Here is a 57,671-nt window from a genome sequence, read left to right on the forward strand (position 1 = left end):
CCACGTCCCGCTGCAGATCCGCGATCACGCGCACGAGATCGTCGTACGACGGCTGACGCTTCGCGAGTCCCACGGACAGACCAACGAGGCGAGCACGCGCAGGTCACTCAAGGACCTGAGCAGTCACGATCCGAGATCTCGAACAGCAGTGAAATCCTGAACGTGACCCGGGGGCGGCAGCGAATAACAGTGTTCAGAGTGGACAGTGGCGCGTGGCCGCGCGTCGTCGTGGACGTGTCGCCGCCGGGTGAACGGATAGAGTTCGATCCCAAGAATCCCTACGCGAACGAAGAGAACATCGACCGGTACGGTCTTTCGCCGGTACGTGGTTCCACGGCGGAGACGCCCTATCAGGAGCTCCTGGAGAAGGCCCGCTCAGGCGGGTAGGGGGCTCGCTCGCCTTGCGTTTGCCGGTCGCTACGGGCCGCCGGAGACTGGTGATATCGGCGTGACCCCGCCTCTGGCCCACGGCAACGCCGCATCCGGCCACATCGAACGTCGCGAACCTTCCGCGCGTTGATGAATGGTCAACCGTCGCCCCTCTCCCCCTCTCCTTCATGAGGTGCCCCATGAGCAGGACCTCGCGACTCAACTGCATCATCCCCCCGTACCTCCTCAGAAGGCTCCTGGAGAGCGAACACAGTGAGGTGCGCCAGGCCGCCTTGGACACCATGCTGACCACTGCTCGCCTGCGAGGTCAGCGAGAGGTCCGGGCGTCCTTCGCCGGCGCCGCCGCCCCTGGTAACGGCCGGCGCACCGTCTTCGACTGCGAGGAGGGAAGCTTCCTCCCAGCCGCCGTCCTTGCCCGGTCGGAAGACGGACCGGAGTCCGTGGACGAGTCCGCCAACCGGGCGTTCGACGGACTCGGCCTGACGCGCGACTTCTTCAAGGAGGTGTTCCAGCGTGATTCGATGGACGGCCGGGGGATGCGCCTGGACGGGTACGTCCACTTCGGCGTGAAATACAACAACGCCTTCTGGGACGGACAGCACATGGTCTTCGGCGACGGGGACGGAAAGGTCCTCGGCAACCTCACCGGATCCCTCGACGTGATCGCCCACGAGCTGACGCACGGACTGACGGAGCACACCTCCGGCTTCGAGTACCACAATCAGTCCGGCGCCCTGAACGAGTCGATTTCGGACGTCTTCGGGTCGCTGGTCAAGCAGTGGTCGCTGAAGCAGGCGGCCGAGGAGGCGGACTGGCTGATCGGCGCCGACGTGTGGACCCCCGGAATCGATGCCGACGCCCTGCGATCGATGAAGGCCCCGGGGCACGCCTACAACAATCCGCTGTTCGGAAGGGACCCCCAGCCCGACCGCATGAGCAAATTCGTCCACCTTCCCGACACCGAGGAAGGGGACAACGGCGGGGTGCACCTCAACTCCGGCATTCCGAACAAGGCGTTCTTCCTGGCAGCCGTGGGCATCGGCGGATTCGCATGGGAGGCCGCCGGGCCCATCTGGTACGAATCGCTCAAAATCTCCGGCGCCGAGGCGCAGTTCCAGGATTTCGCCCACACCACCGTCCAGAAGGCCGGGGAGTTGTTCGGCGTCGGCAGCGCCGAACAGTCGGCCGTGCTGGCGGCGTGGCAGGAGGTGGAAGTCTCCGTCAGGGGCATCCCGATCGGGGCCGCCCGAGCACGGAGCCGTGCGGCCGGCGAGAACGGCGGCTTGGGACGGCAGGACGGCCTGGCAGCCCTGACCCGGCAGATCGGGGCGCTGAGCGCCAAGGTGACGGCACTGGCCAAGGACGTGGACGCGCTGAAGGCCAAATGACGGCTCGCCGGAGTGCCGTGCCTCCGTTAGGTGGATACTCTGGGAATTGTGATCGAGTCTGGACCGCCGCGGCACCGTAGGCGCCCAGGACCGGGAAGACTTGTACGGCTGTCGCCGGTCATCCTGACCGTCGTCATCGCCAGCCTGGCCTACACCACTCCGCCGGAAATGGCCTTCAGCCGCCTCCTTCCCGCGGCGCCGGCCCTGGCCGCCGCGATGTGGCCGGTTCTCCCCACCGTCCTGCTCGGGACGGCCTGCCTTCTTCTGATGATCGGCCTCAGCCTCGTCTTCCCCGATCTGGGCACGTGGTGGACGGCCTCGGGAATCATCGCGGTCACCGTGGCGGCCGCGTACGGAAGCCACGTCCGGCTCCAGCGCGAGCGCACCCTGTTCCAGGTACGGCTCGTCGCCGACGCCGCGCAGCAGGTGGTGCTGAGCCCCATGCCGCGCCGCTTGGGCAACATCGAGATCGAGTCGCTGTACCTCGCGGCCGCGGCGGAGGCCCGCATCGGCGGGGATTTCTACGAGGTGGTCGACACGCCCTACGGGATCAGACTGCTCATCGGTGACGTGCGGGGCAAGGGCCTGCCGGCCGTGGGAGCGGCCGCGGCGATCGTCAACGCATTCCGGGAGGCGGCCTACGGCGAGGCCGCCATGGTCAACGTCGCACGCAGGCTGGACGCCAGCAGCACCCGGTACAACTCCGCGTTTCCCCCCGACGGGGCGATGGAGCGGTTCGCCACGGCCCTTCTCGTCCAGATCCCGCACGAGGGCGGACGTATCGACATCCTCAACTGCGGACACCCCCCGCCGATGCTCCTGAACCGCGGAAGACTTCGTGTCCTGGAGTCCGCCACTCCCTCGCCGCTGATCAGCCTCGCGGAGCTGGTCGGCGATCACTACAACGTCGACACCTACGATTTCGCCCCCGGCGACCTGCTGCTTCTCTATACGGACGGGATCGCCGAGGCCCGCGCTCGCGACGGCGAGTTCTTTCCCCTGGCAGCCTGGATGCGTCGGCAGCCGCCGACACCGCCCCGCGAACTGCTCACGGCTCTTCACCGCGATCTTCTGCGCTACAGCAGAGGACGCCTTGACGACGACGTCGCCGCCCTCGCCGTACGCCTGTGCGAGCCCTGAGGGCGACGCGCGAGCCCGCCCGCTCAGTTTTCCGGCAGGGGCTGCTCGGACCAGATGATCTTCCCGGTGCGCGTGTAACGGGTGCCCCATCGGCCGCCGATTTGAGCCACCAGGAAGAGCCCGCGACCCCCTTCGTCCGTGGTCGCGGCGTACCGCAGGTGGGGTGAGGTACTGCTGCCGTCGGAGACTTCGCAGGTCAGCAGCCTGCCGTCGTTCAGCAGCCGTACGCGGACCGGTGCGCTGCCGTGCCGGATGGCGTTCGTGACGAGCTCGCTCAGTACGAGTTCCGTGCCGAAGGCGAGCTCCGAAAGGCCCCATTCTTCGAGCTTCTGCACGGCGCGGGCCCGCACGCCCGCCACGGCAGTCGGCTCGAACGGCACCTCCCAGTCGGCGATGCGGTCCGCGCCCAGCGCGTGCGTCTGCGCGACGAGGACGGCCACGTCGTCCCTCGGGCGCACCGGCATCACCCCCTTCAGGACCGCTCGGCAGGTCTCCTGGGGCCCCGGGCCGGCGTGGGAGAGTGCCGCACGGAGCAGCTCGAGCCCCTCGTCGATGTCACGGCCCGGGCTCTCGATCAGGCCGTCGGTGTACAGCACCAGCTGCGAGCCCGCGCTCAGGTCCAGCTCCGCCGACTCGAACGGGAACCCGCCGAGCCCCAACGGTGCGCCCGGGGGCAGGTCGGGCATCTCCGCCGATCCATCGGGACGCACCACGAACGGTGGCACGTGCCCCGCGCGGGCAATCGTGCACCGCTGGGTCACCGCGTCGTACACGGCGTACAGGCAGGTCGCTCCGATCAATTCGCCGTCGGTGACCCCGCCCTCCCCGCTCTGGTCGATGTACTGGACGAGGTCGTCCAGGCGCGCCAGCAGCTCGTCGGGAGGAAGGTCCAGGGACGAGAAGTTGAGCACGGCCGTACGCAGCTGGCCCATGGTCGCCGCGGCGCGCAGTCCGTGGCCGACGACGTCACCCACGACCAGGGCGACCCGGCTGCCGGGAAGGGGGATCACGTCGAACCAGTCGCCGCCGACCCCGGAGTGGGCGGGCAGGTAGTAGTGCGCCACCTCCACGGCGCTCTGCTCGGGCAGCTCGCGCGGCAGCAGGCTGTGCTGGAGCGTCACGGCCAGGGCGTGCTCGCGGGTATATCTGCGGGCGTTGTCGATGGTGAGGCCAGCCCGTGCCACGAGCTCCTCGGCGAGCGAGAGGTCCTCGTCGTTGAAGGGTTCCGGCTTGCGCGAGCGCCAGAAGTTGGCCACGCCGAGCGTGACCCCGCGGGCCGTGAGGGGAGCGGTGATCAGGGAGTGGATCCCGAAATCTACGATCTCCTGGGCCCGCCGCGGGTCCTGGGCGTACCAGCCGGGCGCGTCGGCGAGGTCGGGCACCACCTCGGCCCGGCCACTGGTGAAGCCGCGGGCCTGGGGTGTGGAAGGCAGGAAGTCGATCAGCCTGCCGCGCGGATAGAGGGGCGAGTCGTCGCGGATGCCGCTGACCCCGGTACGGCGCAGCTCCGCGTCCGGGGTGGGCTCGTCCCCGTGCAGCACGGTCTCGGCCAGGTCCACGGTCACGAAGTCCGCGAAGCGCGGCACGGCGACGTCGGCGAGCTCCTGGGCCGTCCGCGCCACGTCGAGGGTGGTGCCGATGCCGGTGCCGGCGTCGTACAGCAGCTTCAGCCGTCTGTGGGCCGCGTCGGCCCGTGCGCTGAGCACGCGCATCTCGGTGGAGTCACGGATGGTGACGGCCGCCCCCTCGGGCCCGCCGCCGGGCCGGGTCGGCCTTTGGCTGATCACGAGCAGCCGGTCCCCGGCCTCGTGCACCTCGTCGGTGGCCTCCCGACCGGACTGCAGGAGGTCGGACACCTGACGATCGAGGCCGGGCAGGTCCCGGATGAGGGCCCCTTCGGCATCGGGGGAAAGCCGGAGGAGCCGCTTCGCCTCGTCGTTCGCGAGCAGGAGCCGCCCCCCGCCATCGGTGATCAGCACCCCCTCGCGGACGGCGTGCAGCACCGCGTCGTGGTGCTCGTACATCCGTGTCATCTCCAGGGGGCCGAGGCCGTGGGTCTGGCGCCGGAGGCGTCTGCTGATCAGCGCCGCGCCCGCGGTGGCCAGGGCGAAGCCGGCCGCGCTGACGCCGAGGATCACGGGGAGTTGCCGGTCGACCACTCCGGCGACGTTCTTCACGGTGAGGCCGGCCGACACCAGTGCCACGACCCGGCCGTCGCTGGAAAGCACGGGCACCACGGCCTGGATCTCGTTGCCCAGCGGACCGTCGACGCTCTCCGTGTGCACGCGGCCGGCGAGCGAGGGCTCGATCGTCCCCACGAACCGCTTGCCGATGCGATCGGGCAGGGGGTGGGTGTAGCGGATGCCCTCGGTGTCCATCACCACGATGAAGTCCACCCCGGTGGCCTTGCGCGTCGACTCGGCGAGGGGCTGGAGGATCGCGGAGGGATCCGGGGAACGGAGGGCCTCCTGCAGCCCGAGCGAGCGCGCGAAGGTCTCGGCGACCGCCACGGACCGGGTGCGGGCCTCGCGGTCGATGTCGTGGCGCGACTGGAGCACCAGCGCCAGCACCGCACCGGCGGCGAGCAGCACCACGACCGCCACCTGCAGGACGAACACCTGCCGGGCGACGCTTCGCCGGCGACTGCCGTTCAGTGACCGCACCGATTTCCCCGGTACGGGTTACATGGAGAGGTCACAAATCAGTTGTAGCATTGTCGGCCGCCCGTCGTGGGGTATGAAGGCCCTGAAGGGCGAGGCGGCTGCCCGCCCGGGTGATCACGGCACCTGCCGGTCCGCGATCCGGGCGGACTCATTCCCCGCCTCGCCGACCGTTCGAGCGGGCGCCCGGACGGCTCTGGCCACCGGAGAGGAAGTCCCGGAACACCTGCGAGGAGCGCGGATTCTGCCCGCACTGCCACACGCCGTGCGGGCAGAAGTCCGTGATGCTGTGGTAGAGCGGCCTGTGCTCCTCGATCCATTCCAACATGCGCCGTACGTACTCGGGGTTGTCACCGTGCCGGAACAGCCCCCACTCGGGATACGAGGTCGCCTTGCCGTGGGCCCTGGCGAAATCGACCTGATGCCGCAGCCCGTAGGGCTGGGCGACCTGCTCGTCGAAGGTCCGGCCGGGCTCCTGGTCGTACGAGTCCATCCCGACGACATCGACCACGTCATCACCCGGGTAGCACCGGGTCCACGCGATCGCGTCACCGCCGCGGTTGGGTGCGAAGTCGAAACGGAAATCCTGCCCCGCCACGGAGCGCATGGCGGCCACGATGCGCCGCCAGTACTTCTTCCAGTTCTCGGGGTCGGGCCGGCACCGGTGGGTGTAGTCGAAGCCGTTCATCTCCCAGCCGAGCACGATCACCGTGTCCGGCACGTCGAGGTCGACCAGGCGCTCGGCCAGCCGCCGGAAGTGGTGGTCGTGAGTGCCCCGCGCACCGGTGCGGATCAGCTCGGCGACTCGGGCGTCGGGGAAGCCGGCCTCGTTGCGCTCCTGCATGGGCACGTTCAGGACGAACAGCCGGTCGGCTCTCGCGTTGCGCCACCGCGCCCAGGTGCGCAGGGAATCGGGTGCGCCCTCGATGTTCGCCCAGGTGTCGCCCGGCAGATAGGTGTGCCCGGCGCGCAGCTCGGTACCCCCGAGCCAGCGCGAGAGCTCCTGCATCCGCTCGACGCCGGGCGATCCGTAGTGCAGGTAGGCACCCACCGCGATCTCGCTCCCGGCGTTCGTGCCGGAGTCCTGCCGCGGCGGCGTCAGGGTGCCCCGGGCGCCCCCGGTCAGGAGCAGGCCGACGGCGACCGTAGTCGCGCAAACGCCCGCCAGGAAGCTGCGTCGACGGGACATGACACCTCCACAAGCTGCGCGCACCGATGTGCCTGGCAGCGACGTTAGGCATCTCATCCGATGCGTGTCCTGTCCGGTGTCCCGATGCTGAGCCATTCGCGGCAGCCACCCGCCCTCGCTTGACCCGACCAGGTGAAGCCTCACCGGCGCACCGGGCGGGCCCGGACACGGGCACGCGATGGTCCCGCCCGGAGCGGAGCCCACCGGGCCGCTCGGGTAGCGTGACTGGGTGATCTCCGGTGACACCCTCCTGGAGCGGCTGCGGGAGCTGGCCGCCCGAGTCCCGTTCGACCTCGCGGTACAACCCGGCGTCACGGCTGCCGACTTCGGCCGCCGGCCCGTCCCGGTGCCGGCCGAGGCCCGCGAACTGCTGGGCCGACTCGGCGGCTTCGCCGTGCCGCCGGTGGAGTTCACGCTGACCGGCCACCCCCGCCAGTCCGGCGACCACGGCCTGCCGCACCCCCACTGGCTGGTCACCGACGACGGAGGCGGCGGCGTCACGTGGGTCGACATCGAGGCCGACGGCCGGTGGGGCCAGGTCCTGATGCAGTACCGCGAGGGCGGCCTCCACGTCGAGGCCGACTCGCTGCCCCAGTGGCTCGACCGGCTCATCGGCACGGCGGAGGAGCTGGTCGAGCAGACCGGCTTCGAGGAGGGCGTCCAGCCGTACGCCGACGACTTCTGGGACCTCCTGCACCCGGACGGCCCCGAACTGCCGCTGCACCTCGCAGCCGGACTCCGCGGCAGCCCGGACCCGGTGGTCGCCGGCCTCGCCGCCCGCGTGCCGGACGACGCGCTGATCGCCGACCTCCGCGGAGTCCTGCCGGGCAGCCGCGCCCGCTTCGACCGGGCGCTCAGGCGATACCGCCTGGCCCGAGCCGTCGGCGACCCCGTGTTCGCCGCCGTTCCCAGCGAGGACTGACCCGGGGCCGGTACGGAACCGGTCGCCACGCGAGGCAAACGGCGTCCGGACGGGCCGGGACCCGACAGGCCCCCCGGCGGCGTCACGCCACCGGCACTGCGCCAACCCGGCGACGTGTCACGGCCGCATACCGGTGGACACCACGTGTCGGGCGAGTCCGGCATACGGTCGAGTGACCGGCCGACCCCTGCCGCCAGCACCGGAACAGGAGCAGCCCATGCGTCTCTACGCCCAGACCCCGGCACGGCGGAACCGACAGATCCTTGCGGACCTGGTCGCCGTACTGCTGATCGCCGCCACGGTGAAGTTCGCCCTGACCGTCCACGGCGCGATCATGCGGCTGGCCGAACCCGGACGCAAGGTCGAGAGCTCCGGCGAAAGCCTCGCCAACGCCCTCGCCGAAGCCGGCGACACCGCCTCCGACGTGCCACTCGTCGGCGGCCTCCTGAGGAAACCGTTCCGGTCCGCGGCTGACGCCGGCATCGGACTCGCCGACGCGGGACAGTCGCTGCAGGACGTCGTCAGCCAGGTGGCCACCCTGGCCGCACTCGCCCTGATCATCCTCCCCGTGGCCTTCATCCTGCTGCTGTGGCTTCCCCTGCGCGTGCGCTGGATCCGCCGCAGCGCCACCATCCGGGACCTCCTCGACACACCCGGAGGCGCCGACCTGCTCGCCCTGCGCGCCCTCACCGGACCGCCGCGCGCCCTCGCCACGATCCCCACCCCCGCAGGTGGCCTCGCCGACGCCTGGCGCCGCGGGGACCGGCAGGTCATCGCCGACCTGTCCGAGATCGCCCTCAGGCGGGCGGGCCTGAGGCCCTGACGGGCGCAGCGGGTAAGAGGACCGAGCCAGGAGGAGGGTGCGGACCCATCGCAAAAATGCCTCGACATCCGTCGCGCCGATCAGGGACGCTTCGCGGGATGACAAGAATCGACGACATACCTCCAGCGTGGGACGAGCGCACCCAGCTCACCACGTTCCTCGACTACACACGTGACACCGCCCGCGCCAAGGGCGCAGGCGTCTCCGCCGAGAACGCGCGCAAGGCGCTCCTGCCGGGCTCACCGCTGATGACCGTGAGCGGAGTGATCAACCACCTGCGCTGGGTCGAGTACTACTGGTTCCAAGTGGTCTTCCTCGGCGAGGAAGACCACGGCCCCTGGACCGAGGAAGACCCCGACCGCGAGATGCGCATCGCCGTCGACTTCCCGCTCGCGCAGCTCCTCGACGAATACGCCGAACAAAGCGACCGCTACCGCGAACTGGTCACCGCGACAGCCCTGGACCAGCGGGCCGAACGCGCCGGCCGCAACGGCCTCCACGTCGACCTGCGCTGGATCCTCCTCCACCTCACCGAGGAGACCGCCCGCCACAACGGCCACCTGGACATCCTGCGCGAGATGCTCGACGGCACGACCGGCGCCTAGTGCTGTGACCGGATCGGCCGGCATCAGCGTCGATCCGGTCCCACAGCGCATCAGTGACCACTCATCGGACAGACCCATCCGATCGACCGACCACCCGTTCGGAGAGAAGCGCGCCAACGAGCTGCGTGCGTGTGGCTCGCCTACGGCAGTCCGCTACACCGCCCCTTCCTCGAAGTCCTCCTCGAAGTAGCTGTCGTGCCGCACACGGAACTCCTTGAGTTCCTCGCTGCCGCGCTGCGCCATCTCCGCGACTCCCTCGAAGAACTCCTCGCGCGGGGCGCCCGGGGAAAAGAGCATGAGCATCGATGTGGGCTCGTCCGTCACGTTCTTGAAGGCGTGCAGGCCGCCGACCGGCACGTACAGGAAGTCGCCGGTGCGGCCCGTCACCCACTTCTCGCCGTTGAAGAGCTCCAGTTCTCCGGAGAGGACGTAAAAGGACTCCGACATCGCCTTGTGGAAGTGGGTCTTGGCGCCGGCGGCCCCTGCTGCCAGATCCACCTTGTACAGGCCGTAATCGCCGCCGGTCGACGCGTGCGTGGCGAGGTAGCGGTAAGCGTCACCGCCGGGCGAGATGAGGTCCGGCGGGGTGTCGGCGGTACGGAAGGAAGCGTTCACCTCGCCCCTGTCCCCGTGGTAGCGGGCTTCGGGGTACTGCGGGTGCTGCGGGTACGACATCGTGCGCTCCTGTCGTTCAGTTTCGGCATGCCGGCTCTGCTTGGACGGCGGAGAATCCGGTCCCTACGCAGGCGTGCGGGGTTCATGCTCGCCTTCCCGTACCTGTCGCCCGATGCTGCAGGGCAGTTGTTCAGGCTTCGAGGAGATCGGAGGGGCCGGTCTCGAAGAGGGTGGCGTTCGCCTTGGAGCCCGACTGCCGCAGAACCTTGAGCTCCTGATAGTCGGGGGCGTCGTACCAGCCGCGGGCGGCGGCCAGGTCGGGGAACTCGATGAGGACGGGGTAGGTCAGCATCGGCTCTCCCTCCACCGGGTCGAGTCGGCCTCCGACGGCGAGGTAGCGGCCGCCGTGGCGCTCCACCACCGCGCGCACGCGCCGGGCGTACTCGGACAGCTTGGCCGGGTCGGTGACCTCGATGTTGTCGAACAGTGCGTACGCGGTCATGGGAATCTCCTCGCCACTGTGGCAACATCGTCCCGGTCGGGACAGTCCCGAATTTACTACCGATCGGGACAGTTCCGCAAGGGAGATTTATGGACGGCAGGGCGGTGAAGGCAACGGGCGAAACGACGGAAGGCGCGACCGTTGACGCGATGAACGAGCTCTTCGGCGACCCCCGCTGGGAGGCCTACGGGATGCTGCGCGAGGCGTACCTGGCCGTCACCAGGCGCATTGATGGGGAGGTCAGCCCGGGCGGCGACCTCGAAGCGTCGGTCTCGGACCTGCTGTTCCGCCTCGCACGCACCCCCGGGCACGCCCTACGCACCGTTGACATCACGCGAGCCCTCGCGACCAGCACGACGCGAACCACGCGCCTACTGGACGCGGCCGAGAAACGCGGACTGGTGACGCGGGGGGCCCATCCGACCGACCGGCGCGTCACTCTCGTCACGCCGACCCCGGAAGGCCTCAAGGAGGCGCGCCAGCGGGGGAACCTGGCCCTGGCGTCGACCCAACGGAACATTCACGACGTCCTGACAGCCGAAGAGATCTCCGTGATGATTCCGATCCTGAGGAAGATCCGCGACGCCAACCAATGAAAGGCGGCCGATCGGCCGCGAGTTGACCGACACACACGAGCGAGGGGAGGCGTGCGCGGCCGGTATTCCAATGCCTCTCTGGCGCAAAAGTACAGAACAGGCTCCTGGGCGGCGCGCTCTCCACCATGCGCGTGACTCTGGCCAAGGGTGCGAACGGAGCTCGTCCGCATCATCACGGCAAGTCCGCAGAGATGTTCTACGTCCTCGATGGCACCGCGCGGCTGCTCGCCGGCGACCAGGTCGTGACGGCCGAGCGCGGCGACGTCGTCGTCGTGGTACCGCCCGGCCAGCAGCACGCCTTCGCCGCCGCGCCGGGCGAGATCGCCGACATGCTCGTCATCATCACACCGGGCGTCGAGCGCTTCGAGTACTTCCGGCACCTGGAGCGGATCCGGTACGGGAAGGTCCCACCCGAGAGCCTCCTAGAGGTGCAGGAGCTGTACGACTCCTACTTCGGCACCAGCGCGGTCTGGGAGTCCTCACGCAACGGGTGACAGCGACGCAGAATGCATGCTCCGTGCGTCGTGGATCTGGACAACGAACGAGGGCTGCTCGGCGGGCTGCCCGGCCGGCTGTGCACCGGGCCGCCGAGAACGGCGCCCCTCGGGTTCGGCGGTCTTGGAGAAGTCGCGCCGCTGCCGATAGCGCGCCAGTGCCTCTTTGGCCGTCACAACGGCCTCCTCACGCTCCTTCTCGGCGGTCAGTCGGATGGCGTGCTGGTCCCATGACCTGCTGCCCCGGTCCGCACTACGCCCCTGTCAGGTGCGCGCTGCCGAAGAGTGCGGAGCGTCGGCGGACTCGCTCACGAAGGCACGGCAGAACGCGTCCAGGTCCGCGGCCTTGCGGCTGGTGACCAGCGTCGCGGGTGCCGCATGGCAGACTGCACCACCCTCGTCCAGGCCCGCCTTCGCCGCCCGCGCCTGCCGTGTCGTGCCGCATGCGCCTACAAGTGGCTCTCGCTGCCGTGGGGGCCTGCCCAGTAGGGGTGCAGAGCGGTCTTTGCCTCCGCCGGAAGGACGCGGCCGCTCGGATTCGTTCCATACGCCGGCCGTCCCCGGCTTGCGCCGAAGTCGCCCATGGGGTTGCTTCGAAGTAGGTGTGTACAGGGTTCCGTCTGCCCTCATTGGGGTGAACCACCATGATGTTCACTGATCGCGCGGCCGCCGGACAGCATCTTGCCGGAGCTCTCCGTCATCTGGAGGGGGCGAATCCCGTCGTCCTGGGCCTGCCCCGTGGCGGAGTCCCGGTGGCGTTCCAGGTGGCGCGGGCGCTGGGCGCCCCACTCGATGTGATCGTGGTCCGCAAGCTCGGGGTCCCGTACCACCGGGAGCTGGGATTCGGTGCCATCGGCGAGGGTGGCGTTCGGGTCATCAGCGACGACATCGTCCGCCGGAGCCGGGTCAAGAAGGAGGACCTCGCGGCCGTCGAGCACGCCGAGGAGGCGGAGCTCGTACGCCAGGCACGAACGTTCCGCGACGATCGTCCGCGAGTGCCACTCGACGGCCGGACGGTGATCGTGGTGGACGACGGGATCGCGACCGGCTCCACGGCCGCAGCCGCGTGCGCGGTCGTGCGGGCGATGGGTGCGGCCCGGGTGGTCCTGGCCGTTCCGGTGGCGCCGCCGGATGCCGTCGCCCGGCTGCGCACCGAAGCGGACGAAGTGGTGTGCCTCTCCACACCACGCGCCTTTCGCGCCGTCGGCGAGTGGTACCAGGACTTCTCCCAGACCTCCGACGACGAGGTCGTCGTCCTGCTGGCACAAGCCGCGCAGGGCCTCGTAGCGCGCCGGCCTGCCCGGGCCGCCGAGGTGGTGGTGGACGCGGGCGGCATCAGACTGACCGGGGACCTGACACTTCCGAAGGATGCAGAAGCGGTTGTCATGTTCGCGCACGGCTCCGGCAGCAGCCGCCACAGCCCGCGCAACCGGTCGGTTGCGACGGCCCTGAACCGGGCGGGCCTGGGCACCCTGCTCTTCGACCTGCTCACACCGGGTGAGGAAGCCGACCGCGCGAACGTCTTCGACATCGAAACCCTCAGCCAGAGGCTGACGGACGCCACCCGCTGGCTGCAGGACCTCCAGGCCGTCCCGATCGGCTATTTCGGAGCGAGCACCGGAGCCGCCGCAGCGTTGCGGGCCGCCGCGTCCGCCGACGCGGACATCGGCGCCGTGGTCTCCCGCGGCGGCCGTCCCGACCTCGCCGGGCCACGGATCGCCGACGTACGGGCACCCACGCTGCTCATCGTGGGCGGCCGCGACACGAGGGTGCTCGACCTCAACCAGCGGGCCCAGCGGGAGCTGCGCTGCGAGAACCGGCTCGACATCATCCCCGGCGCAACACACCTCTTCGAGGAACCGGGAGCACTGGACGAAGTCGCCGGCCTTGCCCTGTACTGGTTCGCGAAGCACCTGGTGACAGCGGCCGGGTAGCACTGTCGACCGAAGCCGAGGCGTAGGCCGTCCCATGCCGCCGGATTCGGCCTTGCCGCGGGCATCTGGACGCACACCGTGGACCGCCCGCCGCGCGTAGGCCGGAAGCCGGATCGTGGTTTCGCGGCCAACGCCACGGCGACACCGGCCCCGCCGGCGCCCGGGGCTACCGGCGCTCCCCCGGCTCTTCCCAGCCGCTCCTCGGGCGCCTCCTGGTCACGGGCCCGGGACGGCGCCACACTGAAGGGTCCACGACCCCGCACCGGCAGGAGCGACGTGCCCGTCCCGATCATCATCGACTGCGATCCCGGACACGACGACGCCCTCGCGATCATGCTGGCGGCCGGGGACCCCGCGGTCGCTCTGCTGGCCATCACCACGGTCGCGGGCAATCAGACGCTCGACAAGACCACCCTGAACGCGCGGCGCGTGTGCACGGTGGCCGGGATCACCGATGTGCCCATCGCGGCGGGCTGCGGCAGGCCGCTCGTCCAGGCGCTCAGCGTCGCGGAGGACGTGCACGGCGCCTCCGGCCTCGACGGGCCGATGTTCCCGGAACCCACCGTGGACATCGTTCCGGAGCACGCGGTGGACCTCATCCACCGGATACTGACCGGGCATCCGGAGCCGGTCACCCTCGTACCGACGGCGCCGTTGACCAATATCGCTCTCCTGTTGACCCGCTTTCCGCAGGACGCTTCCCGTATCCGCGAGATCGTCCTGATGGGCGGATCGACGGAGCGAGGCAACCGGACCCCGGCAGCCGAGTTCAACATCCTCACGGATCCGGAGGCCGCGGACATCGTCTTCCGCAGCGGCGTGCCCGTCACCATGTGCGGTCTCAACGTCACTCACCGGGCGCTGGCCACGCCCGAGGTGGTGGCCCGCTTCGAGGGGCTCGGTACGCCCCTCGGTCACATGTGCGCCGAGTTGTTGACCTTCTTCGCGTCCACGTACCGCACGCTGTGGGGGTTCCCGCACCCGCCGTTGCACGACCCCGTCGCGGTGGCCCGGGTCATCGATCCCGGGCTCGTGCACTGCGTGGACGCGAACGTCGTCGTGGAGTTGCACGGCCGGTACACGCGCGGCGCCACCGTGGTGGACCTGCAGCGTGACGTCGACCGCCCGGTCAACGCCCGAGTCGCGGTGGGTTTGAAGACCGACCAGTTCTGGGACCGGATGATCGCCGCCGTCACGGCCCTCGGAGCCCGTACGCCGCGTGAGCGAGGATAGGGGCCACGGTGCATGTACTGGGCAGCAGGATTCCGCCGCGTCCCATGGACCCCGAGCGCTCACGCGCCTTCTACGGCGACACCCTGGGGCTCGCCGTCCACCGCGAGTTCGGCACCGCACCCGAGCGGGGGACGGTCCACTTCCTCGGCGGCGGGTTCCTCGAGGTATCGGGACGCGCCGAGGCTCCGCCCGCGCCCGGGCTCGCCGGCTGCGCGTCGGGCCGGTCGCAGCGTCACGCAGGGCGACGAGTTCGTGACCGGCAAGGCAGTCCACCACCGCGTGCATCCCGCCACCCTGAGATGGCCGAAGGAGCCCGCACAGGGGGATTCTGGAAACTGCTGGAGTCAGAGGGCCCGGAGTCCGAGGAGGACGTCATGACGCACACCGAAGAGTGGAAGGTCGGCGTCTACCTGACCGAGGAGGACGGCACGACCAAAGCCCGGGCCGTGCTCGACAACGGGAAGACGAAGATGGTCGGCCGCGGCAAGGCGCGCTGCAATCCGCAGGACGTGGAGATCCCCGCGATCGGTGACGAGCTTGCGGCGAGCCGGGCGATGCGCGACCTGGCCGGCCAGCTGATGCGCGCCGCCGACCTGGACCTGGCCGCAGCGGGCGCCGTACCCGAACCGCCGCGCACCGGTTATGGCTGGCCGGATGACGTGGGCCCGGCCCGGTAGGCGGCCGCACCGCCGGGGGCTGAGCGTGGGGCAAGGCCGGCGCACGCTCCGCCGCAGGCAGCAGACCCCCTGATCCGAAAGAGGTGTCCTAGTGCTGTGGCCGGAAAGGTTTGCCGGGTCGCGGTGTCCGGTGCGGTGCATCGCAAGGCGGAGGACCCCGACTCGTACTGGACGTACCGTCGTGGTCCGACAACGCGGCGAGGTGCCGTGCCGGGCGCCGTGACACGGTGAACCTTTCCGGTCACAGCACTAGCCGCCCGGGATGAACCTCACCGGCAGTGTCAGGGGGCCCCGGAGGCCTCCGGGGCGCCAGGGGAACTCCGCCGGGGAGACGGCGAGGGTGAGGCCGGGCAGGCGCCGCAGGGCGGTGCCGATGGCGATCTGGCCCTCCAGGCGGGCCAGCGGAGCGCCCAGGCAGTAGTGGATGCCGTGCCCGAACGCCAGGTGGGCGTTGTCCGGCCGGGTGATGTCCAGGTGGTCGGGATCCGGGAACCGCCCAGGGTCCCGGTCGGCGAGGGCCGAGCCGATCAGCACGGTCGCGCCGCACGGGATGCGCACGCCCGCGATCTCCACGTCCTCGCGCGCGAAGCGGGCGATGCCGGGGCTGACCGGGCCGTCGTAACGGAGGAACTCCTCGATCGCGCCCGGCAGCAGGCCGGGATCGGAGCGCAGCAGGTCGAGCTGGTCGGGGTGTGCGAGCAGCATGGCGATGCCGCCGCCGATCAGGTTGACCGTGGTGACGTAGCCGGCGGCCAGCAGCAGGAACACCATCGCGACCAGCTCGTCCTCGGTCAGCCGCTGTTCCTCGTCCCGGGCGGTGACGAGGGCGCTGAGCAGGTCGTCGCCCGGGTGCGCCCGCTTGGCGCGGATGAGTCCGGTGACGTACGCGCGCATGTGCTGCCACGCCTCGTTCACCACGGCGGGGTCCGGCGGCTCCGTGCCCCGCATGATCATGCGGTCGGTCCAGTGCTGGAACTCGTGCCGCTCGTCCAGCGGGACCCCGAGCAGTTCGCTGATCACCGTGACCGGGAGCGGCAGCGCGAAGTCCGCGATGAGGTCGGCGCTGCCGGCCGTCACGGCCGCGTCCAGCAGCCGGTCGGTGACGGCCTGGATCCGTGGCCGCATCTCGGCCACACGGTGGGCGGTGAACGCTTTGGAGACCAGGCGGCGCAGGCGTGTGTGGTCGGGCGGATCGCTGCGCAGCATGTTGCCCAACATCGCCTCGCGCTCCGTATCGGGCAGCTGCTTCAGGAGCCGGGTGTCCGAGGCGTCGCGCACGTCGCTGCTGAGCCGGGGGTCCGACAGGGCCGCGAGCCCGTCCTCGTAGCGGGTGACGAGCCAGGCCTCCAGACCGCCCGCGATGACGACCCGGCGGACCGGTCCGTCCTCGCGCAGTTGCCGGTACAGCGGAAACGGGTCCGCGACGAAGGCCGGGTCGGCGTAGGGGAGAAGGACGGGTCGCTCGCTCATGACGCCTCCCGCACCAGGGAGCCGCCGCGGATGGATTCCGCCGGCGGCCGCTCGCGCAGGGCCCCGTACCCGATGAAGTAGGCCGGCACCCGGTTCAGCCACCGCGAGTCGGTGACGAGCTCGGTCAGCCGCTTCGCCGCCCGCGGGTGGCCGAACGCGGTGCGCCCGGCCAGCAGGGGTTCGATGACCTGGGCGTGAGCCAGGCGTTGCAGGCCTTGGGTCGCCACCGTCGTGGGCATGCGGCGGCGCTGTACGCGGCGTACGTCGTGCAGCCCTACCGTCCCCGCGCGCAGCGGTCCCACGAGGTGGCGGGCCGCTGCCACCGCGTCCTGTACGGCGAGGTTGATGCCGATGCCGAAGACCGGCGACATGGCGTGGGCGGCGTCGCCGATGCACAGCAGACCCGGCCGGTGCCAGCGGCGCAGCCGGTCCAGCCGTACGTCGAGCAGCTTGACCTCGTCCCAGGAGGCGACCGAGTGCGCCCGGTCGGCCAGCCACGGGACGGCCTGCGTGAACTGGGCCATGAACCGGTCGAGGCCTTCCGCGCGGCGCTCGGCATCGGTTCCCTTGGGGAGGAGCCCCGCGCACTGCCAGTAGTCGCCGCGGTCGATGAGCGCGCTGAAGAACCGCTCGCCCAGGCCTCCCACGAGGCCGCTGGGATCGCTCTCGTGGCGCGGCATCCGGAACCACCAGGCGTCCATCGGGCACGGGAAGTTCTCCAGGCCGAGCTCGGGCAGCACCCTGGCGAAGGACCCGCGGCCGTCGCAGGCGACGGTCAGCGTGGCCCGGATTTCACCGGCGGCGCCGTCCGCGGTGCGGTACCGCACCCCCTTGACCCGACCGTGTTCCATCAGGAAGGACGTCGCCTCGGTGTCCATGCGCAGCCGGAACGAGGGTTCCTTGCGCGCCTCATCGGCGAGCAGGTCGAGCAGGTCCCACTGCGGCACCATCGCGATGTAGTTGTACTTCCCGGGCAGCGCCCCGATGTTCCCGACCGTGACGAGGGAGCGGTCCGGCCCGATGGGCAGCTGCACCGATGTCACGCGCCGCTGCGGCAGCTGGGCGAACCGCTCGGCGAGGCCGATGTCGTCCAGCAGCGACAGGGTGGACGGGTGCACGGTGTCGCCGCGGAAATCGCGCAGGAAGTCGCCGTGTTTTTCCAGCACCGTGACCTCCACCCCGGCCCGGGCCAGCAGCAGGGCCAGCACCATCCCGGCGGGCCCGCCTCCCACCACACAGCAGGTCGTACGCTCCACGGCAACCCATCCCTTCGCAGACGTCGGCCAAGCCCAACGACGTATACCCCACGAGAGGCTCGGTTGCGGGGCGCCGTGCGAGTCGGCCGACTACTAGCTTCACCAGCTCCCTGCCTGCCCGGGGGGGGGATCTGCGGCTCGGCTACCACCACAGCAGCCGCATCGGCCCGCCCGGCTCCGTGAACCGTGCGACGCTGAGGTCATGAGGCCGTCATGAGCACGGGAGCCGCCGCCCGTCTGGTGCTGCTGCGCCACGCCAAATCCGCCTGGCCCGATGTCGCGGACCACGAGCGGCCACTGGGCCCACGCGGCCTGCGGGACGCGCCGGCGGCGGGCCGCTGGCTGCGCGACGCGGGCTACGTGCCCGCACTGGTGATCTGCTCCACCGCCCGGCGGGCCCGCGAGACCTGGGCACTGGCGGCCGGACAGCTCGGCGCCGAGGTCCCGGTGCGCTTCGACGAGCGGGTGTACGCCGCCGAGCCGGAGGGTCTGCTGGAGGTGGTGTCCGAGGTACCGGCGGAGGTACGGACGCTGCTGCTCGTCGGCCACAACCCGGGCATGGAGGAGCTGGCCGTCAGCCTCGCACAAAAGGCCGTAGGCGCGGCGGAGGCCGACGGAATCGAGCGGCTGTCGGAGAAGTTCCCGACGTCCGGCATCGCGGTGCTGGCCTGCCCCGGTCCCTGGCAAGAGCTCGCGCCGGGCTCGGCCCGGCTGACCGACTTCGCCGTCCCCCGGGGCGCCGCCCGCTGACGCCCTCCACGAGCCCGGCCGACCGCACCGAGATCCCTCTGCCCTGGCCCGCTCCGGCCGCGGGTCTACCGGGCTGACGCTCGCGCCGCCGGTCTTCGCACGGACCGCGCGGGCGCACGGTGGGGTGCGGCGACACCACTCGCCACACCCCCACCGCCCTTGGGCACCTCCGGCGCACCCTCATGGCCGGAGGTCTGCCGGGCCCCTCAGACCCGGCCGTATGTGTGGAACCCGCGGCCGCTCTTGCGGCCCAGCAGCCCCGCCTGCACCATCCGCCGGAGCAGCGGGGGCGGGGCGTACAGCGGTTCCTTGAACTCCTCGTACAGCGATTCCGCGATGGCCGTGACCGTGTCCAGGCCGATCAGGTCCGCCAGCTTCAGCGGACCCATCGGGTGGGCGCAGCCCGTTTCCATGGCCGCGTCCACGTCCCTCGCGCCGGCGAAGCCCGATTCGGCCATGCGGACGGCCGAGAGGAGGTAGGGGATGAGCAGGGCGTTGACGACGAAGCCGGCCCGGTCCTGGGAGCGGACCGTGGTCTTGCCCAGCGTGTCGCGGGCGAACGCCTCGACGGAAGCGAGCGTGTCCGGCGACGTGTGGAGGGAGGACACGACCTCGACGAGCGGCAGGACGGGCACGGGGTTGAAGAAGTGCAGACCCACCACCCGGTCGGCACGGCCGGTCGCCATGCCCAGCCGCATGATCGGGATGGCGGAGGTGTTCGTGGCGAGGATGGCCTCCGGGTCCTCGACGGTCTTGTCGAGGGCGGCGAAGATCTCGGTCTTCGCGTCGGGGTTCTCGGTGACGGCCTCGATGACGAGCTGCCGGTCGGCGAGGTCCTCCAGGTCCCCGGTGAACAGCAGACGGGCGAGCGCGTCCTCGGCGGAGCTCCGGTCCAGCTTCCCGCGCTGGACCGCGCGCTTCAGGGAGACGGCGACGCGCTCGCAGGCGGCGCGGGCAGCGGCGGCGTCCGCCTCGGCGACTACGGTGTCCAGTCCGGCGCGGGCGCACACCTCGGCGATTCCGGCTCCCATCTGGCCGCCGCCGACCACCCCGACGCGCAGGATCCGGTCCGGCTGTACGGGGGTGTTCACGCGGTCACCTGCGCGGCGAGGGAGGTGCGGCGGACGAGGTGGCGGGTGTAGGCCTCGGGGGTGAAGAAGGCGGGGAGCTGCATCGATAGGGCGGTGTCCACGAAGATCTCCCTGGCTTCGAGGGCGAGTGCCTGTGGGTCCTCGGCCTCCAGGGCCGCGCATTCGGCGTCCAGGAGGTCGAGGACCGTCCCCCGGTCCACCCGGTCGTGGCGGAGCCACTGCCAGATCTGGACACGGGCGATCTCGGCGGTCGCGGCGTCCTCCATCAGGCCGTTCAGGGCCACGGCCCCGCTGCCGCGCAGCCAGGCGTCGAAGTAGCGCAGCGCCACTGCCACGTTGGAGCGGACGCCCTCCGAGGTCGGCGGGGCGGCGATCCGGCGGACGGACAGGAGGTCGGCGGCCGCGACTTCGACGTCCTCACGCGTCCGGTCCAGCTGGTTCGGCCGGTCTCCCAGGACATCGTCGAAGACCTCGCGGCAGACGGGGACGAGCCCGGGGTGGGCGACCCAGGAGCCGTCGAAGCCGTCTTCGGCCTCCCGCTCCTTGTCGAGGCGGACCTTCGCGAGCGCGGCGGAGTTCGCTTCGGTGTCCTTGCTCGGGACGTGGGCGGCCATGCCGCCGATGGCGTGGGCTCCCCGCCGGTGGCAGGTCCGGACGAGCAGTTCCGTGTAGGCGCGCATGAAGGGGGCCGTCATGGTGACGGCGGCCCGGTCGGGGAGCTGGAAGTCGGTGCGGTGGCCGAAGGTCTTGATGAGGCTGAAGAGGTAGTCCCAGCGGCCCGCGTTCAGTCCCGCGCTGTGCTCGCGCAGTTCGTAGAGGATCTCCTCCATCTCGAAGGCGGCCGTGATCGTCTCGATCAGGACGGTGGCCCGGACAGTGCCGCGCGGAATGCCGAGCAGGTCCTGTGCGAGGACGAAGACGTCGTTCCACAACCGCGCCTCGTGGGCGTTCTCCAGCTTGGGGAGGTAGAAGTACGGGCCGTACCCGGCGTCGATCTGCCGCTGTGCGCAGTGGAAGAAGTACAGGCCGAAGTCGACGAGCGACGCCGACACGGGCCGGCCGTCGATCTCCAGGTGCTCCTCGGTGAGGTGCCAGCCGCGCGGGCGGACCATGATCGTGGAGAGGTTCTCGCCAAGGCGGTACCCCTTGCCTTCGGCGGTGGTGAAGTCGATGCGGCGCTCGATGGCGTCGAGCAGGTTCAGCTGACCGCCTATGACATTGTCCCAGGTGGGCGCGGTGGCGTCTTCGAAGTCCGCCATCCACACCCGGGCGTCGGAGTTGAGGGCATTGACCGTCATACGGCGTTCGGGCGGCCCGGTGATCTCCACCCGGCGGTCGGCGAGTCCGGGGCCCTGAGGTGCGACCCGCCAGTGGGGGTCGTCGCGGACGGCTCGCGTGGCGAGCGGGAAGGCGAGCTGCTTGCCGTCGGCGAGGTGGGCGGAGCGGCGGCGCCGCTCCTTGAGGATGCCCAGGCGGCGGTCGGCGAACGCGGCGTCGAGCCGGCCGATGAACTCCAGTGCCTCGGCCGTCAGGATCTCCTCGTGGCGCTCACCCGGCACACCGAGGACCTGGACACTGCTGATCAGGGGCTTGAGTGACATGCGGATCTTCTCCTCGTCGTGGGGCGGTCGGCGCCCGGGGCGGTGAGGAGCCTCGGGCGCCGTCGGACGGCAAGTGGCAGGACGCGGGCCGGCTGCCGCGGGGCCCGGCTGGGAGCGGGGATTCCTAGTGGAACTGCTCTTCCTCGGTGGAGCCGGCCAGCGCCGTGGTGGAGGAGGCGGGGTTGACGGCGGTGGAGACGAGGTCGAAGTAGCCGGTGCCGACCTCGCGCTGGTGCTTGACCGCGGTGAAGCCCTGCGCCTGCGCGGCGAACTCCCGCTCCTGTAGGTCCACGTAGGCGGTCATGCCGTGCTCGGCGTAGCCGCGGGCCAGGTCGAACATGCCGTGGTTGAGGGAGTGGAAGCCGGCCAGGGTGATGAACTGGAAGCGGTAGCCCATCGCGCCCAGCTCGCGCTGGAACTTGGCGATCTGGTCGTCGTCCAGCGCCGCCTTCCAGTTGAAGGACGGTGAGCAGTTGTAGGCCAGCATCTGGTCCGGGTACTGCGCGTGGATCGCCTCGGCGAACTCGCGGGCCTGGGCGAGGTCCGGGGTGCCCGTCTCGACCCAGATGAGGTCGGCGTACGGGGCGTAGGCGAGACCGCGGGCGATCACCGGGGCCATGCCGTTCCGCACCCGGTAGAAGCCTTCCGCGGTGCGCTCGCCCGTCACGAACCGGGCATCGCGCTCGTCGACGTCGCTGGTGATCAGGTTCGCCGCCAGGGCGTCGGTGCGGGCGATGATCAGGGTCGGGGTGTCGGCGATGTCGGCGGCGAGGCGGGCCGCGTTGAGGGTGCGGATGTGCTGCGAGGTCGGGACGAGGACCTTGCCGCCGAGGTGGCCGCACTTCTTCTCCGAGGCCAGCTGGTCCTCGTAGTGGATGCCGGCCGCACCCGCCGCGATCATCGCCTTCGTCAGCTCGAAGGCGTTCAGCGGTCCGCCGAAGCCGGCCTCGGCGTCGGCGACGATCGGCGCCAGCCAGTCCGTACGGTCGTGGCCGCCCTCGGCGGTGGCGATCTGGTCGGCGCGCAGCAGCGCGTTGTTGATCCGGCGGACCACCTGCGGCACCGAGTTGACCGGGTACAGGCTCTGGTCCGGATAGGTGTGCCCGGCCTGGTTGGCGTCGGCGGCGACCTGCCAGCCGGACAGGTAGATCGCCTGGAGGCCCGCCCGGACCTGCTGGACGGCCTGGCCGCCGGTCAGGGCGCCCAGCGCGTGGATGTAGTCCTGCTCGTGGAGCTGGCGCCACAGCCGTTCGGCGCCGCGCCGGGCCAGGGTGTGCTCCTCGCGGACGCTGCCGGACAGCCGGACCACGTCCTCGGCGGTGTACGTCCGCTCGATGCCCGCCCACCGCGGGTCATCCGCCCACCGCTGCTTCAGCTGCTCGGCCGCCGCCGTCGTGTTCGTCTCTGCCATGACCGTCACCGTTTCCATCCGTCGCTTGTCCTGCCAATGCTCAGGACCGAAGACCGAGCGCTGACACTCTGTGCCTGAGTAAGAGGTGCAACCGCCGGACCCGCCTGTGGGGGCGGAGCTGAGCAATACTGCCGATCCGCCGGAAGTGGGCTGACCAGATCGCCGACATCAGGGCATGAATCGGGGATCCAGGGTCCGTTCCGGCTACCGGTTCCGGCTGGCCGCAGGACCGACTCTGACATTGGCACTGGGTGCCATCAAGGTGGTACGGCTGCCAAGGTTTGCGAATCTTCGACGCCTGTTTTGCCAAGGTTGCAAAGCCTTGGAGTGGGCGAAGTCCCCCTATGCTGACGGAGCCCGTCCGACGGTGGAGGAGTCCGGTGAGCAAGACGTACGCGGGGGCGCGCCTGCGCAGGCTGCGCGAGGAGCGCCGCATGACCCAGGCGGACCTGGCCAGGGTCCTCGGCATCTCACCCAGCTACCTCAACCAGATGGAGCACGACTCGCGCCCGCTCACCGTCCCGGTGTTGCTGCGGCTGACCGAGGCGTTCGGGGTGGATCCCGGATTCTTCTCGGAGCGTGACACCAGCCGCATGGTGGCCGACCTGCGCGAGGCCCTCGCCCAGCAGGTGGCCGAGGCCCGGGTGTCCCCCTCGGATCTGGCGGAGCTGGCCACCCGGATGCCGGCCGTGGCCTCGGTGCTGCTGGACCTGGGCCGACGGAGCCAACTGCTGGCCGAGCGGCTCGCCGACGCCGCCGACGGCCGCGATTCGGTGGCGGAGGCTCCGCGTTCGCCCCACGAGGAGATCCGCGAGTTCTTCTACCGGCGGCAGAACTACCTCCACGACACCGACCTCGCCGCCGAGGGCCTGGCCGGCGAGATCGGCATCCGCCCCGGGGACGTCATCCGCGCGCTCACGCGCCGCCTCACCGACCGCCACGGGATCCGCGTCTGCGAGGACTCCGACCGGCTGCACCGCTTCGACGCCGCCGCCCGGGTACTCCATCTGTCGAACCGGCTCCGCCCGGGACAGCAGGCCTTCCGGATGGCCACCCAGCTCGCCCTGATCGAGTACGGGGACGAACTCGACCGGCTGGCCACCGAGGACTTCACGCCTGGTTCCCCCACGCATGCCCTGGCGCGGATCGGCATCGCGAACTACTTCGCCGCCGCCCTGATCCTCCCGTACAGGGCGTTCCACACCGCGGCGGAGGAGTTCCGCTACGACATCGAGCGGCTCACGGACCACTTCGGGATCGGTTACGAGACTGTCTGCCACCGCCTGAGCACCCTGCAACGCCCCAGGCTGCGCGGTGTCCCCTTCTCCTTCGTCCGGGTCGACCGGGCCGGAAACATGTCCAAGCGGCAGTCCGCCACCGGATTCCACTTCTCGCGTGCGGGCGGAACCTGCCCGCTGTGGAACGTGTACGAGGCCTTCGCCGCGCCCGGCCGGATCCACGTCCAGATCGCCGCCATGCCCGACGGGCAGCGCTACCTGTGGACCGCCCGCGCCGTCACCCGGCACCGCGGCGGCTGGGGAGAGCCCGGCAAGACCTTCGCGATCGGGCTCGGCTGCGAGATCCGGCACGCCTCCCGGCTCGTGTACGCGGACGGCCTGGACCTGGACAACAGGTCGGCCGCGACCCCCATCGGCATGGGCTGCCGCCTCTGCGAACGCCTCGACTGCCCCCAGCGGGCCGTCCCGCCCCTCGGCCGGGCCCTGGCCATCGACGAGAACAGCACCACGTTCATCCCGTACCCCGTCACGGTCGCTCCCGCCTCCGCCCGCGACTGAGCCGGAAGCCGGCCGCTCACTCCATGCGGCGGGCCGCGGCCGCGGTGACGGGCTCACCCGCCCGCACGCCGTGCAGGACATGGGCGAGCACCTCGGCCCCGCACCTGCTCAACCGCGGCCCCGGACACGAACATCGTGGAGACGAGTGCCATGGACTCCTGCAGGTGAGCGGGCCCCGTGGGCGCACACGACTCCGCTGGTCACATGGGAGCAATACTGCAATCGTCGGCAGCGGCCGACACCTGCCAGTGCCGCCGAAGCTCCGCGCGCCCTCACCGCGAACACCGGGACCCTTCCCGCCCTGTCCCTAGGCCCCCGTGCTCCCTGGAATCGGCGGCACCACGACTGTGCGGCGTTCGACCGGCTCCGGCGCTCGCGCGCCGGGGCGTCAGCGCCCGGTCGCGGGGTGCGGGCATCCCTGCAGGGCCGGGCGGTCCTTCGTGCGGACGGCGGGGAGCCACGCTGCGGGGGGTGTGGAGCCGGGCGGGAGGCGGACGTGGAACCAGCGGGTGGACTGCAGGTCCGCCTCGTCGATGACGGCGCGACCGTCGGGCAACTGGCAGTCGACGGCGAGGACGTCGCCGTGCCACACCCGGGACGGTACGACGTTGTCCGCGGTGTACTGGAGCATCGGGTCGATCGCCAGGCCCAGACTGCACTGCGGGTCCCGGTCGGCCCGCTCCTGGCAGGCCTTCTCCGCGTTGAACACCCGGATCGTGCCGGCCGCCGCGCGCTCCAGGCCCTCCAGTGCGGAGGAGCTCGCCCGTGCCGCGTCCGACCACAGGGTCGTACCGGCGATCCCGCAGAGCGCGGTGGTGAGGATCGCGGTGCGGGCCCGGCCGAACAGCCGTCCCACGCCCCTCCCCCGCGCCGCCTGTTCGTCGGCGATGCGGGCGAGCAGGCTCTCCGCGGTGTGCTGGACACGTGCCGCGTGGGTCGGCGCGAGGCAGTCGGCGGCCAGTGCGCGCCAGAACGGCGGCACGGCCTGGTCCATGCGCAGCGGCGCGCGCCCTTCTCCGTACTCCTGGACGGCGGCGCCCCGTGCCATCGGCGTGGCGCCGGAGAACGGGGAGGCGCCGGAGCCGAACACCTCGTGGATGATGATGCCCAGGGCCCAGATGTCGGCACTCGGCCGGACCTTCACGCCCAGCTCGCCGAGGGGTGCCCGCCAGCGCTCGGGCGGAAGGTAGTCCAGGGTGCCCATGGGGGGTGCGTACCCGTGGGTTCCCGTCATCCGGGTGGCGAGCCCGAAGTCCGAGAGCTTCACGGAACGGTCGCCGTCCAGCAGGACGTTCTCCGGCTTGAGGTCGGCGTGGACCCAACCCGACCGGTGGAGGTGGGCGAGCCCCTCGCAGATCCCCGCGATCAGCCGGGCGCGGTCGGCCTCGGCCACCCCGGCGTCGAGGAGTTCGCGCAGGCTGCCCGCGGCCCGCTCCATGACCAGCACGATCGCGCCGTCCAGGGCGGGGCGGTCCGGTGCCTCGAGGACGAAGGAGTCCAGGAGGCGGATCAGCCGTGCGTGCCCGGCCCTGCGCCCCAGTTCGACCTCCCGGCGGGCGGATTCCACGATCCTGCGCGTCTGGCGCGGAGCGTACCCGGCGGTCGGCATGATCTTGAGCGCGATGTCCGCCGGTGCCGCGGACGGGTGCGCGGGAGCCCGGCCGGTCCGGGCCGGGGCCGGGTGCCTGTCGGCGGGCTGTGCGGCGTAGACCGTGGACCAGCCGCCGGCCCCGATCAGGTTGGTGATCGTCCAGCCCTGCACCCGGTGGCCGGGTGGGAGCAGGTCCGTGCCGTCGCATTCCGTGATGTCGCGCAGGGCGTGGGGCGTCGTCATCGCGCGGTCTGCCGCTCCCGTCCGCCGGCCCCCGTCAGAGGTGGCAGCAGCGTCAGGTGTTCCTCGCGCACGAGCCCGAACCGCAGCGCGAGCCCGACGATCTCCTCGCGCTTGCCGTTGCGGCGGTCGCCCTTGCCCGGTTCGCGCGGGTCCGAGGCGCCGATGCGCAGCTTCTCCTCGGCGAGGTAGTCGATGTGCGAGCTGACCGCGCGCGCGGTCAGGGTGGTGCAGGCGGCGTGGCCCTTGAGCCGTTCGACGATCTGGGGGGTCGTGGGGACCGCGACGCGGGACTGGTCGCGCAGGCGCGGTTCGCAGAGGGCGACGAGGACGAGGAAGTACGTGGCCGTTTCGTCCAGGGAGTACGCGGTGACCGTGAGGCGGCCCCATGGGGCGCCCATGGCTTCCGGATCCAGGTAGATGTGGTCGGGTGCGAACACCTGGAAGGAGACGGGGACATCGCTGCGGGTGGGCAGCACGACGCGTGAGAACTCGAACGGGACGGGCGCCCCCACCCGGCGGGGCGGAACCCTCAAGTACTCGCCGGCGCCCTCAGGGTTCTCCACGAGGTAGCTGTGGGTGGTGCTGTGGTTCGTCAACTGCCAGTGGTCATCGGTCACGCGGATCTCACCGGCGAGCCGGGAGATCGCCGCGTCGGCGAGACGGAGCTCTACGGGGATCGTGGCGGAGCCGCGTCCGAAGCGGGCGACTTCGCCCGGTCCGAGGCGTAACGTCACGGCGTCGCCGTTCGGTTCGCCGCCGTCGGCGCCACTACACCCCTGCGGCAGATGGACGACTACACCGCTCACCGCTCCCCCCGTTCCCCACGTCGTGCCTGACCGTGAGTGGAACAATACTCATCTCTCAAGGGAGTTCATCGGCGCACTTCAGCCACTTCGGCCGGGGTGGTCCGGCGGGCCGGGCCGCCGGGCCGGACTGCCCGCACCGGCTGCCCCGGGAGGCTCCCGAGGGCCCTGTCCGGGAGGCTCGCCGGCCCCCTCCGCTCGGTCGGCGCCGCTGTGTCCCGGGTCACCCCGACTCTGTGTCGGCGGTGGCGGTTTGGGGTCGTTTTCGACTCTCTGGCGAGCGGATCGGCGGAAGTCGTCGTGCCGCGGCGGGCGAGGACCGCGTACCGTCGCCGTGGGCGCCCGCGCGGGATCCGCCCTCCCGCCCCCGGTCGCGGACGTCCCGTCCGGGACCTGCCGGGGTGGGGAAGGTCACCTGCGCCGTGGGGTCACGGCGCCGCGGAACCGACCTTTCGACTCTTTCACTTGGCGCGATCCGCACTCCCGGCTCAGAGTGCGGGACCGCCCGATACGACGGGTGCGACCGCCCGGTCACCGAAGGCCGTCCACGGCCGCCAGCCGCCGCTCGGCTGGGCCTGGACGCGGGTGCGCATCCGGCCCTCGGTGGTGACGGCGAAGACGTGCGTGCGTCCGGCGGGGTCGAGAGCGGCCGCGGGCGGGGCGGCGAGCCTGATGCCGGGCTCACCGAACTCCTTGCCGGAATCCCAGCTTCCGCCGGGGGTGGTCTGCCAGCGGTGGTCGAGCCGGGCGCCACCGGGCGTCAGCGAGAACGCCTCGAGGCGGCCGTCGGCGTTGGCGGCGAACGCCGGGGCGGCGGCGCTCCAGCCGAACATCGGCAGCCATTCGTCCCAGCCTCCGTTCGGCACGGACTGCCGCCGGCTGAAGGTTCCCACGCCCGACGGTCCGATCGCGGCGACGGCGAGCCGGCCGCTGCCGTCCCGGGCCACCCGCGGCGCGGCGCCGGACGCGGTGCCGAAGCGCTGCCACGCGGCGGTCCAGGCGCCGCCCGGCGTCTCCTGCCACCGGTGGAAGATCCCGGCGCCGCCGGGCGAGAGGGCGAACACCTCCAGCCGGCCGTCAGCGTTCGCCGCGACCACCGGTGGCGCGCCCGCGGCCCCGCCGAAGCCCGTCTCCCACGGGTCCCAGGCCGGGGATCCCGGCGCCCCCTGCCGTCGCCGGGCGACGGAGGCGCCGCCGGGGCTCAGGGCGAACACCTCCAGCCGGCCGTCGGCGCCGCGGGCGACGGCCGGGGCCGCGGCGGCCGGGCCGCCGAACTCCTCCCAGTCGTACCAGCCGCCGTCCGGACGCTGGGCCCGGTGGTGCAGGTTGGCGCCCTCCGGGGCGAGCGAGAACACCTCGAGCGCGCCGTCGGCGTTGCGGCCGAGCGTGGGGACCGCACCGGCCGGCCCGCCGAACTCCTCCCACTGCGACCAGGTGTCGGTGTCCGGGTCGAGCTGGACACGCCGGAGCATCGAGCGGTCGGAGGCGTCGAGCGCGAACACCGTGAGGCGGCCGGCGGCGTCGAGGCCGGCCACGGGGTTGTCCGTGCTCTGCCACGGCGGTGGCGTGTCCCGCCACTGGAGGAGTGCTACGTGCAGGCCGCCCCGGAACCAGCCCGCGGCGCTCGCGTACCAGGTGTCCCCGTCGGCGACCACTTCCACGGCGTGACCGGGTACGTGGCCCGCGTAGCCGGCGAGGTCGAAGTGGAAGGGGTCCCGGGACGCCAGCACGTCCGTGCCCTCGTAGCCGCCCCGCGGCCCGATGAACAGGTAGTACCAGCCGTCCCGTTCCACGACGTACGGAGACTCGGTGACCGAGACGGTCGTGTCCGTGGTCGCGTCGGTGAACACGGTGCCCGGTTCGCTCCAGTGCAGCAGATCCGCGGACCGCCGGCAGGCCACGACATGGCGGCCGCCCGGGCCCGAGAGTTCCGTGTAGTACATGACCCACTCGCCGCCGACCCGCAGGACCATCGGGTCACGCGCCGCGAGCCCGCGGAACAACGGGCCGGAGGGCTCGCGCGTCCACGTGAACAGGTCGGACGAGGTGGCGAGGTTGATCGCGGCGCCGCTCGCACCGCCGGCCGCGTAGAACATCCAGAACCTGCCGCCCGCCTCCACGACGTGGGGCGCCCACAGGTGCTCCTCGCCGAAGTAGGACGGGGCGACGGTGAGCGCGTCGGCGTGGGTGGTCCACGGACCCTTCGGGCTCGGCGCGGAGGCGTGGGCGAAGGACGTCTCCCTCGTACTGTCGGGGGATTCACCGCGCGGCGCGCTGCGTCCGACGATGCTGAACAGGTGCCAGCGGCCCTGCGCCTTGATCAGCGTGTGGTCGTTGAGATAGCGCGGGCCATCGGAGGTGGAGGGGTCGTAGACGTACGTGAAGGGTCCCGCGCCGACCCATCGAGCGGGCGGTGCGGCGTCGGCGGCCCGGGCCGCGGCCCGGCCGTTGCCCAGGAACGGGAGCGCGCCCGCCCCTGCGGCGCCCAGCAACAGGTTCCGTCTGCTGATCGGAAGCATGAGTCTCTCCAGGGAGACCGCCTGGTCGGCCGGGCCCCTGCGGGCACGGCCGACCACGGGTCGGGTTCGGGCGGTCGGAAGGCGTCAGTCGAGGGCGGGGCCGGCGGTGTTGTTGAGCCACATCCAGTCGGACCAGCTGGAGAAGCCGGTCTGCCACCTGTGGTAGGTGCCGGCGCGGCTGGACCCGAAGACCTCGATCCGCCCGTCGGCGTTGGCGACCGCCGTGACTTCGGTGCCGCCGCCGCCGAAGGCGGACCAGCCGCCGTACGACGCGTTGACGGCTGTCTGCCAGGCGTGCATGGCCGTGCTGCCGTTCATCGCGAAGACCTCGACCCGTCCGTCCGCTGTGCGCACACTGGTGAGTTGCGCGTCGGCGGGACCACCGGTCGGCTCCCAGTTCGACCAACTGGTCGGGCTCGTCTGGTACTTGTGGAACACACCCTCCGGGCCGGAGGCGAAGACCTCCAGGCGGCCGTCGGCGTTGTGATCGACGGTGAGGTCGTGGCCGCCGCCGCCGAAGGCGTCCCAGTTCGACCACCCGCCGTTGGGGGCCGTCTGATACTTGTGCTGGAAGGTGCCGCTGCCCAGGGCGAACACCTCCAGCCGGCCGTCGGGCGACTTCTCCATCTCCACGCGGCCGTTGGCGGGGCCTCCGCCGGTGGGCTCCCAGTCCGACCAGCCGCCGTTGGGGGCGACCTGGTACCTGTGGAAGAGGCCGGACGGGTTGGAGGCGTAGACCTCGATCCGGCCGTCGGCGTTCACCCCGGCCGCCGTGTCGCGCCCGCCGCCGCCGAAGGTCTCCCAGTTCGACCAGCCGCCGGAGGGAGAGAGCTGCCAGCGGTGCTGGAAGGTATCGCCGGCCAGGGCGAACATCTCCAGGCGGCCGTCGGCGTTGGGTGCGATCGCCAGTTCGGCGTTGCCCGGCCCGCCGAGCGGCTCCCAGGCCGACCAGTTGCCGTTCACTTCCTGCTGCCAGGCATGCTGCACACCATCGGCGCCGGCTGCGAACACCTCGAGGCGTCCGTCCGCCGACCGCGCCGATACCACCCGGCCCGACTCCGCCGGATACACCAACGGCTTGGGCCGCGGACCGCTGCCCGGGGTGCACGGCAGCACGACGCCGCGCTCCGCGAGGTAGGCCTCGGGGTCGATGCCGTAGGAGGTGGACCGGTCCCCCCAGATCCGCAGGTGGAGGTGGGGGCCGTCTACGTTGGTGCCCTCCGCGCCCACCAGGGCGATCTGCTGGCCCGCCACGACGCGGTCGCCCTCGAAGACGTCCCGCCTGGACATGTGCCCGTACTCGGAGATCCTCCCGTCGGGGTGCAGGACGCGGATCCACTGGCCGTAGTCGCCGGTGTATCCGGAGATGGTCACCTCGCCGTCGCCCACCGCGTAGATCGGTGTCCCGACATCGGCCGCGATGTCGACGCCGTTGTGGCCGCTGTGGAAGTGCTGGGACACGGGCCCGGTGGTAGGACAGGCCGCGGTGAGATCGGCGGTCCGGGCCGCGGCCGGCCCCGTGGCGGCCAGCGCCGACAGCGCCGAAAGGAGGACGGCGGTCGCCGCGAGAACGCGGCTCAGGGGGCCGTTCACGCCTTGCGCAGCCGGCCGATGACGCCGTTGATGTCGTCCTGCAGCAGATTCCGGCGGACCCAGTGGCCGCCGTCCACCTCATGTTGCTCGTAGGGGATGCCCGCACGGTCGAGGTGCCACTTGAACTCCCGCTGGGTGGCGAGCACCACGGTCTCGTTGGCGTAACCCTGGATGTCCTGGGGGCTCGTGCCGGCGACCAGGAAGACCCGCTTGTGCCGGTAGCTCTCGACGCGCTCGCACGGGTTGTCCGCGCTGACCCGGGCCTGGTCCCAGAAGGGCACGCCGTAGACGCTGCCGCCGCCCAGTTCCACCGCGGCGGAGGAGGCGTTGGCCCAGTGGGTCACCACATCACCATTGCCCCCGCGCAGGTTGGCCGGGCCGGAGTGGGCGCTGACCGAGGCGAAGTGGCCGTAGTACTTGGCCGCGTACTTCAGGGCGCCGAAGCCGCCCATGGAGAACCCGGAGACGGCGCGGCCGTCGTACTCGGCGTAGGTGCGGAAGTTCGCGTCGATCCACGGGATCAGCTGCGCGATGTGGAAGTGCTCCCAGTTCCGGGCGCCGACATTGGAGCTCAGCGCGTTGGAGTACCAGCCGGCGCGCCCGCCGTCGGGCATCACGACGATGAGGTCCTTCCAGGCCGTCAGACCCCGGATGTCGTGGTGCGCGTCGAAGGTGATGAAGTCCTCCAGGCCACCGTGGAGCAGGTAGAGAACGGGGTAGCGGCGCCCGCTGGTGTGGTAGCCGTCGGGCAGCAGCACGTTGACGGCCGGGGTCCAGCCGCCGATGGCGGAGGTCTGGAACCGGTAGTACCACATACGGTGATCCTGCTCGCCACGTTCCGTGATGCGCAGGCCGAAGCCGTCACCGACGGCGGAAGCGGTTGACGCGGCGGCGAGGACTCCCGCGCCGGCCATGGCCATCGCGGCCGAGAGGCCGCCGGCGGTCTTCAGGATGCTCCTGCGGCTGGGGTGCTGCGCGCTCACTGTGTCCTCCTGATCGGGAGCCTGACGATGCGTCTGGAAGGTAGCAACGGCGCGCGGGCCGGGAGACCCCGGAGAATTCCGGACTGACAGGCGTGGGCGCGTCGGCTAAGGGCGGTAGGGGGAGCTGCCGGACCGCCGCCGGCGGCGTACGGAATCCCGCACTTCATCGCCTCGGACCGGCAGGGACCGGGCACGGGCTACGGGTGCGCCGCGGCCAAGGGCGACATCTGCGCGCCGGCCGACATCTAGTGCTGTGACCGGGAACGTTCACCGGGTTGCTCGTTGTGCTGGTTGGAAATGAGTTCTCCAAGCAGCGTGGGGAGGCGGGATGGCGAAACCGGTCCGGGTTCGGGGGCTGACGGAGCAGGAAGGCCAGAAGCTCCAGCACATCGTCCGGCGGGGCAGTACGAGTTCGGTGCGGTTTCGGCGGGCGATGATGCTCCTAGCTTCGGCCGGCGGCAGCACGGTCCCCGTCATAGCCCGCCTGGTCCAGGCTGACGAGGACACCGTCCGCGACGTGATCCACAAGCTCAACGAGATCGGGCTCGCATGCCTGAAACCTCGCTGGGCGGGAGGCCGTCCCCGCCTTCTCGATCGTGACGACGAGGACTTCGTCGTCCAGACGGCCACCACTCGCCCGACCGTGCTGGGCAAGCCCTTCACCCGCTGGTCGATCCGCAAGCTCGCCGATCACCTGCGGCGCAACTGTGCCCGCCCCGTCCTCATCGGCCGGGAGGCCCTGCGGGGCTTACTCGCCCGCCGCGGGATCTCCTTCCAGCGCACGAAGACCTGGAAGGAGTCCCCGGATGCGGCCTTCGACGCGAAACTCGCCCGGATCGAGTACGCGATCAATGAACGGCCGGACCGCACCTTCGCGTTCGACGAGTTCGGGCCCTTGGGAATCCGCCCCACCGCCGGCTCCTGCTGGGCCGAGCAGACCCGGCCCGACCGCCTGCCGGCCACCTACCGGCGCACCCACGGAATCACCTACTTCCACGGCTGCTACTCCGTCGGCGACGACCAGATGTGGGGGATCAACCGGCGCCGCAAGGGCATCGACCACACCTGGGCCGCCTTGAAAACGATCCGGGCCGCCCGCCCGGACGGCGCCCCGATCTACGTGATCCTCGACAACCTCTCCGCCCACCTGAACTGGAGAATCCGCAGGTGGGCGGCCCAGAACAAGGTCGAGCCGTGCTTCACCCCGACCTACGCCTCCTGGGCCAACCCGATCGAAGCGCACTTCGGACCGCTACGGCAGTTCAGAGCACCAGAGCACCATCAGCGGCTACGTCCAGGGCTACAACAGGTACCTGGCCGAAGGCCTGGGTGCGGCCGATCACGAAGCTGGACGTCTACCGGCACGCGCACGCCGGGGTCATCATGGGCAGCACCGACGTGCTGCTCGACGGTCAGGTGAACGCCGAGGTGAACGCCGCACCCCCGGGAGCCTCGGCCGCCGCCGCTCCGGGCGGCCGTCCCCGTTGTGCAGGGTCTTGCGCAGCCGGTAGACGTACGCCAGCGCCACGTTGGCGACCGGCGGCTCCATCTCCGAGACGCCGTCGCGCAGTTCCTGCTGATGGGCCGTCCGGCCCGCGTACCGTGCCGGCGCGGCCAGTACGGCTTGCCGGCGCAAGTGCCCCAGTTTCAGGGGCCGCCCGTCCTGCCGTGCCTGGACCGGTCCGAGCAGGGAGATCTGCGCCTCCGAGCCGGTCGGCCGGCCGGTCCGGCCCATGCGGTCGACAGCGTAGTGGTGGGGGTGCCGTGGGAAGCATCCGGAACGATCCGGAGTGACAGGGGCGATGGTGCCCGGTGAACTCTGTGTGCCCGGACTCCTCCGGCCGGTGCCCGACGCGCGTCGAACAGGTCGGCCGCCGCGGTCGGCAGCCGAAGGCCCAGCGGATACCGCGCACTTCACTTCACGACAGAGGGGAACACCATGGCGATATCCGGCTTGTGCCGCATGTTCACCAGGCTGGCCTTCGTGGCCGGCATATGGGCGCTGGTCATCGGTATGACAGCCTCGATCGCCTCCGCCGCGCACGCTCCCGTTCCGGGCCCGGGCGGTGACCGCTCCGGCGTCTCGCGGTACTTCAGCGGCCCGCAGGGCTTCGCCATTCCGACCGTGCCGTGCGATCCGGCCGGCGCGTCGGCCACCGACGGCATCATGGCCGACCAGCTCAACCCCCAGTTGCACGCGAAGATGGCCGGCTACCTGGACGCCTACAAGGTGTCCTGCGCACGGATGGTGACGCAGGCGGTGAAGGACCGGGGCCTGAACCAGAGGGCCGCGACCATCGCCATCGCCACGGTCATCGTGGAGTCCAGCCTCAACAACTACGCCCAGGCCGTCGACTACACCAGTCTCGGGCTGTTCCAGCAGCAGGACTGGTGGGGAACCCGGGATGAGCGTCTGGACCCGGTCTACGCCACCAACGCCTTCTTCGACGAGGTGGAGCGGATGTATCCGGGCGGCTCGTGGAACAACGAGGCGATCGGAGAAGTGTGCTGGAACGTTCAGCGGCCGAGGGAGGACCTGCGCGGCCTGTACGCCATCGAGGCGGACGACGCGGCACTCATCGCCAACGCCCTGTGGTCCGGTACGAGCGCAGGCGGCCCCAAGCACCCGTACGCGTCGGGCCGGGTGACCACCGGGCGGTCCGCGGACGGGCGGCTCGAGGCCTTCGCCGCCGGCGCGGACGGCGTGTACCACTCGTGGCAGACCGCGGTGAACGGCGCATGGTCGCCGTGGCGCTTCGAAGGGGGGCCGCGCAACGCGCAGTTGGCCGTGGCATCCAACGCGGACGGCCGACTGGAGGTGTTCGCGCTGTCGGACAGCACTTTCGACCACATGTGGCAGACCGCGCCCGGCGGGAGTTGGTCGGCTTGGGCGAACTTCGGCGGAGGAGGATACCGACTGGCCGCGGGCAACAACGCCGACGGCCGCATCGAGGTGTTCGCCTCCAACGCGACGGGCGTGTTCCACCGGTGGCAGACCGCGCCCAGCGGCGGTTGGGCCGGCTGGGAGGGCACCGCGGGCGGCCCGGCGAACTCCCGGCTCGCCATCGAGACGGCGGCCGACGGGCGCCTCGAGGTCTTCGCGCTCTCCGACTCGACCTTCGAGCACCTCTACCAGACCGGAGTCAACGGCGGCTGGTCCGCCTGGGAGAACTTCGGCGGCGGCGGTCACGACCTGTCCGTCGGCTACAACCAGGACGGCAGGCTCGAGGTGTTCGCCTCCAATGCCAACGGTGTGTTCCACCGCTGGCAGACCAGCCCGACCTCGTGGTCGGAGTGGGCGGGCATGGGCGGCATCACCAACGCCGAGCTGACCGTCGCGCGGTCGGCCGACGGCCGGGTCGAGGTGTACGCGATCAACGCCAACGCCGCGAGCCACGCCTGGCAGACCCGCCCGAACGCCCCGTTCTCGGAGTGGGAGACCTTCGGTGGCGGCGGCACCGAGATCGCCGCGGGCAACAACGCCGACGGCCGCATCGAGGTCTTCGCCACCAGTCACGCCGGTGTCTACCACAAGTGGCAGACCGGCTTCGCCACGTGGTCGGAGTGGGCCTGGCTGAACGATGCCGGGCCGGCGATGACCTAGGCCGTCTCTTTCGGATCTTGCCTGGCCCGCGCCGCCCGGCACCGCACCTCGCCGCACTGCCGGGGCACCCGAGTACGTCCAGTACGCGGGAGCCCCGGCAGCGCGCCTTCGCCATCTCCGCGGCCGGGCCCGGCAAGCACCATGCGTCGCGAACGCCGCTGTCACTCCGGATGGTTCCGGGTGCCCTGCCCCCTCCCTCAACTCCTAGTTTGTGGCCAGCCAGTCCCACGGACACGAAGGAGACGACGGATCACATGCGCGTCACGCGAACGCTTCTGCTCGGCGGGGCCCTTGCCCTCGCCTCCCTCACCCCGGCGACCGGCGCCCTGGCCGCCACCTCCGGGTCTGCCGGCCAGGCGAGGACGTACGACGCCGTCCAGTCGTTCCAGAACCAGGCCACGAGCCGGTGCATGGACGACACCGTCAACGGTTTCCGCACCTGGAGCTGCAACGGGTCGAATCCGCAGCAGTGGAGATTGCACGTCTGGGGGGACGGGACGCGCCAGTTGACGAACATCAACACCGGCCGCTGCATCGAGGACAGCTCCCAGGGCTTCCGCACCTGGGCGTGCAACAGCCTTCCGTACCAGAGCTGGTCCTGAGCCCGATGGCGACGCACGGCGAAGCCACTCCCCTTCCTGCAATTCCTGCAGTTCCGTCAACTCCGGCAGACGTTTCCCTCCACGAGGAGCAGGTTCGATGAAGTTGAAGCTGACCGCGTTACGGTTCTCGCTCGTCCTCGGCGTGGCCGGTGCACTCCTGGCGCTGCCCACGGCCGCACAGGCACAGGTCCAGGCACAGGCGCAGACCCCGGCCCAGGCGACCGCCGACCACGCCGCCACGCTCGCGGCCCTGAACGAGCTCAAGGCGGGCGGCGGTCCCGGGGCGGGCGTGTACGCGGGGACCCGCGACGCCTCGTGGAACCTCTCCACCGGCACGGCCACCATCAACACCAGCGATCCGATCGGCCCGGACGAGTACTACCGCGTCGGGAGCCAGTCGAAGACCTTCACCGCCGTCGCGGTCCTGAAGCTCGCGGAGGCGAACGGGATGGGCCTCGACGACCCCATCGAGCGGCACCTGCCCGGTGTGGTCTCCGTGAACGGCTACGACGGGAACCGGATCACCGTCCGGCACCGCCTCCAGCACACCAGCGGCATCCCGACGAACGGCCTCCCGCTCCCGCAGGCCGGCCCGAACGGCTCGTACACGCTCGCGGCCCTGGTGAAGGACGGACTGCGCTTCGCCCCGGCCTCCCAGCCGGGCGCGGCCTTCCACTACTCGAACACCAACTACGAGATCCTCGGCATGCTGATCGAGAAGATCACCGGCCTGCCCCTGCACCAGGCCGTCACCCAGCAGGTGATCCAGCCGCTCGGCCTGGCCCACACCCGCCTCCCCTCCCCCACGGACCGCGCCGTGCCGAGCCCGGCGATCCACGGCTACCGGGGTACCCGGATCGGCTCCTTCTTCTTCTGGTTGGACGGGACGGCGTTCGAACCGTCCACCTTCTACGCCTCCGGCGCCGTCATCTCCACGCTCCGGGACATGACCGCCTTCTACCAGGCGATCGTCGACGGCACGGCACTGTCGCCCGCGAACCTCGCCGAGATGGAGAAGACCTTCGAGCTCGGGCAGCCCGGCTCCGGGAACGGCTACGGCCTCGGGATGCTGAAGATCGCCCTGCCCTGTGGCGGCACGGCCTGGGGACACGATGGAGCCGTCCCCGGCTACTACTCGCAGACGCTCGTGACCGAGGACGGGCGGCACGCCTCCGTCATGACCAACGCACATCTCGCCACGAACATCCCGGGCGCGCAGATGTACAAGACCCTGACCAGCGCCCTGTGCGAGACGCCGTCCTGACCCTGGCCCTGACCCTGGCCCTGCCCCTGCCCCTGCCCCTGCCCCTGCCCCTGCCAGCTGACCACCACAAGACCGGCCTCACAGAAGAGAGAACCACCGTGCGATCCCTGCTCACCGGCGCGGCCCGCTTCCGCGCCGCCATACGGGCCACCGCGCTGACCGCCGCCACCGTGGCGGCGGTCGCGGCGACCGCTCTCACCGGCTCCGCGGCCCACGCCGCCGGCGTCGCCGTCGCCGTCGCTGTCGCCGACGCCGACGCCCCGACGATCCCGGCCTTCGCCGACGGGCAGGGTCTGACCCAGGTCGCCGGAGCCACCGAGGTGCGCTCCGAGACCGACTTCACCCTCACCGTCACCACGCCGCAGCTCTCGGGCCGGCACAAGGTACGCGTCTTCCTGCCGAGCGGCTACTACGCCGAGCCCGGCAAGCGCTGGCCGGTGACGTACTTCCTGCACGGCGGGGGCGGCAACGTGAACGACGCTGCCGCGGCCCCGGCCCTGCGGGACGACCGGATGATCACCGTCGTACCGGACGGCGGCCTGAAGGGCTGGTACGCGAACTGGCGCATGCAGAACACCGCCGAGGGCGCCGCCAACTGGGAGACCTTCCACCTCCTGCAGGTGGTCCCCTTCATCGACGCCAACCTGCGGACCCTGCCCGACCGCGGCCACCGCGCGGTCGTCGGCCTGTCCATGGGCGGCTTCGGGGCCCTGCACTACGCCCAGGCCCGCCCCGACCTGTTCGGGCGCGTCGCCTCCCTGTCCGGGGGCATCGACTTCGGCCTGTGGGAGGTCCGTGCCGCGGTGCTGGCCACGGAGCTCAACCTGACCGGCGCCTGGTGCGCCTCCACCACCTCGGGTACCGGCGACTGCACCGGCTACGGGCCGGTGGTGGACAGCGACGCGATCTTCGGCTCGCCGTACGCGATCTTCAACGACCGGATCTGGAACGAGGTCAACCCCGCCTCGCTCGCCAACCTGGGCAAGCTCGCGAACACCGGGGTCACCCTCTACACCGGCAACCAGGGTCTGATCGACGGCAAGACGGCGGTCGCCTCCACGAACGTCGCGAACCGCCTGAACCAACTGGGCATCCCGAACCGCTTCGTCAACTACGGCAACGGCTCCGCCCTGTCGCCCACCTGCAAGGGCGACCACACCTACGGCTGCTGGGCCCCGGCCCTCGCCGACTACATCCCCCGCCTCGCGAACGAGTTCGCCCAGGCCGGCTGAAGCACCCCGCTCATCCCCTCCCGTCCGCGACGATGGAACGGATGGTGTCCACCGACCGAAGGGTCCCCCGGCGCCGCGCGCCCGGCGCCGCCGAGGTACGCCCCGCCCAGCCGGGGATACGTCAACTTCGTTGATTCCAACGATGCTTGACGGCCGCCCGCATACGATCAACGGCATGACACCAGTGATCGCCCCGTTGCCGGGCGGTACGCCCGCCCAGCTCGGAGGTCACCGGATCCTGGGGGTGCTCGGGGCCGGCGGCATGGGGACGGTCTACCTGGCCCGCCGCCGGGGGCGTCCGGCCGCCCTCAAGACCATCCGCCCCGAACTCTTCCGCGACGCGGACCTGCGCGAGCGGTTCACCCGCGAGGCCGCTGCCGCGGCGGCGGTCCGCAGCCCCTTCGTCGCCAACGTGCTCGGCTCCTCGACCGCCGAGCAAGTGCCCTGGATCGCCGCCGAGTTCGTCCCCGGCGCGACCCTCGCCGCCGCCGTACTGCGGCACGGACCCCTGCCCGCGCCCGCCGTGCGGGTCCTCGCCGGGGCGCTCGGCCGGGCGCTGACCGCCCTGGGCGCGGCCGGAGTCGTACACCGCGACCTGAAGCCGTCGAACGTCATCCTGGGCGCCGACCGCCCCCGCGTCGTCGACTTCGGCATCGCCCGGGTGACCGGCGACGCCACTTTGACCACGACCGGGCAGCGCCCCGGAACGCCCGGCTACATGTCGCCCGAACAGGTGGTGAAGGGCCCCCTCGGGCCGCCGAGCGACGTGTTCTGCCTCGGCGCGCTGCTCGTCTTCGCGCTGACCGGCCGGCACGCCTTCTACGACGGAGACCCGGTCCGCTCGGACTTCCGCATCGCCTACGAGGCCCCCGACCTCACCGACGTTCCGGCCGAGCTGGCGCCCGTGATCCGCGGCTGCCTCGAGAAACAGCCGGAAGACCGGCCCGCCGCCGCGGAGGTGGCCGCCGAACTCGACCCGCAGGGCTCCGCCCTGCGCGCCGCCACCCGCTGGCTGCCGCCCACGGTGCTCGCCGACGCCGCCGAGATCGCACGGGCTGCAGCCGCCCTGGGCGCCGGCCCGGGGCAGCCGAGCCGGCGCCGGGTGCTCACCGGCGTCGGGGCGGCCGTGCTCCTCGCGGCGGCCGGCGCCACCGCCCTGCGCACCCTCCAGGGCGACGACGGCCCCGGCCGCACCCCCGCCCCCCGCTGGAGCGGCCCGCCCGGCACGGTGCCGGGGCCCCTGTGGTCGTACGACGGCGCCGCGGCGCGGCCGGTCTTCGGGCCGGTCGACGTCGACCGCCGGGTGTGCTTCGCGGACGGTGGCGGCGAGCTCCTCCTCCACGATCCGGTCTCGGGCGAACGGCGCTGGCGCGGACCGGTGGTGCGCGACCTCGTCGGCGGCCGCCGACCCGTCGCCCTGGACCCGGACGGCGCCCTGCTGTTCCTGGACCCCGGCAGCGGTACCGTCCGCCACCGCGCGCGCCGCGGGGTGACCAGGCTGCTCGGCGCCGACGAGGACCAGGTGTACGTCCTCGACGCCGACGGCCGCCTGGCCGCGCTCAAGCGGGCGGACGGCGCGGTGCGCTGGCGCGTGCCCGTCCCCGTGTCGGGCGCGGTGCTCTCGGCGGCCGCCGGGTACGGGCGGCTGCTCCTGGCCTCCGCCGCCGACGGGGTGGTGGCCCTGTCCGCTGCCGACGGCGGGTCCGTGTGGCGGCGGCCCGCCGGCACCGACGGCTCGCGGATTGCCCTGTCCGCGCGCGGAGTGCTGCTGGGCGGGGCCGGAGGCCGGACGCTGACCTGCCTGGACCGGCAGCGCGGCGAACAGCTGTGGACCCTCCCCGCGGACGACAGCGCGGGCTTCGGCGTGCCCACGCCGGCCGGTGACAGCGTGTACGTCGCCGACGGCCGCCAGCTCCGGAGCATCGACGCGAAGACCGGAGCCCCCGCCTGGACCGTGCCGGCCGCCGAGGAACTGGCCCAGGACCAGGCCCCGTTGGTGTCGGGATCCGGGATCTTCGCACCGCTGCGGACGCCCGACCTCGGCATCCTCGTGGTGCACGGCGGGCTGGCGGCCGAACAGTACGTGTTCGCACCGGCCCCGGCCGGGGAGGTCCGGGCCGACGTTCCCTGGCGGGGCGCGGTCGCCGGAGGCAGCGTGATCTGGCAGCGCGGCAGCGCCGTCCGCGCCCTGCCGGGCATGTGACCGGTCCCGAGCGGGGCCACGAGACAAGGGGGGAACGCATGGGGGGCGGACGTCTGGAGGAGGGCTTGCGCCCCGAGGACCCGCGGTCGGCCGGGCCGTACCGGCTGCTGGCCCGCTGGCCCGGGCCCCGGCCGGCGCCGCCGCGGGGCGGCATGTACGTCGGCCGCGACCGGGACCACGGGCACGCCGTGGTGTGCCTGCTGCCCCCGGCCGCGTACGAGGCGGCCGAGGCGCTGCACCGTGGGCCGGTGCCGGGAGTGCCGCACGTACTGGACCTGAACACCGGGACCGAGCCCTCGTGGGTGGCCCTCGCGCACACCCCGGCCGTGTCCCTCTCCGACGTGGGGCGGCGGCCCGGCCCGGCGTCCGGGATCCTGCCCCTGGAACAATCGGTGCGGCTCGCCGCGGAGGTCGCCGACACCCTGGCCGCCCTGCACGCCCGGGGCATCAGCTACGGCGCCGTGGCACCCGACGGCGTCTGGCTCACCACGGGCCGCCCGCTGCTGATGGCGCTGCACTCCTGCCGCATGCCGTCCGCGGCCGCGGCACCGCGCGAACCGGCATCGGAGCGTGGCCGGGGTGGCGGGCCGCGACCCGGCGCAGGGTTCGGGGGGCCGGAACCGCACAGCCGCGTGTCGACCGTGCCCGCCGCCTTCATGGCCCCGGAAGTGGCCGCGGGCCGGCCCTCCTCCACGGCCGCCGACGTGTACTCCCTGGCGGTGTTGCTGCTCCACACGGCCACCGGGCGGCTGCCCTTCGGGGACGGGCCGCCGGCCGTGCTGGCCTACCGCGCCCTCCACGACCGGCCCGAACTGCCCGACCTGCCGGGGGAGCTGGGCGAGGTGGTGGCCGCGATGCTGGCAGCCTCCCCGGCGGACCGCCCCACCGCCGCGGAGCTGTGCCGGACTCTGGCCCCCGGCGGGCAGGACGCGGAGCGGACACCGGACCCGCTGCCCGGCCGGGTCGTCGCCGCGCTGGCCGCACGCACGCAGGCGATCGCCGACCTGGAGATCGCCGATGCGGACGCGAACGGGGATGCGAACGGGGACAGGGACGGGGACGGGGACGGGGACGGGGACGGGGACGGGGCCAGGCATGCGGACGACCGGGCCCCGGCGGACGCCGATGCGCACGAGCCCCCGCACCCCGCCACCCTGGCGGCGACGCCCCCGGCCCCCGGCCCGCTTCCGGCCCCGACCACCCCGGACGCGCCGGCCCCGCCCACCCGCCGCCGGGTGCTGTCCGGCCTGCTGACCGGCGCGGCGGGAGCGGCCCTCGGGGTCTCCGGGACCCTCGCCTGGTCCGCCCTGACCCGCGAGGACAGCCGCACCGGGCCGTCCGCGGCGGGCGGCGGTTCCGGTACGAGCCCCCGCGTGCCCGGCATGCCGCCGGCCGCCCTGTGGCGTGTGGACGACCCGACGGCCCGTATCCGGCTCCTCCCGGTGAGCAGTGCCGACCACTGCCTGATGACGCGCGGCGATGTCCTGTACGGGCACGACCTGCGCACCGGCAAGGAGGTGTGGCAGCTGCCCGTCGGCGACAACACCTCGCCCGTCCAAGTGCCCGGCGACCGCTTCCTGACGGCCACGCGCGAGGGGCTGTCGCTCTGTTCGATGCGCGACGGCCGTACCCAGTGGCTCCAGCGCGACGAGCAGCTCGCGCGGGTGCTCGCCGCCGACGGCGCCACCGCGTGGCTGCTCGTGTGGGACGGAAGTCCGACGGGCGGATACCTGCTGGCGGCGTTCGACCTGGACCACCGCAAGGAGCTGTGGCGCACCCCGCTGCCGAGCGGATTCGGCACCACGCAACTCGCCACCGCCGTCGGTCCCGAGACGGTCGTCGTGGAGGTACAGGTACCCCGGCAGATGTTTCAAGACGTCACGGCCGTCCGGACCCTCGCGATCGCGGGCTTCGAGCGGAGCAGCGGACGCATGCTCTGGAACCGCTCCTACCCCGACGTGCACGGCGGCCCGGCCTCCGTGGTGGACCCGGCGGGCGGAGGGCGGCTGTTCCTGCTCTCCGGCGGTCGCGCCCACGCCTACGACCTGAAGACCGGCACCCGGCTGTGGGAGTCGCAGGCCCTGGTCGCCGGGACCAACGCCCCGCCCCTCTTCAGCGGCGGAACCCTGTACCTGGCCGACGACGGCACGGGCCCCATCGTCGCCGTCGCCCCGGACACCGGCCGGACGCTGTGGGAGCAGACGCTCACCGAGAACCTGGCGTGGAACATGCTCGGGAGCATGGTCGCGAGCGCCTCGGGACGCACCCTCTACCTCTCGACCCTGCACCAGGTCACGGCGACCGGCCTCCCCTCGGGCAAACGGCTGTGGCAGACCGGGCTCGCGGGGGTGGAGGCCCGGGAACCGTTCCAACTCGCCGCGGTCCCCGGCACCCTGCTCGTCGCCCGGCCGTCCGCCGTCGTCGCCCTCCCGGCGGACTGAACCCGCGCCCTCATTCCCACGGCCCCCGCCGAAGCCCGCCGACGCCCGCCGCCGCAAGCACGCACAGGTACGCCCGTCCGCCCCGAAGGAGTCCGCCGGTCATGTCCACGCTCCTGCCCCTGCTGCCCCACGATCCCGAACGGCTCGGGGAGTACACCCTCCTCGGCCGGCTGGGCGGCGGCGGCATGGGGACCGTCTTCCTGGCCCGCACCGCCGGTGGCCGCCTCGCCGCGGTCAAGACCATCCGGTCCGACCTGCGCGACCAGCCCGGCTACCGCCAGCGGCTGACGCTGGAGGCGGAGGCCGCGCGGGCCCTGGGAGCGGAGCACACCGCCGCCTTCCTCGGCGCCGACCCCGACACGGCGCGGCCCTGGCTGGCCACGGCGTACCTGATCGGGCCCTCGCTGACCGAGGCGGTGGCGGCCGGGGGGCCGCTGCCCGAACCGGTCGTCCGCGGACTCGGCTCCGCGCTCGCCGCCGCTCTCGCCGCCCTGCACCGTGCCGGGCTCGTCCACCGGGACGTCAAGCCGTCGAACGTACTGGTCACCGCGCAGGGCCCGCGCCTCATCGACTTCGGGCTCGCCCAGGCCCCGGGCAGCCCCCGTCTCACGGAGGCCGGGGGCCTCGCGGGCACACCGGCGTACATGTCACCGGAGCAGGCGCGCGGGGGACCGCCCGGCCCGGAAGGCGACGTGTTCGCCCTCGCGGCGGTCCTGGTGTTCGCCTCGACAGGTCACGGACCCTACGACGCCCGCGGCCGGCAGAGCACCCTCGAACTGCTGCGGGACGGCGCCGACCCCGACCTGACGGGCCTACCTGACGGGCTGCGCGAGACGCTCACCGCCTGCCTGTCGCCGGGGCCGGGCGACCGGCCCGCCCCCGGCCGACTGCGCGACGAGTGGGGGCCGTTCGACGCCGGGGAGTTCGCCGAGCTGCTGCCGCAGACGCTCCTCGCCGACCTGTCCCGCCGGATCGGGGACGTCGCCACCGTCGCCACCGCCCCGCTGCGCGCCCCCGCCCCGCGCCGCGGGCTCTCCCGCCGCACCCTGATCGCGGGCACGGCGGCCGCCGCGCTGACCGCTGTGGGCGGCGCCGCGGCGCTCTGGGCCACCGGGAACCTGCCCGGCTCGGGCCCTGGTTCGGGGTCCGGCTCCGGCTCCGGCTCGGGGAACCGTACGGCGTCGCCCGGCCCCGGCCGGAGCTCCCGCCCGCCCTGCACCGCTCCGGCCCCGCTGTGGTCGGTTCCGTCCCCGTTCTCCGCCTCCCCGGCCGTCGCGTCCGACGAGGTCCTGATCCACACGAGCGACGTTCTGCGCGGCATTTCGACCGCCGACGGCCGGATCGTGTGGGAGACACAGACCGCCAAGGTCGACGTGGCCGTGGCGGGCGACAAGCTCGTCGGCGTCGTCTTCGACGACGACGGCAACGCGAGCGCGGGATACCTGGACCCGCGCACCGGCCACCTCGCCGCCGACGCGGCCAACCCGGCCGTCCTGGGCGATCTCACCCAGACCACGCAGCTCCTGGCCGCGGACGCCGACTGCCTGTACCTCAAGGCGTACTTCAGATCCGGCGACCGGCAACAGCAGGAGCAGGCGTGGCTGCTCTCCTACGAGTTGGACGCCCGGAAGCTGCGCTGGCGCACACGCATCGAGGGCGCCGTCCTGGACTCGCTCGGCTCCCTCATGATGTCGTCGGTCATCTCCGGCGGCCGGCTGATCTGCTCGGATCCCGCACGCGTCTTCGCCGTCGACCTGAGCGACGGCCGCGTCCTGTGGGCCTGCCGGGTCCGCACCGACCAGGAGGCGGCGTCACCGGACCGGTCGGGAGGCATCAACCGCCCGGTCGCCTCGGACCGCCACGTCTTCGACTTCGAGGAACGGATCACGGCGGTGGACCTGATGACGGGCGCCGTGGCCTGGAAGCTGGAGCCGGAGGGCCCGAAGCTGCTGAGCGCGCCCGTCTGCGTGAACGGCACCGTGTACGTCGCGGACGGGGCGCTCCAGGCGTTCGACGAGTCGACCGGGAAGAAGGTGTGGACACACGACCCGGGCGCGTACGTCTCCATGCTGGCGGCGCCCGCCCCGTTCCGCGGGGAGCTCTACGCGGCGGTCGGCGGCGCAGGTCAGGCGGTCGTCGCGGTCGACGTCGCCGCCCGCCGCGTCGCGTGGACGCTCTCCGCGGGCGCCGTGAACATGCCCGACGGCCCGACCATGATCGTCCAGCGCGGCAACCGGCTCTACCCCCAGACCGTCGACCGCCTCGCGGCCGTACCGCTCGATTGACACCCGTCGCGCCCCCGGCCGGCTGCGGCCGGGATCGGACGCGGAAACCGGCGTGCACGACCCGCGTACGGTCCCCCACGCGGCTCCGCACGACGGCCAGCGGCAGCTCGCGCCGCGCTGGCGCGGGACCGGCCCGCCGCCCAGCTCGTTGGCGCTGCGGCGACCCTGCACAAGAAGGCCGACGGCCTGTCGTACCGTCCGAGCAGCCCTGCGGGCACGGCCGTCAGGGCGAAGCGGCAGCAGGGCAGGGCATCCATCCGGGGCACGTGGTGTGCGGTCACCCCGCAGCCATTCGGCCGCCCGCTCGTGCCGGCCCAGGACCGGCCGGTTCGGACGAGAACGCCATGGCCGTCCCGTAGGCCTGGGCGTACCTCTGGTCCGGCACCCTCGCGTAGGAGCGTTCCACAATCGCCTCGGGGAACTCAGCAGAGTTCGTCCGGTTGCCAGTCTCCATGCGGAGACTGCGCCACCGGGGCCGAAAAGCATGAGAATGAGCGGGAACATTCCTGAGTCCTCTGCGGTGAAATTCCAGATCAAAATCACCGACAAGGAGAGGTGTGCGGCCGCCCAGACCCGTCGTGCCGTTCTACGCTCCTGCGGGAACAGCGGCTGCACCGCAAGCGCGACCGACACGAATGCGATCCAGAGGTAGATCACCATCGGGCCGAGCAGCAACGACAGGACGAGCAGGAAGACCGATCCGACAGCCAGGGTGGGCGGCATCGTGGACGGGTCGGACAACGAGTGTGATGAACAGGCGCTGGATCTCGTTGCAGGTGAGCGGAATGAGGGCATCGGGTGCGGGGCGGGTGTGCTCGTCTGCGCGTACGACGGCGAGGAAGGCGTGCGCGAGCATGGCGAGGGTGACCCAGCGGGACCAGGAGGCATAGCGGCGGACCTGGTGCTCGTCGAGTGCGGCCAGGCCCTTGCCCGACTGGAAGAACTCCTCCACCCGCCATCTTGATCCAGCGACTCTGACCAGCACGGTCAGCGGCACGGGTGCGGGCGAGTAGCAGCGGTAGTAGGCGAATTTCCCGGTGCTGCGGTTACGGCGGATCAGCAGCTGACGACTCCCGGGTCGGGGGTCGGCGAGGTCGATGACTGCCCAGTCGTAGAAACGGTGGCCCTTGGCCCCGGCCCCTGCGGAGAGCTTCTGCCAGGCCCGCTTGGGCACCTTCTTGGCCAGGGTGTCCGCACGGAACCTCCCCGCCCCGGTGGTGACTTCGTGCGAGCAGGCCACCGCGAGGACGTAGCCGGTGCCGCGTTCCTCCAGTGCGGTTCGCAGCCTGGGGTTGCCGCCGTAGACCTCGTCGCCGGCGACCCATGCGGCCTGGTGGCCGGCGTCCAGGAACCGGGCAACCATACGAGTGGCCAGTTCCGGCTTGGTGGCGAAGGCGGTGTCCTGGTCGAGTCCGGCATCCCGGCAGCGGTCAGGGTCGGAGGTCCATGAACGCGGGACGTACAGTTCCCGGTCCACTGCCGCGTGCCCGCGCCGGCCGGCGTAGACCAGGTAGACGGCGACCTGGGCATTTTCGATCCTGCCCGCGGTGCCGGTGTACTGGCGCTGGACGCCGACCGTGCCGGTGCCCTTCTTCACGTCCCCGGTCTCGTCGACCACCAGTACCGCCTGGTCGTCGTGCAGGTGGTCCACCACGTAGTCACACACATCGTCGCGGACCCGGTCGGCGTCCCGCTTGGCCCGCCCCAGCAGATGCTGCATGCCGTCCGGGGTCCTCTCCCCGGCCCATTCGGCGATGGTCCAGCAGTTCTTGCGCGGCAGGTCCGACAGCAGTCCGAGCACCAACTTCCGGACCCGGAAACGGGGTTCGACCCGTGTGAACCGTTCCGCTATCCGGCTCATCAAGCCCTCGAACGCCGCCTGCCAGCGGGCAGGGTCTACGCTGTGACCTGCGGCCACCGCACGATCGTTTGTCTTCACACACCGATGATCAACGGGTGGCCGCACCCGTCTCCACAGCGCGTCGGGGTCGCGCAGCGTCCGCCGGCCGTTCCTGTGTCAGGAGGACATGTGCAACGTGGCGAAGTCTGGTGGGTGGAGTTCGACGAGCGGCGGCCGGTCGTGCTGCTGTCGGGAGACGACGCGTCCGGGATCCGGGTGATGCAGGTCGTCGCTCGGGCGGGTGTCGACATCACCGGTCTGGGCGTCGAAGTGGCAGTAGGCGCCGTGGAGGGACTGCCCTTTGAAGGCGTGCTGCGGTTCGCGTTGCCGCGTCCGGGCTTTACCCCTTGCACGTGGCTGACCACCGTGTCCCGGGACGACCTGATCGAGCGGGCGGGCGTTCTGTCCTCCGCGAAACTCAGCGAGATTGAGAACGCCCTCCGTCTCGGTGAGCAGGCGAAGGAGTGGACCCCGGCGACGACCGCGAAGCTCAGCGAGATAAGGAACGCCCTCCGTCTCGGTGGACTCGGGTAGACGGAGAAGGAAACGGACACCCGCGACGGCGTGGTCGGTCTCGTCCAGGTGATCGACCCTGCCAGCTGCCTCCTCGGCGCCCCTCACGATCGAGATCACGAACTACGGCTGGAGTACTAGCTGCGGCCAAACGGGTTGGCCCACAGAGGGAAGTCGTCGTTCGGGTCGGGTGCCCGGCTGAACCGTTCGAAGTCGCCCCTGTTCACGGGTGACGCCGAGTTGCTTGCCTTTCCGTCCACGCCCATCGCGGAACCGTTGTGATGCAGGTACTGATCCGGCATGTGGCTGTAGCGCAGGATCGGTCGATTGTTCCCCTGGATGCTCCCGTCCGCACATGCTTTGAAGTTCAGCTCCTGCCAGATCGGAGGCGCCTGAGTGAAGATGGAGCCCGTGGCCGGGCTCGCGAGACCGCCCCCGCGTGTAGCTCAGATCCGGAATCGCGATGCCGTAGTCGTCCCGGAGGGCACTGAACAAGTCCATAACGCATTTGGGCTTGTGCGTGTTGCCGAGGTGGTGCTCCACGCCCACCGGCTCGACCGGGTCGTACCCGCCGCCGTGCGGGTGGTCGGCGAACTCATCGCCGCGGCCTGATATTTCGATCCCGGGTCGGAGTCTTTACCTGGCCCTGCGCCACCCTTTAGGGGGTGTTTTCGGCGATGAAAAGCATGGCCGTGGTGAGCACGACTGCGAGCAGTAGGCCACCTGATACCAGGAGACAGCCAGTTCGCTGCTCCTTCGGTCTGAAATATGCGATGGCAACGCATGCAGCCAGCGCGGCGAAGGCGAGGATCAGAGGAACAACGAGAACGCCCAGTGCCATTGGATTCACCTCCGAGAGATCTGTGAGGGGTGCGCCTAACGGCGCACCCCTCACAGTCATGTGTCGCCTAGATTAAGGAGTGTACGTCTCCGTGAAGTACGCTGCGGGCTCGTCGCAGTGGACCACCCGGTTCGGTGTCACACCGGTGGGGTCACCGACGATGGGGAATGGAATTCCTACGTTCCACGGGTTGCCGCCATTTCCACGAACAGCGGTATCACATTTTCCGTACGCGTTGCCCTTGTCGCTGTTCAAGCCGGGGATGTTGGAGAAGTTCCCCCAGTCGCCGACCTGGACACGCGAGTTGGACGGGCGGCCGAGGTTGTCGGTCATCTTTCCGTCGACGTAGACGTAGAGGTCAGGCATGTAGCTCTGGTAGACGATCCCGTTGGCCGGGTTGGCGTCGCCGTTGCCGCCTCCCAGGTGCGTAGGCTTGACGCTGCCGTCGGTGCAGAAGGCCACGGCTATGTCCTGCCAGATCGGCGGGGCGTTGCCGATGGTGCTTCCGAAGGTGTTGTAGTCGTCTCCGTCATACAGTCCTTCATTCTTGAAGAACATGCTGTAGATGTCGCCAGCCCAGCGCCTCACGCCCGCGTGTGTTTGGGAATTGTTGTTGACCTTGTCCAGCCATGCCTTGACGTTCGTGTCGACGGACTTGTTGGCGACCATGGCTCGGTAGCCATGGACTCCGCCGCCGACGAAGCGGGCGTCGACGCACTTGCCGTCGGTGCTGACTCGGCCGCCGCGGAGGTGGGGCTTGTAGGCCAGTCCGGGTACGTCGCCGTGGCCGAGCGGGTCGACCTGACGATCGTCGCCCCAGTGCAGGGCGTCGCTGCCGTGGTAGGAGACGTCGGGCAGGGGGATTCCGTAGTCTGCTTCGATGGCCTTCATGATCTTGACGACGAATCCGGGCAGGTGCGCGTTGCCGACCAGGACGTCACCGTCGACGTACTGCGTGTCCGGAATGATCGAGCCCGCGTCGTCCACGAGGTAGCTCGCCGTGATGTCAGTCTTGATCTTGTAGGAGTTGTCGCTCTGGTACGCCTCTGCTGCGGTCTTCCCGGGGTCGGGGCGGTTGTTGGACATGCCCATCCATTGCGGAATGGACATCGCGGGCACTCCGCCGTCCGCGCGGGGTGTGAAGCCGCCGGCGACCACGTCCTGGTGCCAGGCTTTGGCTGCGTCGAAGGTGTTCTGGCCGGTGCAGACGTCGACGCTCGGGAACTGGCCTGCCTGTGCGCACCTCGGGAAGTGCTGGATCCCTATGTCCGAGAGGTTGTTGTCCTCCCAGTTCGGTTCCTGGTCACCACTGCGGGAGAGGCCCCAGTCATAGAGGGTCTTCATCGTTCGCAGCGGGGTCTTGATGGTGCTGGGGATGTTGCCGTTGAGATTCTGGTTCCTGTCGAAGATCGAGGCTGCCGTGAGGCTCCGCTCGACGTACTGCGCGTTGATCGGGACGATTGCGATGGCATCGAACGCGATGTCCTCGTCACCTGTTCCGTCAGGAGTGGTCGAGGCGAGTTTGACGGTGGGTACGTTGTCGAAGAGGAAGGCTCCGATGCTGACCCAGCGGTTGGTGCTTCCCTTCTGTGCGACCGTCCGGGTACGTACGCCCTTCGCCGTGGTCACTTCGTACTTGGCGTTCAAGGTGTGTGCGCCGTGGTCGGGCAGGTGCACCATGACCTTGGCCGCGCTGCTGAGCTTGCTGCCGAGTGTCCAGGTGCCGGTGACCTTCATCCGCTGGCCTTGGGCGTCGTCCTTGCGGGTGTGGGCGAACCAGAAGTTTCCGCCGTAGCCGGCGCCCAGTTGTTGGAAGTCGATCTTCGCGCTGGGTGTGGCGAAGTCGAGGTCGAAGCTGCCGCTGTTGGCCTTGGGCTGGGAGCAGTTCGGCCGGTGGATCGGTGTGCCGTCCGGGACGTCGTCGATCACCATGGCGTTGGCCGGCAGGCCTGCGGTGGTGCAGTTGGGCGGGTAGGCGGTTCCGTCGGCTTCTTCCTTGTAGGTGTCGTTGAACCGCATGAGCTCGTTGCCGCACTCGGCCTTGGTGCAGTCCTTCCAGGTGACCGGCTGGTTCCACCAGCACTTGAGGTCCTCGCGGTTGCAGGCGCCGAGGCCCGGGTCGTTCTTGTCGTCCGGGCCGATCTTGCTCGGGTCACAGTTGTTGGCCGAGGTGCAGAACAGGCCTTCGGCCGGCTTGGCGGAGCTGCGCAGGGCGTTGTTGGTCCACCAGGCGGCGCGGAAGCCCGAGACCATCTTGCCGGGGGACTCCAACCCTTCGAGGGGGCGTGCGGCCCAGCCGATGACCTTTTCCTGGTAGGGCCAGTCCTGGGGGTGGGCGGCTTGGGAGTAGTCGTCGGCGCCGGAGGGACCTTCGAGGAACGGGGTGCGGTTGGCCTTCCAGAGCGGGTTGGCCGGGTTGTTGGTGAAGCCCACTCCCCACAGTCCGCCGTTGCTGCCGGCCGCGGCCTTGGGGTAGTAGCCGGAGTTGTAGGCCCAGAGGGCGAAGAACCAGTTCTCGATCCACTTGGGGTCGCCGTTGTTGACGGTCAGCCCATCATGGTTGGTGGTGTTCCACTTGTCGGCCAGCACTCGCTGGCCCGCGGCGATGTTCGCGGTGTAGTCGAGCGCCGCTGCTTCCTGCTGCAGGGTGGTGAGGGTGGCGACCTCGCCGTCCTTTTCCTTTCCGTGCATGCGCATGCCGTCGGTTATCTGGGTGACGCCGTAGCCGCAGTCGGCTTCGGCCCAGTTGATGCCCCAGGGATCGGTCTGCTGACCGTTCGAGGCGTACTTGATTCCGTAGTAGTTGCCGATGAGCGGGTTTCCTGTGACGCCGGGTACCACGACGCGGGAGGCCTGCCACATGTTGGATTCCTGGGCAGTGATGCCCAGGAGGACCTGTACGGGGATCCGGCCCCCGCCGTTGAGGCCGAGACGGGGGAAGAGGGTCTGCGGCTGGTACGCGGGCATTCCCAGGTTCTTCCAGTTCGCCGGCCGGGAGACGTTCTTGTCCAGGGTCCCGTTGACGATCTGGTCGGCTGCCCACTCCACCTGGCGGGGCTTGGGCTGCATGGCCTGCTTCGCCGGGTCGTTGCGTGCCACGGCGCAATAGCGCTCGTCCTCCGCGACCCGCTCGGACATCGGCGCCGCGAGCGAGGACCTCTGCGTTGCCGCAGAGCCCAGGGCGGGTGAGACAGCCGTGCCCTCGGCGGCCGTGTCGACGGGTGCCGCAGGCGTCACCGTGAACTCGGCGTCCTTGCCCGTGGCCAGAACCTTGAGGCTGATCTTCCTGGTCGTGGCCGAAAGGTCGTCCTGCTTGCGCGGGTCTCCCTCACCTGTCGATGCCACCTTAGTCACCAGCGCCTTGGCGCCGGTGGTGACCTGGGAGTCCTTGGGGACGTCGGGGCGGCGCTGGACCGTCTTGGGCAGCCGATCCGCTGCCTGGGTCTCACCCGTGATGACGACCGTACCGTCGGCGCTGCCGGTCACGTCCATCTTTGCCAGGATGCCGCGTGCGAGGACCGCAGGCTTCGTCCGGTCGGCGTTGCCACGGCTGATGTCCGCCGCGGTGAGGCGCTTGACTTCGCCCTTGTCCTTGGATCCGGCCGGTCGGTCCATGTAGACCAGGCCGCCCTCGGCGTCGCTCTTGAGACCGAAGGGCACCTGGTCGGTACGAGCGAGCGGAGTACGCCGCCCCTGCGCGTCGATCCGGGTCACGCGGGCGGAGTCCGCCGCAACGATGTCGTTGCCGACGGGAATGGCGGAGGTGATCTGACCGGCCAGCTCGGTGGTCCGGCTGACCTTGCCCGCCGCCGCGTCCACGGTCAGCAGCCGGGTCTGGTTCTTGGTGTCCCCGCCGGCCTGCGTCAGGATCGCACTCTCACCGGTGCCGCAGCCCGGGCTGAAGTAGGCGAGCGACGCCTGTCGATCCAGCTTGGTGACCGCTCCCGAATCCAGGTCCACCACCGCGGTGAAGGCGCCCCGCGCCATGAGCTCGGGCTTGTTCGTGAACGTGCGCGGCGCGTACGCGACCACGGCCCGCTTGCCCGAACCTGTGACACAGGCATTACCGATCCACATGTCGGCATCGAAGCCGGGCTCGGCAAGCGTCGCTGCTGTGCGCCAGCCGTAGCCGGCCTTCTGGTCGGCCACCAGAACATGGAAACCGGCGGCATCACCGCTGGTGGTCCAGGCCCGGTCGGTCGAGGCTTTCCAGCCCTTTCCCAAGACCTTCGCCCGGTCGGCGGCCGGGACCTGGGACGGGTCCGTTGCGGCTGCGGCTGCATCCAGCTGCACCGGATCGGCCCACGCCTGGTTCTGAACAAGGCCGCATATGAGCGCGGTACTCACAAGCGCTGCGGCTGATGCGCGACGCCTTCCTACGCGTAGTTTCAAGAGATTTCCTTGATCAGTAGATGGAGAAAATTGCAGCACAAAGCCCCACTGATGCTGGGCACGCACGCTGAATGTGGCGACCTATCAGACATACACTTTGTGAGTGCAAATTGGACCGGTGATTGCACCCTGCCCATGGGCAGGACATTGGTTTGGGCATGCCGGAATAGGGCCGTACCTCTGGAATCGGCTCGACACTGCGGTCCGGTATCCGGCCTCAGCGGCGCAGGGCCTCCGCCGGAGGAATCCGGGCGGCTCGCCAGGCGGGGTAGAGGCCTGCCAGGAGTCCGGTAGCGATGCCGAGAACGGGCGCCATCGCCAGGGTCGCGGGGTCGAGTACGGGCGTCCACCTACGAGCGGCGGATACACCGACAACGACGGCGGTTCCGATGGACGTGCCGATCAGGCCCCCGATCAGGCCCAAGGCGGTGGACTCCGCGAGGAACTGCCACGTTATGTGGCGGCCACGGGCGCCGAGGGCGCGGCGCAGGCCGATCTCGCCCGTCCGTTCCATGACGGCGACCAGTGTGGTGTTCGCAATTCCTACCGCCCCGATGACCAAACACACACCGGCAAGGATGAGAAAGAGGGAACTCAGATCCCCTCCGACACCTGACCTCAGGGTCCTGGGGTCAGGCGGAGCAAGGGCTTTGAAGTACTCGGGGTGGTCGGGGCGCAGCGCGAGCGCTGCAACGCCGGCGACTTGGCCGGCGGCACCGAGTCGGGTGGATACGAGCATGGTGGCGCGCTCGTCGGTGGGTGGGCCCCAGATTCGTTCGGCGGTGGCCCGTGGAACGATGACTGACATCAGCAGGTCGGGTTTGCGGTCGACGTCTTGCAGGATGCCGATGACGGTGAAGGGCGTGCTGCCTATGAAGATCGCCGGACTGTTGCAAACGTCGGTGATGCCCAGCCGCGTGGCGATGGCCGAGCCGATGACAGCCACTTGCTGGCGTTCCTTCTCGTGGAAGGTGTCGAAGGTCCGGCCCTGGCGCATGTGCGGACCTGCCGCCTGGAGGGCTCCCGGGGAGGCCGCGGTGACCTGCGGCCGCTCACCGTTGTCCCCATTGGCCCCTCTTGCGAGCGACGTGGTGATGCTCTGTTCCTTGTGCAGACGTACGTTCCAGAAGACGCCGGCTGCGGTGACCCCGTTCAGCGCGCCGACACGTTCGTCGGCGTCTGGGGAAAAGGCCAGGGGGACGAGAGCAGAGTCCTTGCCACCCGTGTCCTGGATGGTGACTTCGGTGGCAGTGAGCTGGCTGAACCGGCCGTCGATCTGTGACGCGGCAGTTCCGGTGAGTCCTAGCACGGCTATGAACGCGCCCACGCCCAGGACGGTTCCAAGAGCGGTGAGGGCGGACCGAGCAGGCCGTTGCAATACCCCCGCGAGGGCTTCGGACAGCAGATCGCGTGACGAAAGCCCCGAGGTGCGGCCGATCGACGCCTTGCCGACGGCGGCACGGTTGCGCCTTCTTCCGGTCATGCGGACACACCCCTGGAGTCGGGGTCGGTAAGTCGGCCGTCGCGGATCGAGATGGTTCGCCCGCCTCGTGCTGCCACCTGTGGGTCATGCGTGATGGCCACGATCGTCGCCCCGTCGGCGTGCAGTTCGTCGAGGAGTTCCAGTACTGACTCGGCTGTCGCGGTGTCCAGGTTTCCCGTGGGCTCGTCACACAGAAGCAACGAAGGTTCGGTGACCAGTGCACGCGCGATGGCCACCCGCTGGCGCTCTCCGCCGGAGAGTCGGGTCGGCAGGGCATCCAAGCGGTGGGAAAGGCCCACACGGACCAGCGCGGCCTCGGCTCGGGTGCGCCGCTGGGAGCGGGGAATCCGCTGATAGATCATGGCGAGTTCTACGTTCTCACGGGCGCTTCGGTGTGACAGCAGGTGGAAAGCCTGAAAAACGAATCCGATGCGGGATCCACGCAGAGTCGTCCGTTGCTTGTCTCTGATGCTGGTGGTATCGATGCCGTCTAGAAGATAGGTACCGGAAGTAGGGGTGTCGAGTAGGCCGGCGATGTTGAGAAAGGTTGACTTTCCCGATCCGGAGGGGCCCACGATGGTGACGTATTCACCACGCTGCACGGTCAGGTCGCAGGGAAGAAGAGCAGGGACTGACGGAGGCCCGGGATAGGTAAGTGCGGCCGAGCGGAACTCGATCACGGGCGCCGTGTGGATTCCGGTCACGGCTTGCCATCAGCGGGAGCGGGTCCCTGACCTACGCCGAGGACAACTCGGTCGCCGGGTACGAGACTGCCGGACACGGGGATGACTTCGACTGCGCCGTCCCCGGTCATCCCGGTGCGAATCTCCACACGGGTCTGCTTCCCCTCTTCGGTCAGGACATCGAGGGTGGTGCGGCCGTCTGCTCGCGATGAGACTGCTGCTGCCGGTACAGCCAGAACTTCTCCGTCGGAGGAGGCGGCACTGATGGTGAGGCGAACGTCCTGGCCCGCGAAGTCGCCTGACAGCGGCTTGTCGGGAGTGATCTTCACCTGATACTGCGGTACTCCCGTGGCTGGTGCGGCATCTTTGCCCGCAGGTGTGGGGGCTGGCCCAACCGATGCCACCTTGCCCACTGCCCGTTCTCCGGTCCGGTCAGAAAAGATTTCAACTTTCTGTCCGGGACGCACCATTTCCTTCTGATAGTTCTCCAGCGTCCCATCGACGGCCAGTGCTCCAGCAGTGACCGTCATCAGCCGCTCGGTTGCCGTGGAGCCCACGACGGCCTCGACCGACTCGACCCGGACAGGGCTCTCCGATACGAACACTACTTCTGACGCCGACAGCATCACCGTGGGCTGCGTGCCTGTCCTGGCACCAGAGGGGATGCTCTTGTCTTGCGGCTCACCTGGCTTGTCACCATCGGCCTTACCCGCATCAGCTTTCATTCCAGCTGAGGACGGTGCGGCGTAACCGGCAGCGGTGTAGAGGGATTTCAATGCCTGCTGGGTGCCGGACCCGAAGGTCCCCGAAGCATCCGCGCCGCGGCGGTAGCCGAGCTGGGCAAGTCCCTTCTGCAGCTGCACCACATCTTGCCCTACTGCCCCCGCCGTCAGATTCCGGTAGGCCGGCAAGGACCCGTGCAGAGCCAGCACCGGTCGTCCAGCGACTTCCGCGAGCACTGTTCCAGGCTTCACGATGTCACCCGGCTTTACCTTCACCTTGGTTACCACTGGCCGAATGGTGTCAGCGCCGCTCAGCCCGGCCGACATGACGTCGACCTTCTGTGACGCGACCACCTTTCCACGGGTGACCAACGACGCCGACAGCACTCTCTCTTCCACCGGCGCGGTCAGTATGTCGGCGGGGGGCGGGGCCTTCTCCGCCGCGACCTGAGCCGGAGACTTGAGCAGGGCGGCCGCTCCTGCCCCGGCCCCGGTCAGGATCACCGTACCGACGATCACACCGCCCAGGATCCGTCGCCTACGAACCAGGCCACCACGCGGAGGAGTGACCCGCTTGTGTCCCGGCCCCCCTTCATTCGTTGATGCGTCCGTCATGACCGGCTCTTCCACCATGGTCTCGCGCCCCTACTTCTCGCCCGAAAGCACAGCAGCGACAGTTTTGATCGAGGCGTCGAGGTCCTTGCGAGCCTTGTCCAGCATCTCGGCGTTCTCCTCAAGGGAAGCCGTCTGCAACTCGACCTCGGCCTCCCACCAGATCTTGGCCACATGAGTGCGGTCCCGGCAGGTGATATCCGCCGTGGCTGTCGCTATCTCCAAGGCGGTCACGTCCCGGCCGACAAACCGCTGGTCGTCACTCGCATCCAGCGGCTGCCTGTAGTTGTAGCCCTGCTCCTTCATGCACGACGACCAGGCCTGGAACGCAGCGGCTACCTCCTTGACCTCCTTGGACCGGATAAATGCCTCGTTCCCCAGCCTCTGCGCTTCGTCGCCGTACGTGGAGGGCCCTCCGCCGATCCTCTTGCGCGCTTCTCCCATGCACACGGTGAGCGCCTTGCCGTCGGGACCCTCGGGTGACGTCCCGTCGACGGCACTCTTGTTCACCGCGGCGTCATAGGCCGCTTCCTCAGCCTCATCGGCCTTGTATCCACGCCTCTGGGCCAGCTCGCTGTCGTGAATTCCGTAGCGCCAGTCGGTCAGCGTTTTAGGTCCG

The 57,671-nt window shown here is 70.7% G+C and carries 42 protein-coding genes and 2 pseudogenes (1 of these 44 running past the window's edge); 23 read left to right on the top strand and 21 right to left on the bottom strand.

Translation table 11 applies throughout. From position 1 onward, the window contains the following. Positions 1-198: 198 nt before the first annotated feature. From AC061S_RS03560 to AC061S_RS03570, 3 genes are all read left to right on the top strand, one after another. Positions 199-387, top strand: a complete 189-nt coding sequence (locus AC061S_RS03560) for a hypothetical protein (RefSeq protein WP_478684336.1) — start codon at positions 199-201, stop codon at positions 385-387. A gap of 182 nt (positions 388-569) precedes the next feature. Continuing rightward, on the top strand, positions 570-1,778 hold the full coding sequence (locus AC061S_RS03565; protein ID WP_478684337.1) for a M4 family metallopeptidase: 1,209 nt from the start codon (positions 570-572) through the stop codon (positions 1,776-1,778). Between the two features lie 168 nt (positions 1,779-1,946). After that, entirely contained in the window at positions 1,947-2,918 is a 972-nt protein-coding gene (locus tag AC061S_RS03570) for a PP2C family protein-serine/threonine phosphatase (protein WP_478684338.1), read from the top strand. Positions 2,919-2,941: 23 nt separating this feature from the next. Here the strand turns inward: AC061S_RS03570 and AC061S_RS03575 are convergent, their stop codons facing one another. After that, positions 2,942-5,536 (bottom strand): SpoIIE family protein phosphatase, encoded by a 2,595-nt coding sequence (locus tag AC061S_RS03575; RefSeq protein ID WP_478684339.1) that lies wholly within the window; start codon positions 5,534-5,536, stop codon positions 2,942-2,944. Positions 5,537-5,729: 193 nt separating this feature from the next. Then, positions 5,730-6,767, bottom strand: coding sequence for a glycosyl hydrolase (locus AC061S_RS03580; RefSeq protein WP_478684340.1), 1,038 nt, complete (start codon positions 6,765-6,767; stop codon positions 5,730-5,732). Positions 6,768-6,996: 229 nt separating this feature from the next. Here AC061S_RS03580 and AC061S_RS03585 point away from each other — a divergent pair, with 229 nt between their 5' ends. From AC061S_RS03585 to AC061S_RS03595, 3 genes are all read left to right on the top strand, one after another. Next, positions 6,997-7,689, top strand: a complete 693-nt coding sequence (locus tag AC061S_RS03585) for an SMI1/KNR4 family protein (RefSeq protein WP_478684341.1) — start codon at positions 6,997-6,999, stop codon at positions 7,687-7,689. Positions 7,690-7,906: 217 nt separating this feature from the next. Next, complete coding sequence (locus AC061S_RS03590) at positions 7,907-8,512, top strand: hypothetical protein (RefSeq protein WP_478684342.1); 606 nt, start codon at positions 7,907-7,909, stop codon at positions 8,510-8,512. A gap of 98 nt (positions 8,513-8,610) precedes the next feature. Then, positions 8,611-9,117, top strand: a complete 507-nt coding sequence (locus tag AC061S_RS03595) for a DinB family protein (RefSeq protein WP_478684343.1) — start codon at positions 8,611-8,613, stop codon at positions 9,115-9,117. Between the two features lie 153 nt (positions 9,118-9,270). On the opposite strand, the gene AC061S_RS03600 is transcribed toward AC061S_RS03595, so the two are convergent. Next, the gene (locus AC061S_RS03600) at positions 9,271-9,792 is read right to left on the bottom strand and encodes a cupin domain-containing protein (protein WP_478684344.1); all 522 of its coding nucleotides are present in this window, start codon (positions 9,790-9,792) and stop codon (positions 9,271-9,273) included. Positions 9,793-9,922: 130 nt separating this feature from the next. After that, positions 9,923-10,234: a DUF1330 domain-containing protein gene (locus AC061S_RS03605; protein ID WP_478684345.1), complete on the bottom strand. Its 312-nt coding sequence runs from the start codon at positions 10,232-10,234 to the stop codon at positions 9,923-9,925. An 89-nt stretch (positions 10,235-10,323) separates the two neighbouring features. Here AC061S_RS03605 and AC061S_RS03610 point away from each other — a divergent pair, with 89 nt between their 5' ends. From AC061S_RS03610 to AC061S_RS03635, 6 genes and pseudogenes are all read left to right on the top strand, one after another. Continuing rightward, positions 10,324-10,830, top strand: a complete 507-nt coding sequence (locus tag AC061S_RS03610) for a MarR family winged helix-turn-helix transcriptional regulator (protein ID WP_478684346.1) — start codon at positions 10,324-10,326, stop codon at positions 10,828-10,830. Positions 10,831-10,898: 68 nt separating this feature from the next. Beyond that, positions 10,899-11,324: pseudogene (locus AC061S_RS03615) on the top strand (cupin domain-containing protein); the annotation flags it as partial. A 644-nt stretch (positions 11,325-11,968) separates the two neighbouring features. Continuing rightward, positions 11,969-13,258, top strand: a complete 1,290-nt coding sequence (locus AC061S_RS03620; protein ID WP_478684347.1) for a phosphoribosyltransferase family protein — start codon at positions 11,969-11,971, stop codon at positions 13,256-13,258. Positions 13,259-13,534: 276 nt separating this feature from the next. Continuing rightward, positions 13,535-14,491, top strand: a complete 957-nt coding sequence (locus AC061S_RS03625; protein ID WP_478684348.1) for a nucleoside hydrolase — start codon at positions 13,535-13,537, stop codon at positions 14,489-14,491. 44 nt (positions 14,492-14,535) lie between these two features. Then, positions 14,536-14,694: pseudogene (locus tag AC061S_RS03630) on the top strand (VOC family protein); the annotation flags it as partial. 171 nt (positions 14,695-14,865) lie between these two features. Continuing rightward, positions 14,866-15,168: a DUF1876 domain-containing protein gene (locus tag AC061S_RS03635; protein WP_478684544.1), complete on the top strand. Its 303-nt coding sequence runs from the start codon at positions 14,866-14,868 to the stop codon at positions 15,166-15,168. Between the two features lie 249 nt (positions 15,169-15,417). Here AC061S_RS03635 and AC061S_RS03640 read toward each other — a convergent pair whose 3' ends face one another. Then, on the bottom strand, positions 15,418-16,638 hold the full coding sequence (locus AC061S_RS03640; RefSeq protein ID WP_478684349.1) for a cytochrome P450 family protein: 1,221 nt from the start codon (positions 16,636-16,638) through the stop codon (positions 15,418-15,420). Beyond that, complete coding sequence (locus AC061S_RS03645) at positions 16,635-17,894, bottom strand: FAD-dependent oxidoreductase (protein WP_478684350.1); 1,260 nt, start codon at positions 17,892-17,894, stop codon at positions 16,635-16,637. Before AC061S_RS03645 ends, AC061S_RS03640 begins: the two co-directional genes overlap by 4 nt. A gap of 213 nt (positions 17,895-18,107) precedes the next feature. On the opposite strand from AC061S_RS03645, the gene AC061S_RS03650 reads away from it, so the two are divergent. Next, positions 18,108-18,644: a SixA phosphatase family protein gene (locus AC061S_RS03650; protein WP_478684351.1), complete on the top strand. Its 537-nt coding sequence runs from the start codon at positions 18,108-18,110 to the stop codon at positions 18,642-18,644. A gap of 206 nt (positions 18,645-18,850) precedes the next feature. Here the strand turns inward: AC061S_RS03650 and AC061S_RS03655 are convergent, their stop codons facing one another. The 3 genes from AC061S_RS03655 to aceA all read right to left on the bottom strand — a co-directional run bounded on the left by AC061S_RS03655 (position 18,851) and on the right by aceA (position 22,747). Beyond that, a complete protein-coding gene (locus AC061S_RS03655; protein ID WP_478684352.1) occupies positions 18,851-19,735 on the bottom strand; it encodes a 3-hydroxybutyryl-CoA dehydrogenase in 885 nt (294 codons plus the stop codon). Then, positions 19,732-21,336 (bottom strand): malate synthase A, encoded by a 1,605-nt coding sequence (gene aceB, locus AC061S_RS03660; RefSeq protein WP_478684353.1) that lies wholly within the window; start codon positions 21,334-21,336, stop codon positions 19,732-19,734. Before aceB ends, AC061S_RS03655 begins: the two co-directional genes overlap by 4 nt. A 124-nt stretch (positions 21,337-21,460) precedes the next feature. Further along, positions 21,461-22,747, bottom strand: a complete 1,287-nt coding sequence (gene aceA, locus AC061S_RS03665; protein ID WP_478684354.1) for an isocitrate lyase — start codon at positions 22,745-22,747, stop codon at positions 21,461-21,463. 380 nt (positions 22,748-23,127) lie between these two features. Between aceA and AC061S_RS03670 the strand changes: the two genes are divergently transcribed. Then, the gene (locus tag AC061S_RS03670; protein WP_478684355.1) at positions 23,128-24,543 is read left to right on the top strand and encodes a short-chain fatty acyl-CoA regulator family protein; all 1,416 of its coding nucleotides are present in this window, start codon (positions 23,128-23,130) and stop codon (positions 24,541-24,543) included. A gap of 388 nt (positions 24,544-24,931) precedes the next feature. Here AC061S_RS03670 and AC061S_RS03675 read toward each other — a convergent pair whose 3' ends face one another. From AC061S_RS03675 to AC061S_RS03695, 5 genes are all read right to left on the bottom strand, one after another. After that, complete coding sequence (locus tag AC061S_RS03675) at positions 24,932-26,377, bottom strand: serine/threonine-protein kinase (RefSeq protein WP_478684356.1); 1,446 nt, start codon at positions 26,375-26,377, stop codon at positions 24,932-24,934. Then, a complete protein-coding gene (locus AC061S_RS03680; protein ID WP_478684357.1) occupies positions 26,374-27,183 on the bottom strand; it encodes a serine/threonine protein kinase in 810 nt (269 codons plus the stop codon). Before AC061S_RS03680 ends, AC061S_RS03675 begins: the two co-directional genes overlap by 4 nt. 485 nt (positions 27,184-27,668) lie before the next feature. Next, positions 27,669-29,699, bottom strand: coding sequence for a DUF8189 domain-containing protein (locus tag AC061S_RS03685; RefSeq protein ID WP_478684358.1), 2,031 nt, complete (start codon positions 29,697-29,699; stop codon positions 27,669-27,671). Between the two features lie 84 nt (positions 29,700-29,783). Next, positions 29,784-31,280, bottom strand: a complete 1,497-nt coding sequence (locus AC061S_RS03690) for a DUF8189 domain-containing protein (protein WP_478684545.1) — start codon at positions 31,278-31,280, stop codon at positions 29,784-29,786. A gap of 8 nt (positions 31,281-31,288) precedes the next feature. Beyond that, positions 31,289-32,212 carry an alpha/beta hydrolase gene (locus tag AC061S_RS03695; protein ID WP_478684546.1) on the bottom strand — a complete coding sequence of 308 codons (924 nt, stop codon included), beginning with the start codon at positions 32,210-32,212 and terminating at the stop codon, positions 31,289-31,291. Between the two features lie 391 nt (positions 32,213-32,603). Here AC061S_RS03695 and AC061S_RS03700 point away from each other — a divergent pair, with 391 nt between their 5' ends. After that, entirely contained in the window at positions 32,604-33,695 is a 1,092-nt protein-coding gene (locus tag AC061S_RS03700; RefSeq protein WP_478684359.1) for an IS630 family transposase, read from the top strand. On the opposite strand, the gene AC061S_RS03705 is transcribed toward AC061S_RS03700, so the two are convergent. Then, the gene (locus tag AC061S_RS03705; RefSeq protein ID WP_478684360.1) at positions 33,657-34,010 is read right to left on the bottom strand and encodes a hypothetical protein; all 354 of its coding nucleotides are present in this window, start codon (positions 34,008-34,010) and stop codon (positions 33,657-33,659) included. The genes AC061S_RS03700 and AC061S_RS03705 overlap by 39 nt on opposite strands. Positions 34,011-34,214: 204 nt before the next feature. On the opposite strand from AC061S_RS03705, the gene AC061S_RS03710 reads away from it, so the two are divergent. The 7 genes from AC061S_RS03710 (at position 34,215) to AC061S_RS03740 (ending at position 45,906) form a co-directional block, all read left to right on the top strand. Beyond that, a complete protein-coding gene (locus AC061S_RS03710; protein WP_478684361.1) occupies positions 34,215-35,879 on the top strand; it encodes a PLL family lectin in 1,665 nt (554 codons plus the stop codon). 254 nt (positions 35,880-36,133) lie between these two features. Then, positions 36,134-36,481 (top strand): RICIN domain-containing protein, encoded by a 348-nt coding sequence (locus AC061S_RS03715; protein ID WP_478684362.1) that lies wholly within the window; start codon positions 36,134-36,136, stop codon positions 36,479-36,481. 97 nt (positions 36,482-36,578) lie between these two features. Continuing rightward, positions 36,579-37,745 carry a serine hydrolase domain-containing protein gene (locus tag AC061S_RS03720; protein WP_478684363.1) on the top strand — a complete coding sequence of 389 codons (1,167 nt, stop codon included), beginning with the start codon at positions 36,579-36,581 and terminating at the stop codon, positions 37,743-37,745. Between the two features lie 155 nt (positions 37,746-37,900). Further along, the gene (locus tag AC061S_RS03725) at positions 37,901-38,977 is read left to right on the top strand and encodes an alpha/beta hydrolase (protein ID WP_478684547.1); all 1,077 of its coding nucleotides are present in this window, start codon (positions 37,901-37,903) and stop codon (positions 38,975-38,977) included. A 175-nt stretch (positions 38,978-39,152) separates the two neighbouring features. Then, the gene (locus AC061S_RS03730; protein WP_478684364.1) at positions 39,153-41,180 is read left to right on the top strand and encodes a serine/threonine-protein kinase; all 2,028 of its coding nucleotides are present in this window, start codon (positions 39,153-39,155) and stop codon (positions 41,178-41,180) included. Between the two features lie 38 nt (positions 41,181-41,218). Continuing rightward, entirely contained in the window at positions 41,219-43,621 is a 2,403-nt protein-coding gene (locus tag AC061S_RS03735; RefSeq protein WP_478684365.1) for an outer membrane protein assembly factor BamB family protein, read from the top strand. A 101-nt stretch (positions 43,622-43,722) separates the two neighbouring features. Further along, positions 43,723-45,906, top strand: coding sequence for a serine/threonine protein kinase (locus tag AC061S_RS03740; RefSeq protein ID WP_478684366.1), 2,184 nt, complete (start codon positions 43,723-43,725; stop codon positions 45,904-45,906). A 586-nt stretch (positions 45,907-46,492) separates the two neighbouring features. Here AC061S_RS03740 and AC061S_RS03745 read toward each other — a convergent pair. After that, positions 46,493-47,767, bottom strand: a complete 1,275-nt coding sequence (locus AC061S_RS03745) for an IS701 family transposase (protein ID WP_478684548.1) — start codon at positions 47,765-47,767, stop codon at positions 46,493-46,495. A 168-nt stretch (positions 47,768-47,935) separates the two neighbouring features. On the opposite strand from AC061S_RS03745, the gene AC061S_RS03750 reads away from it, so the two are divergent. Next, positions 47,936-48,340: a type II toxin-antitoxin system PemK/MazF family toxin gene (locus AC061S_RS03750; protein WP_351408166.1), complete on the top strand. Its 405-nt coding sequence runs from the start codon at positions 47,936-47,938 to the stop codon at positions 48,338-48,340. Positions 48,341-49,232: 892 nt separating this feature from the next. On the opposite strand, the gene AC061S_RS03755 is transcribed toward AC061S_RS03750, so the two are convergent. The 5 genes from AC061S_RS03755 to AC061S_RS03775 form a co-directional block, all read right to left on the bottom strand. After that, positions 49,233-53,453, bottom strand: coding sequence for a golvesin C-terminal-like domain-containing protein (locus AC061S_RS03755; RefSeq protein WP_478684367.1), 4,221 nt, complete (start codon positions 53,451-53,453; stop codon positions 49,233-49,235). A gap of 316 nt (positions 53,454-53,769) precedes the next feature. Further along, positions 53,770-55,035 (bottom strand): ABC transporter permease, encoded by a 1,266-nt coding sequence (locus AC061S_RS03760; protein ID WP_478684368.1) that lies wholly within the window; start codon positions 55,033-55,035, stop codon positions 53,770-53,772. Further along, a complete protein-coding gene (locus AC061S_RS03765) occupies positions 55,032-55,739 on the bottom strand; it encodes an ABC transporter ATP-binding protein (RefSeq protein ID WP_478684369.1) in 708 nt (235 codons plus the stop codon). The genes AC061S_RS03760 and AC061S_RS03765 overlap by 4 nt, the downstream gene beginning before the upstream one ends. Further along, positions 55,736-56,959: a peptidoglycan-binding protein gene (locus tag AC061S_RS03770; protein ID WP_478684370.1), complete on the bottom strand. Its 1,224-nt coding sequence runs from the start codon at positions 56,957-56,959 to the stop codon at positions 55,736-55,738. The genes AC061S_RS03765 and AC061S_RS03770 overlap by 4 nt, the downstream gene beginning before the upstream one ends. Before the next feature lie 126 nt (positions 56,960-57,085). Further along, positions 57,086-57,671, bottom strand: the 3' portion of a protein-coding gene (locus AC061S_RS03775) for a hypothetical protein (protein WP_478684371.1). 128 nt of this gene lie beyond the right edge of the window; only the last 586 of its 714 coding nucleotides appear in the window; its start codon lies beyond the right edge, outside the window; it ends in the stop codon at positions 57,086-57,088.

This window comes from Streptomyces sp. CA189 (genome assembly GCF_056428985.1).

Coding starts and splice junctions, on each gene's coding strand:
- AC061S_RS03565 (WP_478684337.1), top strand. CDS start 570: ATGAGCAGGACCTCGCGACTCAACTGCATCATCCCCCCGTACCTCCTC.
- AC061S_RS03570 (WP_478684338.1), top strand. CDS start 1,947: ATGGCCTTCAGCCGCCTCCTTCCCGCGGCGCCGGCCCTGGCCGCCGCG.
- AC061S_RS03580 (WP_478684340.1), bottom strand. CDS start 6,767: ATGTCCCGTCGACGCAGCTTCCTGGCGGGCGTTTGCGCGACTACGGTC.
- AC061S_RS03590 (WP_478684342.1), top strand. CDS start 7,907: ATGCGTCTCTACGCCCAGACCCCGGCACGGCGGAACCGACAGATCCTT.
- AC061S_RS03595 (WP_478684343.1), top strand. CDS start 8,611: ATGACAAGAATCGACGACATACCTCCAGCGTGGGACGAGCGCACCCAG.
- AC061S_RS03600 (WP_478684344.1), bottom strand. CDS start 9,792: ATGTCGTACCCGCAGCACCCGCAGTACCCCGAAGCCCGCTACCACGGG.
- AC061S_RS03605 (WP_478684345.1), bottom strand. CDS start 10,234: ATGACCGCGTACGCACTGTTCGACAACATCGAGGTCACCGACCCGGCC.
- AC061S_RS03610 (WP_478684346.1), top strand. CDS start 10,324: ATGGACGGCAGGGCGGTGAAGGCAACGGGCGAAACGACGGAAGGCGCG.
- AC061S_RS03620 (WP_478684347.1), top strand. CDS start 11,969: ATGATGTTCACTGATCGCGCGGCCGCCGGACAGCATCTTGCCGGAGCT.
- AC061S_RS03635 (WP_478684544.1), top strand. CDS start 14,866: ATGACGCACACCGAAGAGTGGAAGGTCGGCGTCTACCTGACCGAGGAG.
- AC061S_RS03640 (WP_478684349.1), bottom strand. CDS start 16,638: ATGAGCGAGCGACCCGTCCTTCTCCCCTACGCCGACCCGGCCTTCGTC.
- AC061S_RS03650 (WP_478684351.1), top strand. CDS start 18,108: ATGAGCACGGGAGCCGCCGCCCGTCTGGTGCTGCTGCGCCACGCCAAA.
- aceB (WP_478684353.1), bottom strand. CDS start 21,336: ATGTCACTCAAGCCCCTGATCAGCAGTGTCCAGGTCCTCGGTGTGCCG.
- aceA (WP_478684354.1), bottom strand. CDS start 22,747: ATGGCAGAGACGAACACGACGGCGGCGGCCGAGCAGCTGAAGCAGCGG.
- AC061S_RS03675 (WP_478684356.1), bottom strand. CDS start 26,377: ATGACGACGCCCCACGCCCTGCGCGACATCACGGAATGCGACGGCACG.
- AC061S_RS03685 (WP_478684358.1), bottom strand. CDS start 29,699: ATGCTTCCGATCAGCAGACGGAACCTGTTGCTGGGCGCCGCAGGGGCG.
- AC061S_RS03695 (WP_478684546.1), bottom strand. CDS start 32,212: ATGGCCATGGCCGGCGCGGGAGTCCTCGCCGCCGCGTCAACCGCTTCC.
- AC061S_RS03700 (WP_478684359.1), top strand. CDS start 32,604: ATGGCGAAACCGGTCCGGGTTCGGGGGCTGACGGAGCAGGAAGGCCAG.
- AC061S_RS03705 (WP_478684360.1), bottom strand. CDS start 34,010: ATGGGCCGGACCGGCCGGCCGACCGGCTCGGAGGCGCAGATCTCCCTG.
- AC061S_RS03710 (WP_478684361.1), top strand. CDS start 34,215: ATGGCGATATCCGGCTTGTGCCGCATGTTCACCAGGCTGGCCTTCGTG.
- AC061S_RS03715 (WP_478684362.1), top strand. CDS start 36,134: ATGCGCGTCACGCGAACGCTTCTGCTCGGCGGGGCCCTTGCCCTCGCC.
- AC061S_RS03720 (WP_478684363.1), top strand. CDS start 36,579: ATGAAGTTGAAGCTGACCGCGTTACGGTTCTCGCTCGTCCTCGGCGTG.
- AC061S_RS03730 (WP_478684364.1), top strand. CDS start 39,153: ATGACACCAGTGATCGCCCCGTTGCCGGGCGGTACGCCCGCCCAGCTC.
- AC061S_RS03735 (WP_478684365.1), top strand. CDS start 41,219: ATGGGGGGCGGACGTCTGGAGGAGGGCTTGCGCCCCGAGGACCCGCGG.
- AC061S_RS03740 (WP_478684366.1), top strand. CDS start 43,723: ATGTCCACGCTCCTGCCCCTGCTGCCCCACGATCCCGAACGGCTCGGG.
- AC061S_RS03745 (WP_478684548.1), bottom strand. CDS start 47,767: ATGAGCCGGATAGCGGAACGGTTCACACGGGTCGAACCCCGTTTCCGG.
- AC061S_RS03760 (WP_478684368.1), bottom strand. CDS start 55,035: ATGACCGGAAGAAGGCGCAACCGTGCCGCCGTCGGCAAGGCGTCGATC.